We start from the raw sequence: 44,249 nt of genomic DNA, 5'->3' as shown, positions 1-44,249 counted from the left end.
GCGGCGGCGGCTGTACCTGGCGGTCGATCGGTTGTTGCCCAATTCGATGGCGGAGGCAGCGCAGATCGAGCGCCATGTGGGAATCGATTGCCAGCGGCAAACTGTCGTGCCGAATGCGGCCGATCCGAATTTCGCCGAGGCCGACGCGCAATTATTTGAGCGCGAGTACGGCCTGCGCGACTTCATTTTGTACGTGGGTCGCATCGAGCCGCGCAAGAATCAACTCGGTTTCTTGCGCGCCCTGCGCGGCAGCCACCATCCGGTCGTGTTCCTCGGTGAAGTTGTGCCAGGGCAGGAGGACTACCTCGACGCTTGCCGCCACGAGGCGGGGGACAACGTTCACTTCCTGCCGCGCATCGGCAACTTGGATCCTCGGCTGGCTAGCGCATACGCCGCTTGTCGGTGTTTGGCGCTGGTGAGTTGGTTTGAAACTCCAGGGCTGGCGGCGATTGAGGCGGCCATGACTGGCGCCCCGTTGGCGCTCACCGAGCGCGGTTCCACTCGCGAGTACTTTGGCGACTTTGCCAGCTATGCCCGGCCTGGTTCGCGGCGTTCAATTCGCGCCGCTGTGGAACAAGCAATCGATCGCGGACGCGACTCGCGATTGGCCGCGCATGTGATGAAGAGCTTTACTTGGCGCATCGCGGCCGAGCGAACGCTGGAGGCGTATCGCGATGTGTGCTAATCGCCAGAAACGCGGCCGAGTCTGGTCATCGGGGCGCTACCGCTATGTGCGTATGCGCTGGCGAGTGTTGTTTGCGATGATCGATTGGCTGGGCGCCAAGTTGGCGCCTCGTTCGGCTTCTGCTCAATGCGCGCCGCGCCGCATCTTGATTATCCAACTCGATCATCTCGGGGACGCGATCATCTCGCGGCCGATGATCGTGGCGCTGCAAGCAGCCTGGCCGTTGGCTTCCATTGATGTGTACTGCGGCGCCTGGACTCAGGATTTCTTTGCTCGCCTGTCAGAAATCGAACAAATCCATGTCTCGCGCTTCAATCGGTTTGCGCGCGATTGGCGCCGCATGCTCCTGGCGTGGCTTCCCGCCTACTTCTATCAAGCGCTTGCGATGCGCGGCCGCTACGACATGGCCATCGATGTGCGAGGCGAATTTCCCAATGCGCTGTGGATGTGTTTGGCCAAGATTCCGCGCCGGGTGGGCTGGGATGCGGGGGGCGGCGGTTTTCTGCTTACCGATTCTCCCTGCTATGTGCCCGAGCGCGCCGAACATCTATCGCGGCGAGCCTTGTTGTCCGCAATCGGTGTCGAAATTGCACCGCGTTCCGAACTGAATTTTGAACCGGGCGCCGCGGCGCGCAGCGCAATCGCGCAGCGACTCGGTGAAGTGTGGCGGCCGCTTGTGGTTGCCCATATTGGCGCCGGAACCGAGGCTAAACGTTGGTCCGCGCGGCGCTGGATGCAGTGGGCGGAACGCACGGCGCTTGACAGCGATGCTCGCGTGATTCTGGTTGGCGCACGCAGCGAGTGCGCGATTGCCCACGAGATCATGGCGGGTTTGACGCCGGCGGCGCGCGCCAGCGTCGAGGATTGGACCGGCGAATTGACGCTGAGCGAACTGGCGGCGCTCGTTGCGAAGTGCGATGTCTATGTTGGCGCCGATTCTGGACCTGCCCATCTGGCGGCACTGGTGGGCGCGCCGAGCGTGGTGCTCTTCAGCGGGACTAATCTGGCGGCACAGTGGCGGCCTCATTCCAACGGCGCGCCGGTGACGGTGCTGCGTGAGTCCGTGGCTTGTTCGCCCTGCCACCACACGCGCTGCCCACTCGCCGATCATCCCTGCATGCAGCACACCGCATTTGAGGTGTGGCAGGCGGTGGATTGTCTGCTGTGCGACAGCAAGTCGAGAAGCGAGTGTGAGCCCATCGAGATCAAGCAGGACGAACAACTCGGAGCAACGCGATGATCGCGCCGATTCGAGAACAGGATGCGCGTAGCGGCAGCGACCGGCGCCGCTGGATTCGTGCCCGCATGGCGGTGGCTTCGTCGTTGTTTCCAAGTTACAAGCCGCGCGAAGGCGACCGGCCACTGGGTCTCTGGAAGGCGTGGTTGTGGGCAAGTTGGATTGTCGTCGTATCGAGTGTTTTTCTCGGTCGGCTGGTGGCGCGACTGCTGATGTAGCACGCAAATGGACCACTTTGTGACGGAATTTGCGCTCAACTTGATGCTGGTTGCCAAGTCGCTTGCGGCAGTCGGGATCATCGCGCTGGCAGCGTTGGGCATGGGACGCGCGGTGTTAGTCGCGCTGCGCCTGGCCGACGACGATTCGCTGGCGACCGTGGTTTGGAGCCTTGGGCTGGGTTTTGTGGCGGGCGGGTTGGCCTGGACCGCGCTGGGATTGGTGGGGCTGCTGTTTCCGCTGGTGGTCATCGCCTGCACATTTTCGGCAGCCTTCTGGGGATTGGGGGAAGCGGCTCAGACGTGGTTCATCTGGCGGCGCCGAGCCGCGCAGCGTGCAATCGATGTGGATGCGGAAGTGGCGCCGGCGGTTCCGCGCGGGATGCGTCTGGGATTGATAATGGCGGTGGGCCTCGTCTGCCTGGCGACATTCGTCACCGCGCTTGCTCCCACCACGGCGGGCGACGCGCTCTGTTACCACCTAGAGCTACCCAAGGCATTTCTGGCGAATCACTCGTTAGTGTACTTGCCATATCACGACAACTGCACGTTTCCGCTGTTGGCGGAGATGCTCTACCTGTGGGGCCTGGCTTGCGATGGGCCGGTCGCCGCTGGCTTGATTGCCTGGACCTTCGGGCTTTTGCTTGGCGGCGCCGCGGTGTTGTTGACGACGCCCATTCTGGGACGAAGTTGGGCACTGGTTGCCGGGGCGGTCACGCTGCTCGTGCCGGGCATCGCCACGCAAATGACCGCTCCGCTGTGCGATGCCGCCGTGGCGCTTTGGACCACTCTCTCGCTGGTCGCATGGCGCAAGGCGATTCACGAGGCGGCATCTCCACGTTGGTTATTGGTTGCTGGCGTCATGCTGGGGGCTTCCCTGTCGACCAAGCACACCGCATGGCTGTTTGTGGTGGCGCTGGTTGTAGTTGAGTTGGCAATGGCGTGGCGCCCACATCGGGCCCGAGCCCGAGTGGTGGTGGGCCTGGGCGTGGCGCTTTCGCTAGCCGCTGTGATTGCCGCCCCCTGGTACATCCGCGCGTGGCGCCATCGCGGCGATCCGTTCTATCCAGTGTTGTCGGCGGCACGCGGAGTCGACACCGCGCCCGCAACGGTCGATAAAACGCCGCTGTCGCGCACATTGGCCGGACTGATTGCCGCGCCTTGGCAAGCGACGCTCTGGCCGGAGCGATTTGGCGGCCACGCGCACCAGATGGGTCCGGTCTTTCTGATGCTGCTGCCCGGGCTTTTGTTGGTGCGCCGCTTGCGTGGCTTGGGCTCGCTACTGGCCATCGCGGCGGTGTATGGACTGCTGTGGTTCTTGATGCGACAAAACGTGCGCTTCTTGTACCCGGTCGTGCCGCTGCTGGCGGCGGGATCGGTGTGGACGCTGATTGAACTCAAGCGATTGCCCGGCGCGCCACGCGCCTTGGCGATTGGCTGCCTGTCGCTGGTACTCGGCGCCAGCGCCGCAATGGCCATGAATCGCGGGGGAGGCGACCTGTTGGTGGCGCTGGGACTGGAGAGCCGCGAGGCCTACCTGATTCGCCGCGAGCCGAGTTACACCGCCGCGCTGGTCATCAATCGTCTGGCGGGGGCAAATGCGAGAATCTTGTCAGAGGATTACCGCGGCTACTACTTTGAAGGTCAGTTCGACCGCGAGAGCACCTACCGCCGATTGACGAGCTACCACAAAACGGCCCCGGCACGCGGCAACCTGGCGGTCGACCTGAAGCGCCGCGGTTACACCCATCTGGTGCTGCTCGATCGCCAGGGGCCCGATCGGTTGGCTCATGCGCAGGTCCTCTCCAACCTTGTTGAGAAAGAACTCGACCGCCAGGGCGCCGATCCGGGGCCGCTCTTGGAACTGACAAGCTATGAGGCCATCGACGCCGAAGGGGTGGCTCGCAACTATCGGCTCTTCATGCTCCGCTGACCGTCGAAGCATTTGACGCTAGCAGTCGCGTCATTGATCTTTGTCGCTTTGGCGAGGTTTGGTAGTTTGGGCTCCCCGCAAGAACCCAATTTCTGGAGCCATTGCCATGGACGGCTGGCACACACAACTGGTCGCCGATCAGTTGACCAGCACTCGCGCCGCGCACGCGGTGACTGTTCTCTTGCCGGCTTATAACGAAGCTGGCGCCATCGAGCGCGTCTTAGCCGAGGTGGTCGAGGCGCTGGCGGATGACACCGATATGGAGGTTTTAGTCGTCGACGATGGCTCGACCGACCATACCGCCGCGCTGGCTGAGGAGTTTGCCGCGCGCTGTTGGCAATGCCCGGTGCGCGTGGTCCGCTGCCCAGAAAATCGAGGCGCTGGAGCGGCGCGCAAGGTGGGCGTTCGCGCGGCGCGGGGCGAAGTGGTGGTGATGCTCGACGCGGATGGCTCCTACCCGGCCGAGAGCATACGCGAGCTTTTGGCCTGGTTTCCGGATTACGATCAGGTGAACGGTGCCCGCACCAGCGAGCAAGGCACGTGGCCTTGGCTGCGGCGTCCCGCGAAGTGGCTCATTCGCCGGCTGGCCTGTTATCTCACCGCGCAGCGCATTCCCGATCTCAACACGGGGCTCAAGGCATTCAAGCGCGAGGCGATGTTGCCTTGGTTGTGGGTGGTGCCGGACGGGTTCAGTTGCGTCACCACGATGACGTTGGCCTTTCTCACCAATGGCCGCCCAGTGAAATACGTGCCGGTCGAGTATCGCCCGCGCATCGGCAAGAGCAAGTTTCATCCGGTCAAAGACACGCTGGCCTATCTGGCCACGGTGCTGCGCATCGTGCTTTATTTTCGGCCGCTCAAGATATTCTTGCCGATCGCGGGCATTGTTTTGGCTGCGGGAGTCGCCAAGTCGGTCCACAGCGTCGCCGGCACGGGAACGATGCAGGAATCGGACATTGTGGTGCTGGTCGCCGGCTTCATGACGATGATGTTTGGCCTCTTGGCGGAGGTCATCGTGGCGCATCATCGTCGTTAGCTCGCTGGGGCGAATTGTCGAAGGATTACGCGGACATGGCGTCGACACTGGCTTGCGGCAGCGGTGGTTGTGGAACCAAGGATAGCGGGTTTGTCACGCTCGATGCCGTGGCGCGTTCGGCCCAGCGCGAACCCGTGAGAATCGCTCGCGACCCCCAACTGCGCGGACAATATCTCACCACGGCCTTGATGCAGATTCCGCGCATCCTGGGCGCGATCGATCGCAACCCGTATCGCGGCACCTATGGTTCGCTCGACCGCGCGCATTGGCACTACCGAACCAGCGATTTCCCCTGCCAGATGTTTCAAGAGGCCGTCTGGCCGCTGGCGCTCGTCTACCATCATTCGCTGCCCGGCAATGTATGGCAGGGCTCGCCGCGCCTGCGCGAATTGATTGTGGCCGCGCTGCGGTATGCGGCGACTAGCTCGCATCAAGATGGCTCGTGCGACGATTACTATCCCTATGAACGAGCGCTTGGCGCGGCTGTGTTCGCCACCAACGCCGCGGCGCAGAGCTATCAGTTGCTCGGGCTCGATGATGCCGCGCTCGGCGAATGGCTCGTTCGCCGAGGGCAATGGTTGATTCGTCACAATGAGTCGGGCCGTTTGGCGAATCATCAAGCGCTGGCGGCGCTGGCGCTGGCGCGCATTGGCCAGATCACCGGCGAAGGGGAGTTTCGCGAGGCGGCCCGAGATCGCATCGGCACGGTGTTGGCGTGGCAGCACGCCGAGGGCTGGTTCGAGGAATACGGCGGCGCCGACCCAGGCTATCAAACGGTGACGCTGGAAGCGCTTGCCGAGTATCAACGACTCACCGGGGCCGACTGGCTGGATGGCGCCATTGCGCGTGGGTTGAACTTCGCGCGCTGCTTCCTGCACCCGGATGGAAGTTACGGCGGTGAATATGGGAGCCGCGGCACGTATCATAATTACCCCCATGGGATGGAGCTATTGGCGCGGCGCCATGCCGCAGCCGGAGAGTTGGCCGAGGGTTTTCTGCAAGGTGTGTCCCGAGGTCGTCACGCCGCGTTCTCTGATGACCGGATGTACGCGCATTGGGTGGGAAGCTGGATCGAGGCGTGGATCGACTGGTCCGCGACGCGCGTCGCCCCGCCGGCCGAACAGGCGTCAGATTCATCGTCGCAGATGATTCAGTTTCCCGCGGCCGGGTTGTATGTCCATAAGTCACCGAGTTCGATGACCATCGTTTCCAGCGCACGGGGTGGAACCTTCAAGCATTTTGTTGAAGATGAGTGCGTGGCGGCCGACGCGGGACTGATTGCCGAGTTTGAGAATGGTCAAGTTGCCGCGACGCAGAGCCACGAGCGTGATGCCGTCGGCGCCGTGAAAGTCCAAGATCAACCTGCCGTGTTGGAGCTGTCGCGGCCAGCGTTTTGGGTGCGGTACGAAACTTTTACGCCGGCCAAGTTCTTGGTCTTTCGCGCGGGAATGTTGACGCTAGGGCGCTGGGCCCGTGACGTCGTGCGGCGACTATTGCAGCGGCGAGCAATCACTGGTCGAAAGATCGCGCCGCTACGCGTGACACGTCGGTTTGAGTGGGGGGATCGGCTTCGGATCATAGACACGATCGAGTTGATGGATCGCAAGCGCCGCCTGCGGCGGATGCACTTGGGCGTCGATCATCACACGGGGTATACCGCCGCTGCGGGAGCGCATCAGCAGGCGTCGCTCGCCGTATGGCGCGACTTGAGCGACCGGCTCAGCGAACTACATGCGACCGGCAGAGTGACCATTATTCGAGAAGTGGCTACGCCGAGCGCTAGCGCGACCGCGTGCCGCGTGTTGTCGTCGCGCTAGCGCACCTTGGCGCGGAAGCGGACAATGCCGCCGTCTCCTGGTTCGATCGTTTCGCGAATGTCCCATCGCAGCGTGCGCGAGCCAGCCGTGTTGAGTTCACTGGTAAAGTCGGCCTTCACACTGGACTGAGCGCTGCCGTCCACCAGTTCTAACCGCGTGGTCAGGCTATCGACGATGGTCACGTTGCGCAATGGTTCGTTGCCGACATTGTCGAAGCGAATGGTGAAGTCGACCGTGTCGCCCGGATTGGCAAAAGGCGTCGACGCCACTTTGCACACGCGCAGCATCGGGCAACAGGGCTTGTCTTTGATGGTGAACGTGGCCTGCACGCGCTGATCGCCAACCACCTCGTTGGCCGCCTGATGATCGAGCAGCACCTGCACTCCCTGCGTCGGTGACCAGACAATCGCGGCCTGAATGCTCTGCGCGAGATACGGCTTTTCTCCCTGTTCGAACACGCCGTGGCGTATGATCGACAGGTTTTCGTAAGGCGCCAGCGCATCGGACATGACAATCGGCGTCAGCCGCAATGATACGCGATCGACCGCCTCGCGCCCCTCGATGGCCACCAGTTTGCGACGCCCGATGCCGACCTGCGCCGGTATGTTTTGCAGCGTGGTGGTGGGTTCGAGCAGTTCGTCGTACTTCACCAGTTCCAGCGGCTTGTCGAGTGTGCCGGGGGCCTGAATCTGTTCGCTCAGTATCGGGTTGACCACTTTGCGCACCGACGCGAATCGCGGGGCGTAGATGCACACGCAGTTCGACGGCTGCATCCGGGCGCCGCAGCGGCTGTCGTAGTACGCCACGGTGTCTTCGGTTTCGATTCCCTCGGGCAGTCCCGCCTCGTCGAGGGTGGCTCGCGCGCCATGGTCGCCGCCATCGCAGATACATTCGCCGTCCGAGCCGCAACCACAGCAGGCCGAGTAGGGCAGGGGGGAAGGCTCGGGCGGACAGCCCACTGGTGGCGCGGGGCAACCGCCCTCGCCGCAGTCGCCGGTGGCACAACGGCCATCGGGGCAGGGCAGGGGAGGGGCCTTGCTGGCCAAGGAAGTGGCTGTGCTTGCGGTCATGGCCTCATCAAGCTGTCGCCGCGCGGGGACCGAATTGCACGCGCAGCAAAGTAACAGCGGCGCGCCGAACATAACGGCGATGGCGCGCCGTGCGCGGTCGGAGCTACTCGCTTGTCGCGCGGCGCGTCTCATGTGCCGTTGGCCTTCACAACTCGCTTAGTCCGCCGATCGGGACCGCTGGCGCCAGTCGGCGTGGGAAATAGTTCGTGCCGCGGCGTAGCGGGACGATTGAAAACGATAAAGGGCGCGCACGGTTCGTTGGTGTCGAGTTGTCCCAAGGAATCGACCGGCACGCGACCGCCAACTCGCAAGATCGCCATCGGCTTGCCGAGCACATCGGCCGCTAGCAGCGGGTCTTCACCCGTTTGGGCATCCATGCTGATCTGTTGCTCTCCCTCGGCGACCGGCAGCGCCTGACCTGGGTCTTCCAGATAGATCACGCGCGTGACAAAGTTGCCGCGCAGCGCCAGCTCCAGATCTTCCTGTGTTAATTCGATTACAACGGGGAACCGCAACTCCTGTCCGCGCGGCGGACACAGGCGATTGATCACTTCGATGGTGGGAAACAGCTCCTCTCCCTCATGAAAGGGGATGCCGGTGAGCTTCAGCCGATAGGCCGGGCCGATGAGCATGCCCGCAACGACCGGATTGCGGCGCGGCTCGGAGAAGGCGCCGTCGTCGGCCAGCGAGACTTCGACGCCACGCGGCGCCCGAACCTCGACCGGCTGAAAATAACCTGGCAATGGTCCACCGCGCTCGAGCTGCGCTTTGCCAATCGCTCCCGGGGATCTATCACTGGTGTAGCGATAGTGCACCGCCGGCAATTGCGCCGCCGTGGGCTGTGCCCAGACGAAGCTGGCCGCGATGCTTGCACACCAGATTGCGACAACTCGGATCCCGCGGCGAGCGTCGCTCGCCGGGAGATCGCGGAGTCGGTGGACCATTGCCATGAATCAGGGCTGCTGCCATTGAAGAAGAGTTGCGACACACCCAGCGAGTCGGCTAGTGGACCATCTGCCGCTTGTCATCGTGCGGCGGATGCAGCATCACTGGCGAGTTGAACGACCGCTCGTGAATATGCACGTGGCTGGGCGGCTTCGGATAGTTCATGCCGGGCGACTGCTTGACGTCAATCCGCACCTTGTGCGTCGGCTTGGGCAGATGCACATGCGTGTGATTGGCGATCACGTGCTTCTTGAGTCCGGCGGGCACGCCGAGCGGCACGTGTGGCGGGCCGGGAAGCCCGATCGGCGTGCCGCTGATCGGCATGCCGTACTGCGGCCCGGTCAACCCGGAGATCATGGCCGAGGGATCGCTGGGGCCAAGCCCTGGTCCACCGCCAGCACAGCACATGCCCGATTCGCAATCGCCCATGCCACCGGCGCCAAACGAGCCGCCGTACATGCCGATCGCGCCTTGATCTTCGGCGCCGGGCACCTGCAGGTCTTTGTTGCCCAATCGCACGATGCCTAGGATCGAACCGCGGCGGTCGGCCTCAACTATCGGGTCGAGACCGGGATCGAGTCGAGTGCTCACCAAGGTCTCGACCCCCGGCACGGCGAGTTCCTGGAACTCTGGATCGGGCAGGAAGAGCACCTTGGTGACGAAGTTGCCGCTTAAGACCTGATCGAAGTCTTCTTCGGTGTAATCAATCTGCAGGGCGTTATGAGCGAGATACGCCTCGGTGCGCGGCATCGTCGGCGCGATCTCGATCGTGGGATACAGCTCCACGCCCGGTCGCCCCGGGATATTGGTGAGTTTCAGGCGGTAGAGCGCGCCTTGCGGAAAGTTCGATCGTCCCGGAACGGTGATGGGCTCCGAGTCGAACATGCCCGGTGAGCTCACATCCCAGGTGACGACCATGCCATCGGGGTTATGGAAGTACACCTGCGTGGTCGGCGCGCCGATGCCCATGCCCATACCGCCCCCAGGGCCCATGCCTGGATCGGGTGGTATGACTCCGGGGCCAGGACCGTCGACGCCCGGACCAGGATGCATCAGCATCTCTGCTGGTGGCAGGTTGTGCATGCCTGGGGCCTTGCACCCCACCATGGTGGCGACCGCACAGAGCAACACCCATTGGTATCGCATTCGGATTCCCTTCCGCTGGCGCGAGCTTGCCGCGTGTGCGCAAGCAGCGACGCTGATGAGACTTGAGTACGTTGTTGGCTGGTCACGATTGGCGTGGACCGAGCCATGCGGGAAACCTAGAATGCCCGCCCTGACCGAACTGCGGCAATTGCGCAGCTCGGTAACGTGGCATTCCATGCTTCCTGCGTCCTATTTGGTCGGTTCGCTACGACCGATTTCTTTGGAAAATCCGGCAAACTCCGCCCGATGATGGCCAGGTTCTCTATTTCCGCGCTCATTTTGGTCGGCTTGGCTGGCGCGGCGGCGCAGGCACAGCAAAGGCCGCTGTCGGGGCCACAAATTGCGCCGCCGTCGGCGCAGCAGGCTATGCAACCAGGCTATCCGCGCGATCCGCGGCGTCCGCCGGCGCCGCCGACAACCAATTATCCAACCGACGTGCAGCACGCGTCGTATTTAGCGGCAGCCAAGCCAGGGGAGGGCAGGGGGGGGGCGCCCGTAGCGGTGCCTGTTGCGCCACCCGCGCTGGCGAGCCAAAGGGGGAGTGATCTCATCAGCGCGGCCGCGCGATCAGTTGCCAGTCGTGCATCGATCACCGCAAAACTGCGGCAAGAGATCGAACTTTTTGATCAGCATTTGATTGGCGCTGGCAACTATTGGCAGATCAGCGCGCCGGTGCGATTGTGGCGGCTCGAACTGGTGCTCAAGAACGGCGAACGGCAAAGCGTGCTGCAACAGGTATGCAACGGACGTCAGGTGTCGATCTTCGAGCGGATTGGTGAGCAGCAAACGCTCAAGCAACTCGACCTTGCGCAGATTCATCAGGCGCTGGTCGCGGAGCAACAGGCGCATCCCAAGCGTGGCCCGGCGCTTGCCGATTGGGGAACGGGTGGCCTGCCGCAACTGCTCGACGGCGTGACGCGAGCATGGGAATTGACCGCCGGCGAGCAAGTCACCTGGCACAACAAAAAAGTTTGGAAGGTGACTGGGGTTTGGAAAAAAGAAATGCTTGCCGCGCTGATCCCGGACCAGAAGGAAAAGATCCGCAAAGGCGCTGCGCCCGACATGACTCGCCTGCCGCCGCATCTGCCAGACACGCTCGTCGTTTACCTCGGGGTGAGCGATTTGTTTCCGTATCGCATCGAGTATTTGCGCACTCCTCGGCCGAGCTGGTATGCGCGGCTGTGGACCAGTACCGAACCGCGACCGGTCGCCACGTTCGAGCTGTTTGATGTGGTGTTCGGCCACACCATTGATCCGCGCCTCTTCACGTTCTCGCCCGGCAACCTCGCGGCCAACAACGCCACCGAGGACCAGATTGCGCAAATCAAGAACCTGGCCGAAGCGCTGACGCCGTAACTCACCGCGCGTGCTGGCTAATCAGCGGCTGAAAGCTTGTCGCGGGCTAGCAAACTGGCGACGCGCACCGCCTCGATCATGCTTGAAGTCTCCGCGCGCCCTTGCCATGCCAGATCGAACGCTGTGCCGTGCGCCACGCTGGTGCGCACTATCGGCAGGCCGAGCGTCACATTCACCGCGCGGTGCATGCCGAGCAACTTGAGCGCGATATGCCCTTGGTCGTGATACATGGCGACCACCGCATCGAACTCACCCGCGGCGGCGCGCACCATGGCGGTGTCGGCCGGCAAGGGGCCCTCGACCGTGATGCCTGATTCGCGCGCGGCTTGTACCGCCGGCGCGATGAGCGACTGTTCCTCCGTGCCGAAGAGTCCCTCTTCTCCGGCGTGCGGATTGAGCGCCGCAACCGCCACGCGCGGCGGTGAGCCTTTAATAGCGCTAAAGGTGCGCGAGGTCAGGCGAATGGTGCGCAACACCTCGGCCGTGCTGAGGTGGTTGAAAACATCGGCCAGCGCCATGTGCAGCGTGACATGGATCACGCCCAATCCGGCCGGGCCGCGCACCGGGCCGCCGTGCGCCAAATAGAGCATCATCGCGAAATCGTCGACGCCGCAGATTTCGGCCAATAGTTCCGTGTGGCCTGGGTAGTGATGGCCCGCCGCCCAGAGGGCTGCCTTATGGAGTGGCGCGGTCACGATCGCATCGACCTGGTCAGCTAGCGCGGCGCGCGCGGCCGCCCGCAGCGCGTCGTACGCCGCTTGTCCGCCGCGAGCATCGATTTGACGAACCGGGGCGGCACGGCAGGATGGGTCAACCACTGGCAGGCAGGGAAGCACATCGGTAGGGGCGGGCACCGCGTCGAGCGTATCAACTTGTTTGACTTTGATCGGCGACTGCAACAAATCGGCGGCTCGCTGCAGAATAACGGGGTCGCCGAACACGACCGGCGCCGCAAGATCGTGCAATTCGGCGTGATGCCACGCGCCGACGATCACTTCTGGCCCCACGCCGGTGGGGTCGCCCATGGTGATGGCAATGCGAGGTTTCTTCATAACTCTCATTCTAGCGACTCGGGTTTTTTGCGGTCCCGCGCCGATCGCCGCCCTGGTCGCGAACCGCTACAGCCCCCGCCGAAATAACTCAGTGGCTCAAACTAGACTTTATCCAAATTAGTCGGCTAGAATACGCAAGCGCTGGCGGGCTCCTAATGATGGGCGAACTGCCCGCCAAACGCTCATTACCCATTCAATGAGGAAGTGCCATGAGCCGGAAGCTTGGACTGGTAGCGTTGACGACCGCAGTGGTTGTGTCTTGGTCGCAGACGGTTCTGGCTCATCCAGGACATCCTGGCCATTCGTTTAGCGATGGCGCGTTGCATCCGCTGAATGGTCTCGATCACTTGTTGGCGATGGTCGCCGTGGGGTTGCTCGCCGTACGTTTGGGTGGGCGCGCCATCTGGGCGTTGCCGGTCACGTTCATGGGCGCGATGCTCGCAGGAGGCCTGTTGGCCAGTGTTGGCATGCCACTGCCGGGCGTGGAGTACGGCATTGGCGGATCAGTGCTGGTGTTTGGGTTGCTAGTCGCGTCGCGGCGCGTGATGCCGCTCTTTGCGAGTTGTGTGCTGGTTGGATTGTTCGCCATGTTTCACGGCCATGCGCATGCGGCCGAAATGGCTGCGGAAGGTACTTTTGGCATGTACGCCGCTGGGTTTCTGCTCTCGACGGCCACCTTGCACGCCGCTGGCATTGTTGGCGCGCTGGCGTTGGCCAAGGGTTGGCGTTCTGACGCCGTGCGGGTTTGTGGGGCGGCGATTTCCGCGGCCAGCTTGATGATCCTGCTCGGCTAATTGGCCGAAGAGCGCGTTTGCATCCACAAGACGACCGCGAGCTTGCGAGCTGCGGTCGTCTTTTTCGTTTTTTCATACGGGGCGACGAACCGGAACGACATGGCTCGAATTTTTGGCGTGCTGGCCACTTTCGCTGTGATTTTCGTAGCGGCGACGCTCGTGCTTGGCCTGACTTTGGGCGACGTGCGAAACCCAGACGACACGGCCACGCAGCGTTGGGCCACTGTCCATCGGCTCTCTGGCGTTGCCGCGGCGCTGGCCGTGATGTTCGCCAATGGCGTGGTCGTCACCTATTTCGTCGGCACGAGTCGCTGGTGCAGAGAAGTTTGCGACGCCTATGGTCTGGGGACCGGCTTCGTGCGGGAAAGCAACGCCATCAAACGCCGCACGTTTCCGTTGGCCGTGTTCAACATGCTAGTGATTGTGGGCGTGGTCGCTCTGGGGGGCGCGGCCGACCCCGGGGCCTCATTGCAGCTCAAGCCGTTGGGTTCGCTCACTTGGGCCAACATTCATTTGATTGGCGCCTTGCTGGGGCTCACCTTTTTGGTTGGCGCCTCGCTCAAGCAATGGATCAACATTCAGGCGCATCACGAGGTCATTGAGCGGGTAATGTCTGCCGTGAAAGAAAAACGGATCGCGCGCGGCCTGGATGTGGAATAACCGTATCGGGCTAGTGCTCGTGCGGATGCTCGTAACCTTGGCCGTGATCGTGGTCATGTTGCTCGTGCGAGTGACCTGGCGCCTCGTGTGAGTGGCCGTGCCCGGTGCCCTCGGCCAGACCAATCGCCCAGGCCGCGGCGATGCCAAACAATAGCGCTACCGAGAGTTTGCCCCGATCGTGCTGGTGGAATTGCAGTTCGGGCAGCAGATCGCTGGAAGCAATGCACAAGAACGTGCCGGCCGAAAACGCCAGCGCCACGCCAAGCCAGTAGTGCGACCCCGCGCCCGGCGCGGCGAACCCCGCCAGCAGCAACAGTGCGCCTGCCGGCGCGAGCAGCGCGAAATACGCGTTAAACCAATGTCGCGCCCTGGGAGACCAACCGCCGGCGGCGAGCAGCGTGCCAAGGGTTAGCGAGTCGAACGGCTTGTGCAGCAGAATCACCAGAAAGGTGGCCAGGCCGACCAAGCGGAATCCGTCGCCGTGCGCAGCCTCGGCTTGCACGCTGGCGGCCAGTGCGAGTCCATCCGCCAGGCCGTGTAGCGACAGGCCAATCACCGCGCCGCTGGCGCTCATGGGGGCGGCGTGATGATGTTCCAGTTCGCAGCCGGCGTGATGCTCGTGCGCGTCGGCCTCTGAGATATCGTGATGATGAAAGGCAAAGAAGCGCTCGATAAAGAACATCGCCAAGAAACCGATTAACGTCCAACTGGCGACGGCGTCGATGGAGCGCAGTTCAAAAAAGGCGTGTGGCCCCAGGTGCAGGATGCCCACGCCGAGCATGGCGCCCGCCACAAAACTGAGCGCCAGTTGCATGCGCTGATGCGTCAGCCGCACCAGGAGCGGCACCAGGCCGCCAGCAAGCGAAGCCAATACGATCAGCACGCCATAGGCCAAAAGCACGAGCAAGCTAGAAGTGGCCATCGGGGGGGCGTTTCGGCTGGGAGGCGAGCGGCGCAGACAACGGGCACGTTCTAGCCCGTGTCCGTTACCGCTGTCAACGCCCTGACCGGCCTGATTTGCGTGTCTTGCCTAGTTGGCGTACCGTGCTCGCCGGGGGCATTGACCGTCATGAAGTGGAGGACGCACAGTGCGAGCATGCGTGCAACGTGTTGCCGAGGCGCGGGTGCGCGTGGAGGGCCAGATCGTGGGGGAGATTGGTCCGGGGCTGTTGGTGCTATTGGGCGTGGCGGCCGACGATCAATCGGTCGACGTTCACTATCTGGCCGACAAGATCACGACACTGCGGATCTTCGAGGACGAGGACGGCAAGATGAACCGGTCGGTGATCGATACCGGAGGCGGCGTTTTGGTAGTCAGCCAGTTCACATTGCTGGGCGATTGCCGCAAGGGGCGCCGGCCCGGTTTCAGCGCCGCCGCGCCTCCGGAACTCGCCGCGCGGCTGTATGAAGATTTTGTGGCCGAGACGCGCCGCGTGGCCGCGCACGTGGCGACTGGCCAGTTCCGCGAGCAAATGCGAGTTGAGCTGGTCAACGACGGCCCGGTGACCATGCTGCTGGACAGTCGAAAACTGTTTTGAAGGTTGCTCGCGCGGGGCAGGGTAGGGGGGGCCGGCACGGAATCAGCCTGACTTAGCGGGGCGGCGATTCGTCGGCGCGGCCAGCGACTTGCTCGGTGCGATCGTGATTATGCCACTTGCGGAGACGCTGCTGCATCCAATAGGGATCGTTCACCGCCAGATAGGCCAAGGCGGCCAACAGCGAATAGGTGAAGACATTCGGCCCCATGCTTTCACCCCACAATTTGAGCGCGGTGCCGAAGGACGATTTGACGTGAATCCAGCCGCGTTTCATGCCGATGCTCCAGATTTCGTCGAGCACCAAATGCGACATGAAGCCCGCCATGACCGCACCCGCCTTGAAGTAGCGAATCTCCAGAGTGTCTGACTCGCAGAGCAAGAACGCGATCAGTCCCGCGATGAGGCAGGCCGGAATGCTGTGGTACATGCCGCGATGCACCGTCAGTCGCTTGAGCATGCGGGCCATTCCGTAGCGCACGGCAAAGTACAGCCCGATGCCAGCCAGCGCCATGGCGTCGTGCGACATGCCCCATTCTTCAAATCGATGAATCATCAACATCGGCACGATGCTGGCCGTGAAGCCGACGGTCTCGCGCAGCGGGCGGCCCGAGTCGCTATCGAGATCGGGCAGCATGCCCGAGGCGCCGCACAGGCAGCCGGCCAGCGCGGCGGTTTCTGGCGCCACATGGTATTGAAAATGCCCGATGAGGCCGTAGGCGACCCCCAGCGTGCTGCTCACCGTGACATGCGTTGTAAAACCGGCCATGGCGCATTCCTTTACGCAAGTTGAGACCCGTTCGGCGCCGAGCGCCAGGGGCGGTGACTGTATACGGCGGCGTGGGCGGTGGCCAAGCCCAATTGGCGAGTCCCCACTTGGAGCGGCGGTCGCTGTTTTTGCCGCCACTATTTCGGCCTGGGGCTGATCTTCGTGCGTGGTTTGGTCGCGGCTATACTCCCCCCCTCTCAAGCAATTGGGATGCGTGACGAAATATCCGTCAGGTCGCCCCACATCTTGTTCCGCGAGACGACAATATGGAGCCGTACGACATTGCGATGCTGGCCGTGCTGGTGGGCGCCACGCTGTTTGGCTTTTGGAAAGGCATGGCGTGGCAGCTTGCGTCGCTAGCTTCGCTGGGCGCCAGCTATTTCGTCGCGCTGCGGCTGAGCCCCGTGCTGGCGCCGTATTTCGGGTCGCAAGCGCCGTTGAACCGGTTCATTGCGATGGGAGCCATCTACCTGGGCGCGTCGCTCGGCGTGTGGCTCGCCTTTCGAGTGGTGGCTGGCGCCATCGACCGAGTGCGGCTCAAGGAATTCGATCGCCAGGTGGGCGCCCTGTTCGGGGCCGCCAAGGGGGTGCTGCTGTGCGTAGTCATCACGTTCTTCGCCGTTTCCTTCTCTGTCCAGGCTCGCGACATGATCCTTCATACCCGGTCGGGTTATTACATCGCGCTGCTGATTGATCGGGCTGAAACGATTATGCCGGCGGAGATCAAGGGGGTGATCGGTCCATACCTCGATCGGCTCGACTACCAGCTCGATCCGAGCCGGCACTCGGAGCGGACGGCGGCGGGCGGTTTCGAGCTGCCGTTTTGAATCGCCAGCCGGTCTTGATCGCCATCCGCGACGGGGGAGCGGGGAGCCGAAATTGTTGAGATTTGTTTCGGCCGGGTCCGTTGTCCGCGCGATAGAGCCGGCATGAGTCTGCCGTTTGCCACCGTGCATGGGCCGGGAAGCGAGGTCCAAGGCGTTTGGCGGGAATATCGTGTATTTCCCAGTGTTTTTAGCCAAAAACCGAACATAAGAAACATTATCGGACGTTGGTGGCGGCCCCAATCCTGGCCAGGTCGGGCTTCGGACCCGATCTCACCACAGGCCTTCAGACGGTCGGTTGCCTCGCCGATGGACAATCTGATCGACGGTCGTTTCAGGGCGGTGAAGTAAGCCAATCGCGGACGGCCAGCGCCGGAGCGCCGGTCGGAAGCGCCGCCCCGGGGCGCGCATGTTTCCAGCGCGAGATACGAGCGGCGGTTACAATGGCCGCCTCAATTGGTGCGATTCTATTTTTCCCGAGTTTTTCGCCAGGCCGCAAATGTTCGCAGGAAAGAAAGTGGTTGTCGTCATGCCCGCCTACAACGCGGCGCAGACGCTGCGTCAGACGTACGACGAGGTGATGGCGCAAGGCGTCGTCGACGTGGTGGTGGTGGTGGACGATGCCAGCCGGGACGAGACCGTGGACGTCGCCCGGGCGTTGCCGCAAACGCGCGTGGAGGTGCACCCGCGGAACCGGGGGTATGGCGGCAACCAGAAGACCTGCTACCGAACGGCGCTGGAGGAAGGCGCCGACATCGTGATCATGGTCCATCCCGACTATCAGTACACCCCGAAGTTGATTCCGGCGATGTGCTCGATGATCGGTAACGAGCTGTATCACTGTGTGCTGGGTTCGCGGATCTTGGGAGGTTACGCCTTGCGGGGCGGCATGCCAATCTGGAAGTACATTGCGAACCGATTTCTCACTGCGGCCGAGAATGTGCTGCTCGGCGCCAAGCTTTCAGAGTACCACACGGGGTATCGCGCCTTTTCGCGGGAGCTGTTGGAGCGGCTACCGCTCGACGCCAATTCCGACGATTTTGTCTTCGACAACCAGATGCTCGCGCAGATTTTCTGGATGGGCTATGAGATCGCCGAGGTCAGTTGCCCGACCAAATACTTTCCCGAAGCGTCGTCGATCAACTTTCAGCGCAGCGTGAAATACGGCCTGGGCTGTCTGGCGACCGGATTGCAGTACCGGTTGGCGCGCTGGGGGCTGGCGAGCTACGAACGCTTTCCGCCGGAATTGGCTCGCGACAACTACACCGCGTTGGCATCGGCGACAATCAGATCGTCAGCGGCCGACGACGTCGGCTCGGGCGTGTGATCGGCGCTAGCTTCGAGCACCGCGCCAATCTTGCGGAACTTGTCGTATCGCTTGTCTAGCAACTGCTCGAGCGGCTGATTGACAAGCTCGCGGAGCGAGCTGACCAGGTACATCTTGAGGCGGTTGGCCATCTGGTGGTGATCGCGATGGGCGCCGCCCAACGGCTCGGCGATCACGTCGTCGATTACGCCCAGGCGATGCAGGTCGCGTGAGGTGAGCTTGAGGGCCTTGGCGGCCTGTTCGGCGAACGCGCCGCTCTTCCACAGAATGCCGGAACAACCCTCGGGCGAAATGACCGAATAGTAGGCGAACTCGAGGACGGCCACCTTGTCGCCCAGGCCGATGCCAATGGCGCCGCCGGAACCACCTTCGCCAATGACGACGCACACGACGGGCGTGCCAAGCCGCGACATCTCAAACATGGAGTTGGCGATGACGTGTGCCACGCCGCGCTCCTCGGCGCCAATGCCCGGATAGGCGCCACCGGTGTCGATCATGCAGACCAGCGGCAAGCCGTACTTGGCTGCCAGTTGCATCTTGCTGATCGCCTTGCGGTAACCCTCGGGGTGGGCGCAGCCATAGTTGCAGGTGGTCCGCTCCTTGAGGGTCTTGCCTTTTTGGTGCCCAACCAGCATCACCTTGAAATCGCCCAGCTTGGCGAATCCGGTGCGTAGGGCGCGATCGTCGCCAAAACACTTGTCGCCATGCAGTTCGACGAACTCGTCGAAGACCAGATCGATGTAGTCAGTGAGCATGGGGCGGTCGGGATGGCGTGCCACCTGAACGACCTGCCACGGCTCCAGTTCGCTGTAAATCTTTTTGGTCAGGTCGGCCGATTCGCGGCGCAGGCGGCGAATTTCGTCGCGGCCTTCAACCGTTTGTTCCGGCGCCGCTTCGAGCTTGGCCAAACGAGTTTCGAGTTCTTGAATCGGACGCTCGAACGCCAATCGATGCTTAAGTGCGCTCATAATTTGAACCGCGTCGTGCGGATGGGGTGGGTCGATGGGCAGGTTGCCAATGCGGTTGCATGGCCTTTTATGCTATTCCAATAGGGGGGGCTGGCCAAGGCAAGCCGGACTGCATTGGATAACTGGCCTTACCGTTACATCGGGTATCCAGGGGCGATTCAGCCTGTATTTTCTGCTTTCTCCCGCGAGTCAGGAGCTCGCGGCGTGATCCTAAATACCCGTGTGGTCTTGAGTTCCCGCAATACCTTGTCCATCGAATCGGGGCGGTCGGCGGGCTTCTTCGCCAGCATGCGTCGCACTAAATCACAGAACTCTGGGGTGACATTACGGTTGCTAGCATCCACCGACGGGGCATTGGTCCTCAGGTGTTTGCGCAAGAGATCATTTGAGTCACCGCCGGCAAATGGCGGCTTGCCCACCAGTAGCTCGTAAATTGTGCAGCCAAAGCTGTACACGTCTGCGCGCTGGTCGAGGGCGTCGCCGCGGATTTGTTCCGGGGACATATAGCTGCGAGTGCCTTGAATCTTGCTGGACCCGCCAAACAGCTTCATCAGTCCGCTACGCTTCTTTTGCGCCAGCGCAAAGTCGATCAATCGCACGTCGCCATCGGCAGTGACCAAATAGTTTTCTGGTTTCACATCGCGATGTATCCAGCCCTGATCGTTGAAATACGACAGCGATTCGGCCGCCTGTTCGATGATCTTGGGAATATGGTGGACGATAGCGTCCAGCCCACGGCGCACCCACACCTTCATATTGGGGTGCGCAAAGTACTCCATCACCAGGAAGTTGATGCCACGATCCGCGCCGATCTCGTAGATGCGGATCACCTTGGGGTGCTTAAGCGCCGTGCCGACCGCGTACTCGTGCTTGAGATAGCCGAGTTGCTCCCGATCCTTGCGAAAATCGGCCAAGAGCATCTTGAGGGCGAAACGCTCGCGCTTCGCCTCGTGCATCACCTCCCATACCTGGCTCGTCTGACCGGTCATCACCAGGTTCAGTAGCCGATAGGGACCCAGATTGTCCTGATTACCGCGCGACACTCGATGCTCTGTTTGCGTAGTGTGAGTGGGAGCGTTTTCCGATCAGCCGGCGTATCGGATGCCGCGTTGAGTTTGGTGGCCATTGCCTGTTGGGCGTTCGCCAATGATGCGGCCCGCTCAGATTAGTCTAGTTGGCGCCGCCAGGACCGACAACGCGGCGCGGGAGCGCGGTGGGATCATCGCGGGTCGGGCGTTGTTCCACGCCACGGCTGGCATTACAACGTGGCACGGGAGATTTTCAACGCAATGTGAGCCCTGTATGAAAGCCGCGCAGATCGTGGCGCCTCGGCAATTGGAGTTCGTCGAGACGCCGATTCCCACGCTCGATGGACTGCCCGGCGAGCCGATTCTCGTCAAGCTGCATGCCGGGGTGCTGTGCGCCTCCGATTTTCCGCGTTGGACGGGCGGCGAGTTCAATGTCGCGTTCCCACGTCCGCTGGGAGACAGCTTGCACGAATGTGTGGGAGAGATCGTCGCCAGTCGCTCGCCGCGATTTCGCGAGGGAGATCTGGTGCTGGCGATACCGTACGACCAACGTGGCCTGACCGAGTACTTTGTCACCGAGGGCAATATGGCGGCGTCGCTGCCCAGTTTCCCTCAGCGAGAACTGCTGATCCTTGGTCAGCCACTCGGCACCATTCTGTGGGCCGCGCGCAAGTTGCCGAACTTGCTCGATCAAGACGTCGTAGTGATTGGTCAAGGCCCCATTGGCCTGATGTTCGATCATCTGTTGGCCAATATGGGAGCGCGCCGCGTGATTGCGCTCGACAAGATCGACTACCGCCTGGAGACTGCGCGCCGGATGAAGGCCACGCACACGGTGAACGTGGATCGCGACGATCCGCGCGCCGTGATCGCCGATCTCACCTCCGGGCGCGGCGCCGACGTGGTGATTGAGGCGGTGGGGCATCAACCCGAAACAATCAATCTGGCGATCGACCTCTGCCGCAAAGAAGGGACGGCGCTGATGTTTGGGGTGCCGGCCGAGGAGCATTATCCGCTCGCCGTTTGGCAGTTGATGCTCAAAAACATCCGCTTGATTGCGTCAATCCATCCTTGGGTCGAGCGCGATCTGCCGTTGGCGCTCGATATGATCACTCAAGGGCGGATCGATGTGTCGCCCTTGATCACGCATCGGCTGCCATTCGCCGACGCGCAGGCCGCTTTCGAGATGGCCGTCGCGCGGCGCGACAACCCGATCAAGATTCTGATCGATGTGGATACATCAAGCTGGTGAAATGGCGGACAACTCGCCTACCCCCCCTGCCCTGCCCCGCAGCATTGCCTGAACATTGCACATTGAATCAACCGGGCGCGGCGGACGGCTTTTTTGTCTCGCCGGAGAATCGGAGTACAATCGATCCGGAGACCTTGCGATTGTTGCAATTGCTCGAAGGCATCAAGCGGCAGTCGCGCGAACGAAAGAAGGCCGCAGCATGAAAACCATCGTGATCGCACTCGCCTTGACCCTTGGCGCCGCCGCGCCAGCCGGCGCCCAATGGGGGCATCCGCATCATCATCGCCAGCAGCCATTCAGCTACACCTACATGCACCTGCCGGCCTTGGGGGGCGCGACCCTGATCGACGCGCAGGGCGCCCCGCCTATGATGGCCAACCCGTACTTTGGCGGCTTTGCTCCAGCGCCGTACTACGCCCCGCCGCAACAAACGTCGTGGTGGTGGTTCCGCTGGTAGCACTGCGGGGCGCGGTGGCGCTGGCTCGGTCGGCTCAAGTCGGCGCGACCAGAAAATCCGGCGTCGGCCACCGCGCCCACAACCTATCCTGCGCGCGATCGTTTCGCGTTCAGCAGTCGCTCATAGATGGCGCGAGTTTCCTCGGTCATCCGCTCGTGACGAAACAGATCGGCGAAGCGCCGGCGACCCTCGGACCCCAGTCGCTCGCGCAGCTTGGGATCGGCGGCCAGTTCCAGCAGCGCGCGGGCCATGCCAGGCACATCGCGTGGAGACAATAAATAGCCCGTCTCCCCTGGAATCGCCACCTCGCGCGCGCCGTCGATGTCGTAGGTGACAACGGGTTTTCCGGCGATCAGCGCCTGCGGCAGCGCTCGGGCGAGCCCTTCTCTCAGGCTGGCGTGCGCCAACACATCCATGGCGCCGATCAATTCAGGAATCCTCTCGGGCGGAACCAAGCCGGTGAAGCGGAAATACTCGTCGAGTCCGCTCCGGTGGATCGATTGCTTCAATTCCGCGGCCAAGACGCCGTCGCCCACAAAGAGAAACCGCGCCTGCGGCGCCGAGCGCACCAACTGTTCGGCGGCGGCGATCACATCGTCGTGCCCTTTAAGATGAAATAGCCGAGCGATCTTGCCGATCACGACATGCTCTGGCGCGAATCCTAACTCAGCGCGGACGCGATCGCGCTGCGTATCTGCCGCCAAGAATGGCGCCACTTCCATCCCGCTATAAATCGTGGTGAATCGCTCCGCAGGCGCAATCCCCTCTGCCACCATCAGGTCGCGCATGGCGTCGGCCACGCAGATGAAGTGATCACACGAGCGCGCCGCATAGCGTTCGCATGCCTGGAACAGTGTGCGGGCGGCGGCGCTTTGATACGGATGCCAAGGCGCGCCGTGAACCCCATGCACCACCACCGGCACGCCGGCGCGCCGTGCGGCGATTCGTCCCAACACTCCGGCCTTTGCGCTATGCGTGTGGACCACATCGGGGCGATAGTCGCGCAGCAGGCGTTTGAGTTGTCGATAGCTTACCGCGTCGCGCAGGGGGTGAATCGCGCGGCGCAATTGCGGCACGATCGCCAAAGGGATGCCCGCCGCCTTGGCCCGCTCGATCAAACTTCCTTCGGGGCCCAGCGGCGGACCAGTGATGAGCAGCACTTCGTCGCCGTGGCGGTGTATCAGGTCTGCGCAGTTGTAGACCGTGTTTTCCTGAGCGCCTCCCAGAATCAAACGAGTAATGATGTGGGCCACGCGCATGGCTATTCACCCCGCGTCGCCTCGGCTGCGGCATGATCCGAGACCAGCAACAATACATCGGGAGGATAGTCCACCCGCAGCAGAAATAGACCCTGCGCAGGCGCAGTGGCGCCGGCCTGACTTCGATCTTGCGCGGCGAGCACCGCCGTGGGCCAATCGATCGATCGCGTGCTACGCCCCACTTCAACTAACGTGCCGACGATGGCGCGCACCATGTTGTACAAGAACCCGTCGGCCTCGATTTCGAAGTCGATCAACGACGGATGGTCAGTGCGCCGCTCGATGGCGATCTCGCGAACGGTGCGCACGCTCGACTCGCGGTTGGGCCATTGGGTCTCGAAGCTGCGAAAATCGTGTGAGCCCACTAGCGCCCCCGCCGCCTGCCGCATGGCGCCGACATCGAGGCGTTGCCGCACATGCCATGAGTGATGACGGTGAAAGACGTCGCGCGTGGGCCCGTCGTGCAGCACGTAGCGATAGCGCTTGCCGATGCAATCGCGAATGGCGTGGAAACCGGGCCGCGCGTCGACAGCGCGCAGCACCGCGATGTCATGCGGCAATTCAGCATTGAGGGCGCGCTGCAACTGCCCGGCGGTCAATCGACTCTCGGTGTCGAAACTGGCCACTTGCCCCAGTGCATGCACGCCCGAGTCGGTGCGGCCACTGGCGATGACCCGCGTCGGTGTTCCGGTGATTTTAAGAACCGCGGACTCGATCGCGGCTTGAATGGTGGGCTGCTCAGCCTGCACCTGCCAGCCCGCGTAGGCGGCGCCGTCGTACGCGATCGTGAGTTGAATAGTGCGCAATTGGCGATTCGTGTTTCAGCGGGCGACGCGCGGCATGGCCCCCTGCCCTGCCCGCGCGGGCCGTCACTCTATTGTTGGCAACAATCCGCTAGTGGCCAATCGCCGCAAAGTTAGCGCGCGGCGACCTGGGCGCCTCGGGTACGGGCGATCACCTCGGCGATTTGCACTGCGTTCGTCGCCGCCCCTTTGCGTAGATTGTCGCTGACGCACCAGAACGCCAGTCCATTGGGGCTGGACAAGTCCTCGCGAATGCGGCCAATGAACACCTCGTCGCGGTTGTCGCAAGTGAGCGGCATGGGGTATTGCTTGGCCGCCAGGTCGTCGACCACCACAATGCCCGGAAACTCGCTAAACAGGCGTCGCGCTTCTTTGACTGTGATCTTGCGCTCGGTCTCCACGAGAATGCTCTCGCTGTGACAGTTGCTCACCGGCACGCGGACGCAGGTGGGACAGACAGCAATCGTGTCGTCGCCCATGATCTTGTGCGTCTCATGCACCATTTTGATTTCTTCCGAGGTGTAGCCCTCGTGCTTGGACGAGCCGATTTGCGGTATCAGGTTAAAGGCAATCGGGTGGGCAAACGTCTCGTAGCGGAACTCGTTGCCCGTTTGGTGGGCGCGGGTGCCGTCTTCCAGATCGCGGCAACCGGCCAGGCCGGCGCCGCTGGTCGCCTGATAGGTGCTCACCACCACGCGGCGCACCCGCGCGGCGTCGTGCAGCGGTTTGAGCGCCACCACCATCTGCGTGGTGGAGCAATTGGGACTGGCGATGATGCCTTGATGCTGCTCGATGGCGTCCGCATTTACCTCGGGCACCACCAACGGCACCTTGGGGTCCATCCGCCAGTAGCCGCTTTCGTCCACCACGACACAACCACGTGCGACCGCCCAGGGCACAAAGTCGCGGGCAGTCTCGTCCGGCGTGCTGCCAATGGCCAAATCCACGCCTTCGAAGGCCTCCGGAGTCATTTCGACTACGACCTGTTCTTGGCCTCGAAACATGATTTTCGAGCCAGCGGATCGTTTGGAGGCCAGCAACTTGACGCGCTCCGCGGGAAAGTTGCGTTCTTCCAACAGCTTGAGAATGATCCGGCCCACGGCGCCGGTGGCGCCTACGACGGCAATCGACTCGAACACCTTGACTCTCCGTATTGCTGACAGCCGGGCCGCGATCGACCCGGCGAATCGGACAGTATAAACCAGCAGCCTCGAACCAGACAATTCGTGGCAAGCCCGGGTTCGGCCAAGGCGGAGCTGGTATCCGAGGCGCCTCTCCCTGCCCTGCCCTCCCCTACCCCGCGGCACCAGTCAAAAACGAGAAAACTTGGATTGAATTGCCAGTCGGCGCCTGCTCGAATCAGCGGTGCGCCGATGAGCCATGGGAAACACTTGCAGTTGGTCCAATACAGAGGGTCAAACTATGTTAGACGCGCTGGCAAAAAATTGGTGGGTGCTGCTCATCCGCGGCGTTGCCGCGATCGTTTTTGGCGTGCTGGCTTGGATCTGGCCGGGAGTCACGCTCAAAGTGGTGATCCTGCTATTCGGCATCTATGCGATTTCGGACGGCATTGCCGCCGCCTGGTTCGCGTTTGCCGCTCCCGGTCGGACGCTGTGGGGCTTATTGGTCGTCGGCATCATGAGCATCATTGCCGGCGTGGGCGCGATCCTCTGGCCCGGATTGACGGCGGTCATGATGTTGAGTGTAATCGCCGCTTGGGCGATTGTACGCGGGGTGTTCGAGATCATCGCGGCGATTCAACTTCGCGCGCACATCGAAAACGAATGGGCGCAGGCCCTCGAAGGTTTGATCTCGATCGCCTTTGGCGTGATGCTGTTCGCCTGGCCGGGCGCCGGATTATTGAGCCTCATGTGGCTCGTCGGCTGCTTCGCCATTGGCCTGGGAATCGTCGAAATCATGCTGGCGTTCCGACTCAAGGGAGTTGGCGCCAAGATCAGAGAAGCGACCTAGCGGCCTTCCGCTACGCCACGGCGGAGGTTTCTCCGGCGCGGCTCTTCCGCTGGCGCGGGGTCCCTGCCCCGCCGCGCACGTCGAGCGGCAGCAGTTCCGGTTCCGATTGCTGGGGCGCCTGACGCTCGACGATTGTGCGCACCAGCCACGGCGAGACGAACGCTAGGTTGCCCACCAGCATGATGAGGCCGAAGGTCGGCATTCCCAAGAAGAGTCCGATTCCCAAATGCAGCGGCACGGCCAGCGCCAGGACCAGCGGCCGCGTCAGTCGGGGCCAAACCAGCGCCGGATAGCTTAGTTCCCACAAGACGGTGACATGCGTCATCGCCGCGATTGCCAGCGGCCAGCCGGCCAGCCAAGTCATGTCGATCGATTGGTATTCCAGGTTGCCGACCGCGCCCCACAGCGCGCTGCCATCCCACCAAGCCGGACCTTGCAATTTGGAAATACCGGCGAAAAAGTAAATCACGCACATGTGGAGTTGAATGAGGCGAATACCGATCGTGGCGCCGACGCTCGGCGCCACTTCGCTCGCTCTACCCGAACGCCGTTTGGCCAGCCAACGATCGACCGAGTAGCGAGCGCCGCAAGGCCCCACCATCAGATACATGGCCAACAGCGCGTTGAGTTGATCGAGCCCAAACAGCGCGCCGGGCAGTCGATTGACGTATGCCACGACGATGAGATAAGAGAGCACCGACGCCATGCGGCTAAAGAACCCAACCGTCAAGCAGGCGAACACCACCAAGCCGGCAAGATGGACGGCGTACAAGGTGGCGGTTGACTGTGTGTGCCAGAGATAGCTCCACGGGTAGGGCGAATCGTAATACGCGTTTACCGCGGCGTTTGACAGCCACGCGTTGGGACCGAAGAAATCATCGAGTCCAATCGTCCACACCAGATGGGTGTAGAACATCATGGCGCCAGCCAGGATGCGAATCAGCGAATAGGTCGCTGGGTCGCTGGGAGCGAACCAAAACCGATCCCAACCGGCCATGCACGCCTTGTACAATTCGCGGAGGTATTGCACGGCTAGCTTCATTGTTAATCCGCCACGTAAGTGCGTGTGTACAGCTCCTGGTATAGCGTGGGGTCGTTCAGAGGACGCCCGCGCAGTACCTCTTCCGGGTAAGGAATCAGATGGCGCGTCAGGTGCAGCGTGACACGGCGCGCGTCGTGCTTCTTGAGGAGATGGTTGGCGTAGGAATTGCTGTATTGCTCAAACACGCGGCGCTGCGGCGAGGCTGGATCTTCGCTGCTTTGGGCGCGCTCGTGCAGCATGTTGAGGAACTCGGTGAGCATGAAGTGCCGGTGATAGAAGAGTCGCGGGCGATTCGCCGTGCGGCTGGGAATCGTCGCGGTTACGTTGCGACCGTCCGCTAGCTCGAGTTCGTACTTCAACAGATGACTAGGGCCCGGCTGGGGAGCGAAGAAGTGGTAGCCGTGATTCAGATACGCGGCTTGCACATATGGCTGCAGCAGCAGCCAAAGTCGCCCCGCGATGGGGGACCCTTCGATCGACAAGGGACACACGATCACCGCGGTGACGTGAACGATCAACAGCGCGGAGATCACGAGCTTCCAGCCGCGTGACAATCTGGGACCAATTGGCGCCTGAGCGGCATCGGTGGTCGAAATGGCCATTGTCGGGCGGCGCGGCGCAGACCCGCGCCCAATGGGAGCAAAGTTGGACGAACTGGTCTTGTTATCGGCCGTCTAAGGCCAACACGCAAGCCAAACCTCGCCAGACGGCCGCAGGCGGAAAAAAAGAAACCCTCGCAAGGCGCTGCGGCCTTGCGAGGGTTTTCGGAAGTCGCACTAGGAGTCGCTCGGCGACTAGCGCTGGGCGACCGCGGTGTTGTCGAAATCAACCGACAGCTCACGGGTTTCGCCACCGATGAGCGACAGATTGGTTTCCTTGGTCAGAGTCTGGCCATCGCGGTTCAACTCAACGCGAACGGCATAATCGGACCAGGTTTGACCGTCGGTCAGCTTCGCCGTCGAGAACTCGCGGAGCTCGCCGGTGCTCTTGGTCTCCATGCCCGACAGATACACCTTGGCATCGGCCGGAACACGCAGCAGCAGGGTCGTCTTCACTGGCTGACGAGCGACGCGATCAGTCTCCCGTCCATCCAGCGAAAACTTGACGTTGGCCCGCTGGCCGCCGACCACCACTACCTGCTTGGTCTCGGTGACGGTCTCGCCGTCACGCATGACCTCGGCGCGGATCTCGTAGGCATAGCTGGCGTTGTTCTTCAGCCCGCGCGAAACGTAGTGCCGCGCGGCGCCGGTGCTGTTGGTCGCAGCGCCGTTGACGAACACCTTGGCATCGCCCGGAACCTGAACATTGAGCAGCACCGCATCGGCATCGACCGGCATATAGGCCGAGCTGCCTTCAGCCGGGGCCGTGCCTTCAGCGGCCGGCGCCGGAGCGGCCGGAGCGTCGCTCGGCGAACCCGGTTCGGTCGGCGGGGCAGGTTGTTCGATCACGTCTTGAACTTCGTAACCGGAGGTGTAGCCCGACGAGCCACCGCTGGAGCCGTAGCTACCGCCCGACGAACCACCACTCGATCCCCAGCTTCCGCCCGACGAGCCGCCGCTGGAACCCCAGCTACCGCCCGACGAACCACCGGCATAGGCATAGCCGCCGCTGGAACCCCAGCTTCCACCCGACGAACCACCCCAATGGTGATGCTTGCGGAACCAACGATGATGATGGCGTCCCCAGCCGCCCGACGAGCCGCCGCTGGAACCCCAGCTTCCGCCCGACGAACCACCCGAGCTACCCCAACTGCCACCACTCGATCCGCCCCACGAACCGCCCGAGCTACCCCAAGAGCCCCAGAAGGCGTGGGCGTCGGCGGCCATAAATAGCCAAGCGGCGAGGCCGAGCCCCGCGATCAACGGTAACTTCTTGAAATTCCCAGACATCAGTGTGGTGCTCCCCGAAAAGGTTGCCTAAACGACGTGTTCTAACTTCAGAACATACCAACAGTAGCACGCAATTCAAGAAACTGCGGTGACTTTTCGGGGTGCGAAGGATGCAAAAAATATACATTCGGGGCGGAATAAGGTGAATATTTCATACCATTAGGCGCGAATCTAACGGTGGTAGGGCACGGCCGGTAGTGGTTTGGCGACGCCGCACTTCGACGCTCGGGGGCGGGCGCAAGCCGTGCGAGAGTGGCAGGACGAATTTACCGCCTTATGACATGAAGAAGCGCACAAGAAGTGCAATCTGGCGATTCGCGGCGCAATGCCGGAACTGGCGTCAGCGATTGCGGTCTTTGATCGTGCTAGCGCTTATGGCTTCTTTGGGGGGGCAGCCGACGTGTGCTGCAAGACCGTGAGCTGGAGATCGTCGATCGACAACTCCCCTGCCCCACCGAATAGCCCGATGCGCACAATGCCCTCGCGCGCTTCGCTGGGAATGACAAATCGCCGCGAGATTTTTTTCCAAGGCATGTCGCTATACCAAGGTCCAAGCGCGATCTCGCCAATCAAGTCGCGCCGGTGATCATAGAGCATGATGGCCGCGTCGGCCGATTGCGACGCAACGGGGCCCGCTTGAATCGCCGCAGTCTTCACCTGCGCGCTGAACTCCACTTCGCGAATGTAGCGGCCATCGAGATGCATGCCTTGCAACGCGGCGCAGCCATGCCCTAGTCGCGGGCTGGCGAGCAGCATGTAGTTGCGCCCTTCCGGCGCTTCTTCATCGACCACCAAGCGACACTGCCGCTGGTAGTGCCAAGCGCTCGCCTTGGGCGGATTTTCTGAAAACTCTTCAAAGCCGGCGTTCAGAATCTCGGGCTTGGTCAGATCGGGCAGAACCTGACGTCGCTCTTCGGCGGCGCCGGTCATCGGGACGAACAACACCGGCAATAGCGCCTCCTGCACCAGCTTTCCATCTTGCTTGCGATAGCGGAAGAGTCGCTGCTGATAGCGCTCGCCAAGCGGAATCACCAATTGGCCCCCTTCTCGAAGCTGGTCGATCAAGGGCTGGGGGATGTTCTCGGGCGAGCAGGTGACGATGATCTTGTCGAACGGCGCGGCTTCCGGCCAACCCTTGTAGCCATCGCCAATGCGTGTGTGAATGTTTTCATAATTCAGGTGTTTAATCGTCTTGGCGGCGCGTTCGCCAAGCGGCCGAACAATTTCGATCGTGTAAACATCGCGCACAACAGGGCTAAGCACCGCCGCCTGGTAGCCGCTGCCGGTGCCAATTTCCAGCACTTTGTCGGTCGGTTGCGGATCGAGCGATTCGGTCATGTAGGCCACAATGAATGGCGGCGAAATGGTTTGCCCTTCACCGATCGGCAGCGCCATGTCGTAATAGGCCAGCGCGCGTTGGTCGGGGGGGATGAACTCGTGCCGGGGCGTGTCGCGCATCGCCTGGATGACGCGCTCGTTTTTCACACCAGCCGCCACTACGTCTTCGTCCACCATGCGGTTGCGTGACGTGGCAAAGGGATGCCTGGGCGCCGCGCTAGCTGCTACTGGCGATCCCAAAACGAGAATGAGAATGAGGGGAAGCAGGCGACTAAGCAATGGCGCGGTCTTCATGTCTCCTCCGGCTTCAAGCGGCGCGCGACGTGCAAGCGCGAACCATAATGCAATTTTAATCCACGCTCCACCCAGATTTGCCAAACAACAAGCGCGAGTCTGGAGTTCGCTCGGCTTCTCTCGCCCAAATGGCCACATTTTGCGATAATGCCCGGGTCGTAGTCGAAACGGGAATCGCCCAGGGCCTTTGTGCGCGCATGTTGAACGAAAAGCTCAAAGATTTTGTCGCCTCGCGAATCCTCTGCCATGTGCAGACGCCAGCCCAATACTTGGGCGGCGAATTAAACATGGTCGTCAAGGATCATGGTCGACTCCGCGGCAAGCTATGTCTGGCGTTTCCAGACGCCTACATCATTGGCATGAGCCATCATGGCTTGCAGGTGCTCTATACCCAGATGAACAGCCGCGCCGATTGGGCCTGCGAACGGTCGTTTACGCCGCTCCCCGACATGGAAGCTCAACTGCGGCAGCACGCCGTGCCGCTGTACTCGCTGGAAACCTTCACGCCGCTGGCCGAGTTCGATGTGATCGGCTTTAGCCTCCAGTACGAGATGGGCTACACAAACATCCTGACCATGCTCGATCTGGCCGGTCTGCCGCTGCGCGCCGCCGAGAGGACGCTCGAACATCCGCTGGTGATTGCCGGCGGCCCGTGTGCCCAGAATCCCGAGCCCCTGACGCCATTTATCGATCTGTTCGTCACGGGCGACGGCGAGCCGAGTTTGCCAATCATCTGCGACGAGTGGTTGGCGCGCGTCGAGTCGCTGCGCGCCGCAGGGGCGATCGCCAGCGGTGAAGCTGGCCGACGGCAGCGTGAGGAATTGCTGGCCGAACTGGCCGTGCGGATTCCGTTCGCCTATGTGCCGCGCTTCTATGAGCCGGAGTATTTTGACGATGGTCGGCTGGCCGCGCTCAATCGCACTCGCTCGGACGTGCCCGACAGCATCGAACCGGCGGTGATTGGCGACCTGGAGGCGATGCCGCTCCCCACGCGGCCGATCGTGCCGTATATCGAGTGCGTCCACGACCGCATCGCCATCGAGATCATGCGCGGTTGCCCTTGGCAATGCCGCTTCTGCCAGAGCACGGTCATCAAGCGACCACTGCGCTTTCGCACGGTGGAGACGATCGTGCAGGCCGCGCTCGAAAGCTATCACGCGACGGGCTACAACGAGATTTCGCTGTTGTCGCTTTCAACTAGCGATTATCCGCACTTCGAAGAGCTTATGCGCCGCATGAGCGAGGTCTTCACGCCGCTGGGAGTGAACGTCTCGGTCCCCAGTTTGCGAGTGAACGAGCAGCTTAAGAACGTGGCGACGATGCTCTCCACCGATCGACGCGGCGGCCTGACCTTAGCTCCGGAGGTGGCGCGCGACGACATGCGCGAGCAGATCCGCAAAAAGATCAGCAACCAGGATCTGTACGACGGTTGCCGTGAGGCCTTCAAGCATGGCTTCCATCGCGTGAAGCTCTATTTCCTGTGTGGGCTGCCGGGTGAGCGACCGGTCGATCTCGATGGCATCATCGACATGGCGGAGACCATCTCGCAAATCGGCCGCGAGGTGATGGGCCGGCCGGCGCAAGTAACCGCCAGCGTTTCGAACTTTGTCCCCAAGGCGCACACGCCTTACCAGTGGAACGAGATGCAGCGTCGCGAATATTTTCAGTGGGCGCACCGGTATCTCAGGAGCCGGGTCAGAATGCGCTCGGTGAGCGTCAAATGTCACGGCGTCGAGACCAGCCTGCTCGAAGGGGTCGTCAGCCGTGGCGACCGCCGCGTGGGAGAAGCGATCGAACTAGCCTGGCGGCGTGGCGCGCGTCTCGATGGTTGGACGGAACATGCCAAGCCCGATCTGTGGTGGGAAGCGCTGCGCGACGACGGCGTCGACGTCGAAGCGGCGCTGCATCGCCCCTACGCCGTGGATGGCCGATTGCCGTGGGACCATCTGAATGTGAAAAAAGGTCGGCAATACCTGGAGAAGGAGCACGGCCGGGCCACAGTACAACTGGCGGCGATGGCCAGCGCCACTTGAGCCGCGTCATCAGGGCGTTGCCGCGCGCTTGTAACCTTGGCGTACGGCGCTTTCGAAGTACACCTTCGCCGCCGCCTGATTGCCGGTAGCTTTAGCCCGGTCGCCGCGCGCCGTCAGCTCGTCCGCGAGGTGGAGTTGCCGCGCTCGCGGCACGCTCATGGCCGGGCGGCCAGCCGAACTCTCCTTGGCTCGTGCGAACTCCGCGACCAGATCGACAGTGGCGCCGCGCCGCGCTGCCGACGGCCAATCGCGCGGTGGCTCGTGAATCGTCACATGGACGCTGGCGCTACCGGCGCTTAGCACTGTGCTCATCGGCCCTGCGCCCCCCTGCCCTTCCCTACCGCGCTGCATGCCACCGAGTTTCGCGCCGGCGGGTTTTAGTCCCGTGTGATATCGGTTGCGGGCTTGACGGGCGGCTTCAGTGAAGCCGGCGCCGCTATCGGGCACAGAGACGCTGGTGTCGACCGAGAAAGACGAGAAGGTGGGTAGCTGCACCGTAGTGGGTTGCTGCCCAAGAGCAACGGCGCCCTCGATCGCGACGGTGAATGCGGCGATGAGTATCCATCGCATGGCATGTTCCTTAGCGCGGCGCCCCCTGCCCTTGCAATTTATGGCCCAGCGATCAGCGGAGCAATGATTCACGTAGCAAATCGCGGTGCGTGGCAGAAACCCGTAGCAAGCACGATACAATTCCTGCATGCGAAGGGCGCGTTTCAAAGTGCCGTTAAGGTGTGCTTTAGCAGTGCTGCTGGCCCCGATTTTCATGATTGGCTGTCCAATTATCGGCATGAGCATTGGAGCCGCGCTGGGAGTCGCTGCGGCCAAGTTGGGCTTCGCAGTGCTCGTTTATCCTCTTTTCGCAATCGGCATCGTCGCGGGACTGGCCGCCGGACCGATCTGCTGCGGCAAGCTCTATCACTATTTGGACGCTAGGGTGTGGCGCGGATCGGAATAGCTGGGTATCGCGCACGATTCCGGCGCCATTTGTTGCTTGCTGCCGGTCGTCGATTTACGATGCCCATCGCGTTTTTATGAAATCAATCGCCGCTGCGAAAGGACGACCATGCGCGTCGCTGTTTTATTCTCGCTGATCCTGCTGCTGTCATTTGCGCCGCTGCGCGCGGCCGACGAAGCCCCCGTGGTTCCGCCGCGCGAGGGAAAGTCGGAAACTATAGAACTGTTCAATGGCAAGGATTTGACTGGCTGGACCGGGCATCCTCATCTTTGGTCGGTGCAGGACGGAGTGATCGTCGCCAAGAACACCGACCCGATCAAAGTGAGCACTTACCTGTTGACCGATCGCAAGTTCAGCGATTTTCGGCTGTCAGCCACCGTCAAGCTGGTTGAATCCGAGATGCACTCCGGCATTGCCATGTGGGGCCGCAACGCCCCTGAGCACGGTGATAAATACACTTACGCCGGCCATCTGGTGATGTTCCCCTCGGGCTGGGGCATGTACGACCTGTTTGGCCGCAACGGCCTGCCGGTCGATGGCAAGCCGGCCATGGCGGTTGGCAAGCAGCACGATTGGAACGACCTGGAAATCCTCGCTCAAGGCAACCGCGTGCGCGTGGTGGTGAATGGCACGCAGGTGGTCGACTGGCGCGACCCGGAACCAGATCGCGTCAAGGAAGGTCCGATCGGTCTGCAACTGCACTCAAACACCGTGCCGCAGGAAATCCACTTCAAAAACCTGATTCTTACAACCTTTCCCGAGGACAAGCTGACCACGCTTAAATGAGGGCGAAATCAGCAGCGCTGCTAGCAAAAGAGGTCGTGCTCAAGTTACCGGCGCGGCCTCTTTTTTTTGCGCTGGCGCCGCAATGACAGGGCGACGCTGCCGTTCTGGCGCCAAAAGGTAGCCGCCCGTTGCGCGGCGGTCCTGGACTCGCATTACTCCGTCATTGTCCAAAGCCGAATCGCGATCGCCAGTTGCGCTTGCGGTTGGCGTGATGGCCGCGAGGCGACAATGGTTTGGCGCCTGAAATGCGTTCGTGGTTGGTAGCGGCGAGACGATCAAATGACGCTGAAGAATCAGTAAGAATCGAGCGCGACGCGCGAACCATTTGTGTCCCTCGCACGTATAGAACCGAAACGGAAAGGAGAGTTGCATCATGGTACGTGGATTGGTTCCCTGGACCGAGTTCTCTCGTCCACTGGTCGACTTGCGCCACGAAGTGGACACCTTGTTCGATCAGTTCTTCAAGGGCGGCTCCGATGCGCCTGCGCCGCAGGTATTTGCGCCCCGCACCAACTTTTGCGAGGCGGAAGACCACTACGAAGTCACGGTGGAGCTGCCGGGCATGAAGGCCGAGGACTTTCATATCGAGCTCAAGGAGGGCGAGTTGTGGGTCACCGGAGAAAAGAAGTTTGAGGAAGAGCAACAAGGCAAGACCTGGCACCGCATGGAGCGGTACTACGGGCAGTTCCGTCGCGTGATTCCGTTGGCCACCGCGGTCGACGAGGAGAAAGTTGCGGCGGAATATAAGCATGGCGTGTTGACGCTCAAGCTGCCGAAGGCGCAAAGCGCGCGTCCCAAGCAGATTCACGTCAAGACGAACGAATCGTAAGCGTCTGACAGGGCGCGGAAACTTGCCGCTGGCCCGTTGAACTCGGGTGATGGAAAAGCCGGCGTCGCGCGCGAGCGCGCCGCCGGCTTTGTTTTTTTGCTTGCCAACTTTTGATGCCTCATGGGGGCAAGGGCCAATTGACGCCCAAGGCAAGCTCAATTTCCACGGCCCCTGATCCAGCGTCCTTGGGCCGGCAGCGCTGGGGACTTCTGGCAAGCGCGGCCGGCGAGGTGGTTCTTTCCGGGCGGTAACCTCTCGCTCCTTGACCCCAGGCGGCGCGGCGTCGTAGACTCGCCGGACTTAAGCATCCGGGATCTTTGCCAATCACACTCGGGCCGCGTATGGGCGCCTCGCCGCTTGCATTGACGACCTTCAGTTTTCCCACGCTCATCCGCTATGGCGCCGGCGCGCGTCGCGCGCTCGAGGAGTTCGCGCAGTCGCACCAATCCAAGCGCCCGCTTTTGGTGACCGACAACGGCCTGACCAAGACCGAAGCGTATCGGCTGATTGCGGCCGAGATGGATCGTGTCTGGCCTGGTTCGTGGTGCGCCTTTAGCGAGGTGCATCCCAATCCGGTCGAGGCCGATGTCAATGGCGCCTGGGCGGTCTACAGCGAAGCCGAGTGCGACGCCATTGTGGCCGTGGGGGGTGGCAGTGCCCTGGATGGCGGCAAGGCGGTGCGGATCAAGGCCGCCTTTCCCGATCGCGAACTGGCCGACGCTCCGATGGCCGATCTGCCCGCGTGGTTGACGCCGATGTGCGCCATTCCCACCACCGCCGGCACTGGCAGCGAAGTGGGGCGCAGCACCGTCATCACCATTGAGCGCTGGAACCGCAAAGCTGTGTTCGGCGGCCCACCGCTGATGCCGAATCTGGCGATTCTCGATCCCGAGCTCACGGTGGGCTTGCCACCGCATCTGACCGCCGCCACCGGCATGGACGCGATGACCCACGCCATCGAGTCGTTCGTCTGCCCCGTGTTTCACCCGATGTGCGATGCCATCGCGCTGGAAGCGGTGCGACTGGTGCGCCTCTTTCTGCCGCGCGCCACCCGCGACGGCAAAGACCTGGAGGCGCGCGGCAACATGCTCATCGCGGCGGCGATGGGCGCCGTGTCGTTCCAAAAAGACCTTGGCGCCGCGCATTCGCTGGCGCATCCCTTGTCCACGGAGTTCGGCGTCCATCACGGGTTGGCCAATGCCATCGTGCTGCCGCATGTGGTGCGATTCAACGGCGAAGTTGATAGCAAGCAATATGGCCGCGTTGCCGAAGCGCTAGGGCTGGCCTCTGGCAAGGACCCCGCGGAACAGGTGGCGCAATTCCTTGCCGAATTGAATGCCGAACTAAAGATTCCGCCACGGCTTCGCGAGGTGAAGGTGACGGAGGAACGGCTTCCCTATTTGGCGAAGAAAGCGATGGAAGACGGCTGCCATTTGACTAACCCACGGTCTTGCACCGTGACCGACATGCTGCGCCTCTATCAAGCCGCCTGGTGAACGAACCATGACCGAGACTAATTCATTGCAGTTCCCCAGCGCTCTGGTCATTGATGGCGCGCTGCGCGAGTCGGCCACCGGCGGCACGATCAAGTTGACCGAGCCTGCTACCGAGAAGCCGCTGTGCGAAGTGCCCGCCGCTGGCAAGACCGAGGTGGAGGCGGCGCTGGTGGCCGCTGAACGCGCCTTTCGAGAAGAACTGTGGCAGAAGCAGACGGTGCCCAGGCGCAGCGAGACTCTGCTGCGCATCGCGGCGCTGATTCGAGAAAACGCCGAGCGCCTAGCGACCATCGAGGCGCGCAATGTCGGCAAACCGATCGAGGACGCCCGTTGGGAAATCAACGCCGGCGCACGTTGTTTTGAATACTACGCCGGCGTGATCAACGCCTTCACGGGCGAAACGATACCGACTCGTAACGAAGGTTTTGATTTCACGCTGCGCATTCCGGTGGGCGTCGTTGCCGCGATCGTTCCTTGGAACTTTCCGTTCTTGATGGCCTGCTGGAAGGTGGCGCCCGCCTTGGCGACCGGCAATTCGGTGGTGCTCAAGCCGGCCAGCCTGACTCCGCTCTCAGCCCTGGAATTGGGCAAACTCGCGCTCGACAGCGGTCTGCCACGCGGCGTGCTACAGGTGCTTGCCGGCCCGGGGGGCAAGATCGGCGATTTTCTGGTCAGCCATCCCCTCACGCGCAAGATCGCCTTTACTGGCGAGACGACGACCGGCACGCGGATCATGAAGCTCGCCGCCGACGACATTAAGCGGGTCTCGCTCGAATTGGGAGGCAAGAGCCCCAACCTCATCTTTGCCGACGCCGACATCGAAGCCGCGGCCGAGGCGGCCCCGCTTTCGGTTTTTGCTAACACGGGCCAGGACTGTTGCGCCCGCAGCCGCATGCTGGTTGAGCAAACAGTCTACGACCGCTTTGTAGAAGCCTTTGTTGCCGCCACTCAAAAGATTATTGTTGGCGATCCACTGCAAAACTCGACGCAAGTCGGGCCGATGGTTTCCGCAGGCCAGCGGCGACATGTGGAGAGTTATATCGACCTGGCGAAGAGCGAAGGCGGGCGCGTGCTGACTGGCGGCAAGCAGCCTCATTCGACCGGTTGGTATCTCGACCTCACGATTATCGATCGGCTCCCCAATCAATCGCGTGTATGCCAGGAGGAGATTTTCGGCCCGGTCGCGTGCGTCATCCCGTTCAAGGGCGAAGCCGAGGCGGTACGACTGGCCAACGACTCCTTGTATGGTCTCTCCGGATCGATTTGGACTCGCGACGTCGAACGCGCGCTGCGCGTCGCCCGCAACGTCGAAACCGGCGTACTGAGCGTCAACACCAACAGCAGCGTCTATCAAGAAGCGCCGTTTGGCGGATTCAAGCGCAGTGGCTTCGGGCGCGACCTTGGCATGGAAGCGATGCGGCTCTATACCGAAACTCGCAATGTCTTTGTGCGCGTGCCCGGCTTTTGACGACAAAAGATTTCTTCGCCAACAGGAACCTCGCGATGAGCAATACCGAAGAAGCCCTGGCATGGCTCCCCGCCTGGTTCAGTCCTGAAGAGATCGACACGGTCGTCGTCGCCTTCCCCGATGTCTTCGGGCGACTCATGGGCAAGCGGATGACCCGCAGCCACTTTCTGCAGAGCGTCGTCAAACACGGCACACATGCGTGCAACTATCTGTTGACGGTGGACATGGAGATGAACCCGCTCGATGGCTTTCGCCTGGCGAGCTGGGATCAAGGCTACGGCGATTTTCATCTCAAGCCGGTCTTGGGCACGCTGCACGCGCTTCCCTGGAGCCGCGGCACGGCGCTGGTGCTGTGCGACCTGGAGCACGAAGCAGGAGGTCCAATTGTCGAGGCGCCGCGTTCGATCCTCAAGGCGCAGATCGAGCGTCTGGCCGCCAAGGATATGTCGGTCTTTATGGCCTCCGAGTTGGAGTTTTATCTCTTTCACGACAGCTATGAGTCGGCCGGCCAAAAGCGCTATCAGCAGCTCGCGCCTTCGTCGGACTACCTGATCGACTATCACGTGCTGCAATGCGGTCGCGATGAAAACGTCTTGCGCCGCATCCGCAACGAAATGCACGAGGCGGGCATCACGGTCGAAGGCAGCAAGGGAGAATGGGGACGCGGCCAGCACGAGCTGAACTTGCTCTATGCCGAGGCGATGCAAATGGCCGACCGCCATGTCATCTTCAAGCATGGCGCCAAGGAGATCGCCGCGCAGGAGGGGCGCGCCATCACCTTCATGGCCAAGTTGGCCAGCGATCAGGCAGGCAGCAGCTTTCACCTGCATACCAGCCTTTGGAACGCCGAGGGCAATCGCTCGCGATTCGTCGACAAAAGCGACCAGCCAACGGGTGAATTCCGCGCGTTTCTCGGCGGACTGCTCAAGTACGCCCGTGAGATGTCATATTTCTTCGCGCCGACGATCAACAGCTACAAGCGATTTCAGGTGGCCAGTTGGGCGCCGACTTCGCTGGTGTGGGCGCATGATAACCGGACCACGGCATTGCGCGTGGTGGGACATGGCGCATCGCTCCGCATCGAAAATCGCGCGCCGGGCGCCGACGCGAATCCGTACCTTGCCTACGCGGCCACCATCGTGGCCGGCCTACAAGGCATCGAAGAAAAACTCGATTGCGGCGAACCGTACGCCGGCAACGCCTACATCAACGATTCATTGCCGCGACTTCCCAAGTCGCTCGACGAAGCCGCCGATCTGCTCGACGGCAGCCAGATGGCGCGGCGGGCGCTGGGCGACGCAGCGATCGATTTTTATGTCCACACGGCGCGGCTGGAATGTCAGGCCTACCGCGCCGCGGTCACCGATTGGGACTTGATGCGGTACTTCGAACGAATTTGACCCCCCTGCCCTGCGGAGAGATTGTCGATGTTCACACTCGGCCGCGCGCTTTGGGGCGTGCTCTTTCCGCTGTCGGCGCCGCTGGGAGAGCGATCGACGCCGAGTGACCACACGGAGCGCGTCTGGTGGGCGCTAACGTGCCTCCTTGCGGTCATCCCGCTCACCGCGCAGTTGCATCACGGCATCTTTTATCGGCCGCGCTGCATGCTCAATGATTTTGGGCCCGATTATACGCTGGATGTCGTCGCCCGCTGGATCGCTCGCGATCCTTCTCTGGCGTGGGCGCTGGTTTATGCCGGCCTCTTGTACTGGCTAGGCGAGCGCCTTTGGCTGGTGCGTTTGGCCGTGGCGCCGTTTTTCATCGCGTGGGTTCCCTTTTCGCTCTGGATCTGGGACATCCCGTTCACCGGCCGGATCATCTGCGAGTGGGGGCACGACAAACGCCCTCTGGTGGGCGGCTTTGTTATGCGCACGGCCTACCTCTACATATTCTGCGCGCTGTTGCAGGCGCTGCTGGTGGTCGTTCTTGCCATCCGCAGCGCTCACGGCAGGCAACGGCTCAAACCGTCGTAGCTTCGGTGTCGGTGATCGCCGCTTCGACGTCGGCAGGCGTGTCGACCTTTTCCGGCGGCGAAATCACGCCCCCCAGTCGACCGTAGCGTCGTAGCTCGGGATAACCCAGCGCCGTCAAACCCACCACGATCAACGTGCCGACGCCGCCGGTGACCACCGACAACACGGGGCCGAAATAGTGCGCCACCATTCCCGACTCGAAGCCGCCCAACTCGTTGGAGGCGCCGATGAACAGGCTGTTCACCGCGGATACGCGGCCGCGCATCGCGTCGGGTGTGAGCGTTTGCACCAGAGTATGGCGAATCACCACGCTGATGTTGTCGAGCGCGCCAATCATGAATAACGCCGCCAAAGAAAGCGCGAAGTGGGTCGATACGCCAAAGACGATAGTGGCCAATCCAAAGCCCACCACCGACCACAATAGCGCGCGCCCCGCCTTTTGAATGGGAGGCAACGCCGCCAGCGCGAACGCCATTAGCAGCGCTCCGATCGCGGGCATGGCGCGCAGCCAACCATAGCCGACCGCATCGACCTTGAGAATGTCGTCGGCAAAAATCGGTATCAGCGCTGTGGCCCCGCCCAGCAGCACGGCCACCATGTCGAGCGCGAGCGCAGCGAACATCACTTTGGTTTGATACACGTAGCGCAGGCCAGCGGCCAGCGCGACCCAACCTGGCTCGGATTCGGCGCGCTGTTGTGGCGGAACACGCATGCGCCAAAGCAAGACCATGAAACTGGCGGCGCAAGTCGCATCGAGTAGATAGACAGTCCAAGCATGCCCGGCCCAGGCGATCACACCGCCCGCCAGCGCCGGACCGCCAATCGACGCTAAGTGAAAGCCACCGGTGCTCCAGGTCACCGCGTTGGCGAACTTTTCACGCGGCACGATGAGCGGCACAATCGCCGCCTTGGCCGGCTGTTGAAAGGCGCGAATCATCCCGACCAGTCCCAGGCACGCATACATGCCCCAGATCGGCCCGCGCGTGTACGAGATCCAGGTCATGGTGGCCGACACCGTAGTCATCGCCGCCATGCAGACCAGCAAGATCGACTTGCGATTCACACGATCGGCTGTGTGTCCCGCCGGGAGCGCCAAGAATAGGACTGGCAGGAATTGCACGAGGCCCACCAGGCCAAGATTGAGCGCTTCGCCGGTGCGATCGTAGATGTCCCAGCCCACTGCCACCGACTGCATTTGCAGTCCAATGACCGACACCAGATTGCCCCCCATGAAGCGGCGAAAGTCGGCCAAGCGCAGTGCCGAAAACGGGTCGTGCGCTTCGTCCGAACTGGGTTGCTCGTCGCGGTGGGGCATCTATGTCCGTGGTGAGTGGTCGAGATCGACCGCTACATTGTCGCTGTGTCCGTTCGTGGCGCGAAGGGCGCCTGGCAGCGGCTATGGCCGTGGTTTCGGTGGCGCCTTGCTCTCGGTTTGAGTCAAGAACGCCAGCACATCCGCTATATCTTGCGGCGCCAGCTTCTGCTCAAACCCTTCGGGCATCAACGATTTGCCGGTCGATTGAAAGCGTTCAATCCGCTCTCGGGCGATGGTGGCTTGCGCGCCATCGACGCCACGGAGAGTGATCGCATTGGCCGCTTCCGCGACCAGGAGTCCGCCGAGGAGTTGCCCGTCGGCTGTTTCGATCAAGTAGTTCATATAGTCGGGCGGAACCTCGCGGCTTGGGTCGAGGACATCGACCAGCAGCGCCGCCGCAGCGCGCGACTTCACGCTAGCCAGGTCGGGACCGATGTGCCCCCCCTGCCCTGCCATCGCGTGGCAGGTGTTGCAATGCTGCTGAAACAGTTGGGCGCCGCGCGGACCGTTTCCTGGCAATTGCAACGCGGCTTGAAAATCGTTCACCACTGCGGAGCGGTCCGACTTGCCAGGTTCGCCAATGAGCTTGCCCACCCGAGCGCGTAACGCGCCGTCGTCGATACGCCAGAGGGCCTCGCGCTGCGCCGCATCGAGTTCGCCATCGGCGACGGTTCCTGCCTCCAGCCCATCGAGCAAGACGGCCACCATCGGCTGCGTACGCAATAGTGATGAGGCGAATTGACGCCGCGTCTTGGTCGAAAGCCGACCCCATAACTCCATCGCGGAGCGAGCTAGCTCGAAATCTGCCCAACGGCCCATGGCCCGTGCCGCGGCCAACTGCACTTCGTCGGGTTGATTCGCGTCTAGTAGCGACAGCACGTCTAGCGTCTTGCGGGGGGCTGCGCTCGACAGCAGTTCAATCGCCAACGCGCGATGCTCCGCGGTCTGATTGGCGTTGCTGGCGATTGTCACCGCTTGCTCAAGCAGCGCCGCAAGTCGCCGAGCCGCCTGCGAATCGCCGGCGAGCGCCATATCGAGACGCTTGCCGGTTGTTTCCAATCCCGTGCCAATGCCGGTCGTCAGGGCCAGTTGGCCCGGCGATAGTTTACCTTTGTCGTCCAGCGCCAGCGCGCTGGTCAGTTCAGCTTGATCTCCACGTCTGCCCAACAATTCACCAACATCGCGCAGCGCCGATTGCTGCGCGGCGTTAGGCGCCGCCAGCCACTGGGGCGCTTGAGCCACGACTTGTCTGACGAACTCAAGCTCGCGCTCGGCCAGTCCGCTCAAGAGCGCCAGTCGCAGCCACTTGTCGTCGGGGTGCGCTGAGGCGAGGGTTGCCATGGCGTTGAGCGCCGCCGGCAGCTTGAGTTCGCCGAGCGCCAGCGCGGCTTGCAATCGAACGCGTGGACTCTCATCGGTGGCCAACTTCAATACGCTGGTGACAAACTGAGGTTCAGGACGTCGCTGCTCGGGAATCAGCGTGAGCGCCAACTCCCGAATCTCCGCTTCCGGATAATTCAGGGACTTCAGCAGCAGTTCTGAAGGTAGCTCGTCCAAGGCATTTAGCGTTGCCAACGCCAACCGGCGTCCTTGGACGCTGCGGGTCGCATCCAATCCACGCCGAACCAGATCGACGGTTGGCGAGTCGCCCCGCGTGAGCAGTAATCGCTGGGCCGCGTCGCGCTGCCAGCCACAAGCATGATCGAGTCGATCGACCAAAGCAGCGGTATCGCACTGGTCTGGCCAGGGCGCGGCCGCCGCGGCAGGCCGATCCTTTTGGCGAATCCGCCAGATTCGTCCGCGATCGTCGCCGGTGCGATAATCGACGCCGCCGCGCGACGCCTCCGGCACAAACTGCGGATGCTCGACCCATTTGCGATAGAAGTCGACCACGTACAGCGCGCCGTCGGGGCCGGTCGTTAAGTTGACAGGCCGAAACCAAGGATCGCTTGCCGCCAGTAATTCGCGCTCTACCTCTTGCGGTCCGCGCTCGCCGCGATAGGTGGCGCCGTCGGGCACGAGCACTCGGCGATGAACCAGGCCCAATAACGCCTCGCACACCAAGGCGTTGCCAACGTATTCGGTTGGCAACGCGTCGCCTCGATAGATGGCCAGCCCACAACTTGCGTTGAAATGCTGAATCGATTCGCGATTGAAAGTCCGCGGCAGCGCCAGCGGATAGACGCGCCCCGTCTTGCTGGCATCGATCAAGATGTTCAATGCCGAGGCGCCGGCCAACCCTGGGTGTCGCGCCAGCCAGGCATCGGCGATCACCATGTGCCGCATCGGCACCGTGTTCCAACTGAGAAAGTGATCGCCGGCGTCGTTGACCGCCACGCCGTACTGACTTGTGCCGGCCATCGGCTCAAACGCCAAAGTTTCAGGATGAAAGCGAAAGTCGTGCCGGCGCAGCGAGACGGCGCTCTCCGACGGTTGCTCGGGCCGGCGCACTTCGCCATCGCTCCGTCCATTGGAGCCATAGATCCAGCCATCGCGCCCCCAGGTCAGGCCGTTGACCCGCAGTTGCTGGTTGCCTTCGCCAAAGCCAGTGAAGACCACGCGTCGCTCGTCGGCCTGCCCGTCGCCGTCGGTGTCTTTGAAATACCACAAATTGGGCGCCGCAGTGACGAATACGCCGCCGCGGTACGGCAGCACGCTAGTGGGATAGTTCAGTTCGCTGGCGAACACGCTG

41 protein-coding genes (1 of these 41 only partly in view) are annotated in these 44,249 nt (G+C 62.3%); 23 read left to right on the top strand and 18 right to left on the bottom strand.

The window, feature by feature from the left end:
* The 6 genes from K1X71_01340 to K1X71_01315 all read left to right on the top strand — a co-directional run.
* Nucleotides 1-685, top strand: a 685-nt coding sequence (locus K1X71_01340; GenBank protein MBX7071764.1) for a glycosyltransferase, incomplete at its 5' end; no start/stop codon positions are given.
* On the top strand, nucleotides 675-1,925 hold the full coding sequence (locus K1X71_01335) for a glycosyltransferase family 9 protein (protein ID MBX7071763.1): 1,251 nt from the start codon (nucleotides 675-677) through the stop codon (nucleotides 1,923-1,925). The genes K1X71_01340 and K1X71_01335, both read left to right, overlap by 11 nt.
* Nucleotides 1,922-2,140: a hypothetical protein gene (locus K1X71_01330; protein ID MBX7071762.1), complete on the top strand. Its 219-nt coding sequence runs from the start codon at nucleotides 1,922-1,924 to the stop codon at nucleotides 2,138-2,140. The genes K1X71_01335 and K1X71_01330 overlap by 4 nt, the downstream gene beginning before the upstream one ends.
* Before the next feature lie 19 nt (nucleotides 2,141-2,159).
* Nucleotides 2,160-4,070: a glycosyltransferase family 39 protein gene (locus K1X71_01325; GenBank protein ID MBX7071761.1), complete on the top strand. Its 1,911-nt coding sequence runs from the start codon at nucleotides 2,160-2,162 to the stop codon at nucleotides 4,068-4,070.
* Between the two features lie 106 nt (nucleotides 4,071-4,176).
* Nucleotides 4,177-5,106: a glycosyltransferase family 2 protein gene (locus K1X71_01320; GenBank protein MBX7071760.1), complete on the top strand. Its 930-nt coding sequence runs from the start codon at nucleotides 4,177-4,179 to the stop codon at nucleotides 5,104-5,106.
* A 35-nt stretch (nucleotides 5,107-5,141) separates the two neighbouring features.
* On the top strand, nucleotides 5,142-6,923 hold the full coding sequence (locus tag K1X71_01315; GenBank protein ID MBX7071759.1) for a hypothetical protein: 1,782 nt from the start codon (nucleotides 5,142-5,144) through the stop codon (nucleotides 6,921-6,923).
* On the opposite strand, the gene K1X71_01310 is transcribed toward K1X71_01315, so the two are convergent.
* The 3 genes from K1X71_01310 to K1X71_01300 all read right to left on the bottom strand — a co-directional run bounded on the left by K1X71_01310 (nucleotide 6,920) and on the right by K1X71_01300 (nucleotide 10,045).
* Nucleotides 6,920-7,993 carry a DUF11 domain-containing protein gene (locus K1X71_01310; protein MBX7071758.1) on the bottom strand — a complete coding sequence of 358 codons (1,074 nt, stop codon included), beginning with the start codon at nucleotides 7,991-7,993 and terminating at the stop codon, nucleotides 6,920-6,922. The two genes, K1X71_01315 and K1X71_01310, sit on opposite strands and share 4 nt — an antisense overlap.
* Nucleotides 7,994-8,121: 128 nt before the next feature.
* The gene (locus K1X71_01305) at nucleotides 8,122-8,937 is read right to left on the bottom strand and encodes a hypothetical protein (GenBank protein MBX7071757.1); all 816 of its coding nucleotides are present in this window, start codon (nucleotides 8,935-8,937) and stop codon (nucleotides 8,122-8,124) included.
* 58 nt (nucleotides 8,938-8,995) lie between these two features.
* Nucleotides 8,996-10,045, bottom strand: coding sequence for a hypothetical protein (locus K1X71_01300; protein MBX7071756.1), 1,050 nt, complete (start codon nucleotides 10,043-10,045; stop codon nucleotides 8,996-8,998).
* A 405-nt stretch (nucleotides 10,046-10,450) separates the two neighbouring features.
* On the opposite strand from K1X71_01300, the gene K1X71_01295 reads away from it, so the two are divergent.
* On the top strand, nucleotides 10,451-11,440 hold the full coding sequence (locus K1X71_01295) for a hypothetical protein (GenBank protein MBX7071755.1): 990 nt from the start codon (nucleotides 10,451-10,453) through the stop codon (nucleotides 11,438-11,440).
* A gap of 17 nt (nucleotides 11,441-11,457) precedes the next feature.
* Here the strand turns inward: K1X71_01295 and pdxA are convergent, their stop codons facing one another.
* On the bottom strand, nucleotides 11,458-12,492 hold the full coding sequence (pdxA, locus tag K1X71_01290; protein ID MBX7071754.1) for a 4-hydroxythreonine-4-phosphate dehydrogenase PdxA: 1,035 nt from the start codon (nucleotides 12,490-12,492) through the stop codon (nucleotides 11,458-11,460).
* Nucleotides 12,493-12,701: 209 nt separating this feature from the next.
* Between pdxA and K1X71_01285 the strand changes: the two genes are divergently transcribed.
* A complete protein-coding gene (locus K1X71_01285) occupies nucleotides 12,702-13,286 on the top strand; it encodes a HupE/UreJ family protein (GenBank protein MBX7071753.1) in 585 nt (194 codons plus the stop codon).
* Between the two features lie 99 nt (nucleotides 13,287-13,385).
* Entirely contained in the window at nucleotides 13,386-13,946 is a 561-nt protein-coding gene (locus K1X71_01280; protein ID MBX7071752.1) for a hypothetical protein, read from the top strand.
* A 10-nt stretch (nucleotides 13,947-13,956) separates the two neighbouring features.
* On the opposite strand, the gene K1X71_01275 is transcribed toward K1X71_01280, so the two are convergent.
* Complete coding sequence (locus K1X71_01275) at nucleotides 13,957-14,868, bottom strand: ZIP family metal transporter (GenBank protein ID MBX7071751.1); 912 nt, start codon at nucleotides 14,866-14,868, stop codon at nucleotides 13,957-13,959.
* Between the two features lie 166 nt (nucleotides 14,869-15,034).
* Here K1X71_01275 and dtd point away from each other — a divergent pair, with 166 nt between their 5' ends.
* Entirely contained in the window at nucleotides 15,035-15,484 is a 450-nt protein-coding gene (dtd, locus tag K1X71_01270; GenBank protein MBX7071750.1) for a D-tyrosyl-tRNA(Tyr) deacylase, read from the top strand.
* 52 nt (nucleotides 15,485-15,536) lie between these two features.
* On the opposite strand, the gene K1X71_01265 is transcribed toward dtd, so the two are convergent.
* The gene (locus tag K1X71_01265; GenBank protein MBX7071749.1) at nucleotides 15,537-16,250 is read right to left on the bottom strand and encodes a metal-dependent hydrolase; all 714 of its coding nucleotides are present in this window, start codon (nucleotides 16,248-16,250) and stop codon (nucleotides 15,537-15,539) included.
* Nucleotides 16,251-16,516: 266 nt separating this feature from the next.
* On the opposite strand from K1X71_01265, the gene K1X71_01260 reads away from it, so the two are divergent.
* Together K1X71_01260 and K1X71_01255 are read left to right on the top strand one after the other, a co-directional pair.
* A complete protein-coding gene (locus K1X71_01260; protein MBX7071748.1) occupies nucleotides 16,517-17,077 on the top strand; it encodes a CvpA family protein in 561 nt (186 codons plus the stop codon).
* A gap of 496 nt (nucleotides 17,078-17,573) precedes the next feature.
* Nucleotides 17,574-18,401, top strand: a complete 828-nt coding sequence (locus K1X71_01255; protein ID MBX7071747.1) for a glycosyltransferase family 2 protein — start codon at nucleotides 17,574-17,576, stop codon at nucleotides 18,399-18,401.
* Here the strand turns inward: K1X71_01255 and K1X71_01250 are convergent.
* Both K1X71_01250 and K1X71_01245 read right to left on the bottom strand, forming a co-directional pair.
* Nucleotides 18,335-19,369, bottom strand: coding sequence for an acetyl-CoA carboxylase carboxyltransferase subunit alpha (locus K1X71_01250; protein ID MBX7071746.1), 1,035 nt, complete (start codon nucleotides 19,367-19,369; stop codon nucleotides 18,335-18,337). The two genes, K1X71_01255 and K1X71_01250, sit on opposite strands and share 67 nt — an antisense overlap.
* Nucleotides 19,370-19,527: 158 nt before the next feature.
* Nucleotides 19,528-20,412, bottom strand: coding sequence for a serine/threonine protein kinase (locus tag K1X71_01245; GenBank protein MBX7071745.1), 885 nt, complete (start codon nucleotides 20,410-20,412; stop codon nucleotides 19,528-19,530).
* 259 nt (nucleotides 20,413-20,671) lie between these two features.
* On the opposite strand from K1X71_01245, the gene K1X71_01240 reads away from it, so the two are divergent.
* Together K1X71_01240 and K1X71_01235 are read left to right on the top strand one after the other, a co-directional pair.
* Nucleotides 20,672-21,649, top strand: coding sequence for a zinc-binding dehydrogenase (locus tag K1X71_01240; GenBank protein ID MBX7071744.1), 978 nt, complete (start codon nucleotides 20,672-20,674; stop codon nucleotides 21,647-21,649).
* A 199-nt stretch (nucleotides 21,650-21,848) separates the two neighbouring features.
* The gene (locus K1X71_01235) at nucleotides 21,849-22,106 is read left to right on the top strand and encodes a hypothetical protein (protein ID MBX7071743.1); all 258 of its coding nucleotides are present in this window, start codon (nucleotides 21,849-21,851) and stop codon (nucleotides 22,104-22,106) included.
* 83 nt (nucleotides 22,107-22,189) lie between these two features.
* On the opposite strand, the gene K1X71_01230 is transcribed toward K1X71_01235, so the two are convergent.
* The 3 genes from K1X71_01230 to K1X71_01220 all read right to left on the bottom strand — a co-directional run bounded on the left by K1X71_01230 (nucleotide 22,190) and on the right by K1X71_01220 (nucleotide 25,307).
* The gene (locus tag K1X71_01230) at nucleotides 22,190-23,365 is read right to left on the bottom strand and encodes a glycosyltransferase family 4 protein (protein ID MBX7071742.1); all 1,176 of its coding nucleotides are present in this window, start codon (nucleotides 23,363-23,365) and stop codon (nucleotides 22,190-22,192) included.
* A 2-nt stretch (nucleotides 23,366-23,367) separates the two neighbouring features.
* Complete coding sequence (truA, locus tag K1X71_01225; protein ID MBX7071741.1) at nucleotides 23,368-24,171, bottom strand: tRNA pseudouridine(38-40) synthase TruA; 804 nt, start codon at nucleotides 24,169-24,171, stop codon at nucleotides 23,368-23,370.
* A gap of 110 nt (nucleotides 24,172-24,281) precedes the next feature.
* Nucleotides 24,282-25,307, bottom strand: a complete 1,026-nt coding sequence (locus K1X71_01220) for an aspartate-semialdehyde dehydrogenase (protein ID MBX7071740.1) — start codon at nucleotides 25,305-25,307, stop codon at nucleotides 24,282-24,284.
* 283 nt (nucleotides 25,308-25,590) lie between these two features.
* On the opposite strand from K1X71_01220, the gene K1X71_01215 reads away from it, so the two are divergent.
* Nucleotides 25,591-26,139: an HdeD family acid-resistance protein gene (locus K1X71_01215; GenBank protein MBX7071739.1), complete on the top strand. Its 549-nt coding sequence runs from the start codon at nucleotides 25,591-25,593 to the stop codon at nucleotides 26,137-26,139.
* A 10-nt stretch (nucleotides 26,140-26,149) separates the two neighbouring features.
* On the opposite strand, the gene K1X71_01210 is transcribed toward K1X71_01215, so the two are convergent.
* From K1X71_01210 to K1X71_01195, 4 genes are all read right to left on the bottom strand, one after another.
* Nucleotides 26,150-27,181 (bottom strand): HTTM domain-containing protein, encoded by a 1,032-nt coding sequence (locus K1X71_01210; protein MBX7071738.1) that lies wholly within the window; start codon nucleotides 27,179-27,181, stop codon nucleotides 26,150-26,152.
* Nucleotides 27,182-27,183: 2 nt separating this feature from the next.
* Nucleotides 27,184-27,783, bottom strand: coding sequence for a hypothetical protein (locus tag K1X71_01205; protein MBX7071737.1), 600 nt, complete (start codon nucleotides 27,781-27,783; stop codon nucleotides 27,184-27,186).
* A 192-nt stretch (nucleotides 27,784-27,975) separates the two neighbouring features.
* Nucleotides 27,976-29,070: a TIGR03000 domain-containing protein gene (locus K1X71_01200; protein ID MBX7071736.1), complete on the bottom strand. Its 1,095-nt coding sequence runs from the start codon at nucleotides 29,068-29,070 to the stop codon at nucleotides 27,976-27,978.
* A 372-nt stretch (nucleotides 29,071-29,442) separates the two neighbouring features.
* Nucleotides 29,443-30,840 carry a protein-L-isoaspartate(D-aspartate) O-methyltransferase gene (locus tag K1X71_01195; protein MBX7071735.1) on the bottom strand — a complete coding sequence of 466 codons (1,398 nt, stop codon included), beginning with the start codon at nucleotides 30,838-30,840 and terminating at the stop codon, nucleotides 29,443-29,445.
* A gap of 59 nt (nucleotides 30,841-30,899) precedes the next feature.
* Between K1X71_01195 and K1X71_01190 the strand changes: the two genes are divergently transcribed.
* Nucleotides 30,900-32,735: a TIGR03960 family B12-binding radical SAM protein gene (locus K1X71_01190; protein MBX7071734.1), complete on the top strand. Its 1,836-nt coding sequence runs from the start codon at nucleotides 30,900-30,902 to the stop codon at nucleotides 32,733-32,735.
* Between the two features lie 9 nt (nucleotides 32,736-32,744).
* On the opposite strand, the gene K1X71_01185 is transcribed toward K1X71_01190, so the two are convergent.
* Nucleotides 32,745-33,305 carry a hypothetical protein gene (locus K1X71_01185; GenBank protein ID MBX7071733.1) on the bottom strand — a complete coding sequence of 187 codons (561 nt, stop codon included), beginning with the start codon at nucleotides 33,303-33,305 and terminating at the stop codon, nucleotides 32,745-32,747.
* A 217-nt stretch (nucleotides 33,306-33,522) separates the two neighbouring features.
* Here K1X71_01185 and K1X71_01180 point away from each other — a divergent pair, with 217 nt between their 5' ends.
* From K1X71_01180 to K1X71_01150, 7 genes are all read left to right on the top strand, one after another.
* Nucleotides 33,523-33,690 carry a hypothetical protein gene (locus K1X71_01180; GenBank protein MBX7071732.1) on the top strand — a complete coding sequence of 56 codons (168 nt, stop codon included), beginning with the start codon at nucleotides 33,523-33,525 and terminating at the stop codon, nucleotides 33,688-33,690.
* Between the two features lie 108 nt (nucleotides 33,691-33,798).
* Nucleotides 33,799-34,476: a DUF1080 domain-containing protein gene (locus K1X71_01175; GenBank protein MBX7071731.1), complete on the top strand. Its 678-nt coding sequence runs from the start codon at nucleotides 33,799-33,801 to the stop codon at nucleotides 34,474-34,476.
* Between the two features lie 373 nt (nucleotides 34,477-34,849).
* Nucleotides 34,850-35,305 (top strand): Hsp20/alpha crystallin family protein, encoded by a 456-nt coding sequence (locus K1X71_01170; protein ID MBX7071730.1) that lies wholly within the window; start codon nucleotides 34,850-34,852, stop codon nucleotides 35,303-35,305.
* Nucleotides 35,306-35,667: 362 nt separating this feature from the next.
* Entirely contained in the window at nucleotides 35,668-36,801 is a 1,134-nt protein-coding gene (locus tag K1X71_01165; GenBank protein MBX7071729.1) for an iron-containing alcohol dehydrogenase, read from the top strand.
* Between the two features lie 7 nt (nucleotides 36,802-36,808).
* Nucleotides 36,809-38,269: an aldehyde dehydrogenase family protein gene (locus K1X71_01160; protein MBX7071728.1), complete on the top strand. Its 1,461-nt coding sequence runs from the start codon at nucleotides 36,809-36,811 to the stop codon at nucleotides 38,267-38,269.
* 35 nt (nucleotides 38,270-38,304) lie between these two features.
* Nucleotides 38,305-39,669 (top strand): glutamine synthetase family protein, encoded by a 1,365-nt coding sequence (locus tag K1X71_01155; protein ID MBX7071727.1) that lies wholly within the window; start codon nucleotides 38,305-38,307, stop codon nucleotides 39,667-39,669.
* A gap of 27 nt (nucleotides 39,670-39,696) precedes the next feature.
* Nucleotides 39,697-40,242 carry a hypothetical protein gene (locus K1X71_01150; GenBank protein ID MBX7071726.1) on the top strand — a complete coding sequence of 182 codons (546 nt, stop codon included), beginning with the start codon at nucleotides 39,697-39,699 and terminating at the stop codon, nucleotides 40,240-40,242.
* Here the strand turns inward: K1X71_01150 and K1X71_01145 are convergent.
* Entirely contained in the window at nucleotides 40,229-41,557 is a 1,329-nt protein-coding gene (locus K1X71_01145) for an MFS transporter (GenBank protein ID MBX7071725.1), read from the bottom strand. The genes K1X71_01150 and K1X71_01145 overlap by 14 nt on opposite strands.
* 81 nt (nucleotides 41,558-41,638) lie before the next feature.
* On the bottom strand, nucleotides 41,639-44,249 hold the 3' portion of the coding sequence (locus tag K1X71_01140) for a c-type cytochrome (protein ID MBX7071724.1). It continues 299 nt past the right edge of the window; 2,611 of the gene's 2,910 nt are visible here — the last part of the coding sequence; its start codon lies off the right edge, out of view; it ends in the stop codon at nucleotides 41,639-41,641.

The sequence above is a fragment of the Pirellulales bacterium genome, from assembly GCA_019694455.1.
GTDB lineage: Bacteria > Planctomycetota > Planctomycetia > Pirellulales > JAEUIK01 > JAIBBY01.
Note: the sequence above shows the minus strand (reverse complement) of the source record. Positions and strands in the feature narration are given on the sequence as shown.

Coding starts and splice junctions, on each gene's coding strand:
- K1X71_01330 (MBX7071762.1), top strand. CDS start 1,922: ATGATCGCGCCGATTCGAGAACAGGATGCGCGTAGCGGCAGCGACCGG.
- K1X71_01250 (MBX7071746.1), bottom strand. CDS start 19,369: ATGAGCGCACTTAAGCATCGATTGGCGTTCGAGCGTCCGATTCAAGAA.
- K1X71_01200 (MBX7071736.1), bottom strand. CDS start 29,070: ATGTCTGGGAATTTCAAGAAGTTACCGTTGATCGCGGGGCTCGGCCTC.
- K1X71_01305 (MBX7071757.1), bottom strand. CDS start 8,937: ATGGTCCACCGACTCCGCGATCTCCCGGCGAGCGACGCTCGCCGCGGG.
- K1X71_01180 (MBX7071732.1), top strand. CDS start 33,523: ATGAGCATTGGAGCCGCGCTGGGAGTCGCTGCGGCCAAGTTGGGCTTC.
- K1X71_01285 (MBX7071753.1), top strand. CDS start 12,702: ATGAGCCGGAAGCTTGGACTGGTAGCGTTGACGACCGCAGTGGTTGTG.
- K1X71_01295 (MBX7071755.1), top strand. CDS start 10,451: ATGCAACCAGGCTATCCGCGCGATCCGCGGCGTCCGCCGGCGCCGCCG.
- K1X71_01145 (MBX7071725.1), bottom strand. CDS start 41,557: ATGCCCCACCGCGACGAGCAACCCAGTTCGGACGAAGCGCACGACCCG.
- K1X71_01230 (MBX7071742.1), bottom strand. CDS start 23,365: ATGCGCGTGGCCCACATCATTACTCGTTTGATTCTGGGAGGCGCTCAG.
- K1X71_01175 (MBX7071731.1), top strand. CDS start 33,799: ATGCGCGTCGCTGTTTTATTCTCGCTGATCCTGCTGCTGTCATTTGCG.
- K1X71_01160 (MBX7071728.1), top strand. CDS start 36,809: ATGACCGAGACTAATTCATTGCAGTTCCCCAGCGCTCTGGTCATTGAT.
- K1X71_01320 (MBX7071760.1), top strand. CDS start 4,177: ATGGACGGCTGGCACACACAACTGGTCGCCGATCAGTTGACCAGCACT.
- K1X71_01265 (MBX7071749.1), bottom strand. CDS start 16,250: ATGGCCGGTTTTACAACGCATGTCACGGTGAGCAGCACGCTGGGGGTC.
- K1X71_01315 (MBX7071759.1), top strand. CDS start 5,142: ATGGCGTCGACACTGGCTTGCGGCAGCGGTGGTTGTGGAACCAAGGAT.
- K1X71_01150 (MBX7071726.1), top strand. CDS start 39,697: ATGTTCACACTCGGCCGCGCGCTTTGGGGCGTGCTCTTTCCGCTGTCG.
- K1X71_01190 (MBX7071734.1), top strand. CDS start 30,900: ATGTTGAACGAAAAGCTCAAAGATTTTGTCGCCTCGCGAATCCTCTGC.
- K1X71_01255 (MBX7071747.1), top strand. CDS start 17,574: ATGTTCGCAGGAAAGAAAGTGGTTGTCGTCATGCCCGCCTACAACGCG.
- K1X71_01235 (MBX7071743.1), top strand. CDS start 21,849: ATGAAAACCATCGTGATCGCACTCGCCTTGACCCTTGGCGCCGCCGCG.
- K1X71_01205 (MBX7071737.1), bottom strand. CDS start 27,783: ATGGCCATTTCGACCACCGATGCCGCTCAGGCGCCAATTGGTCCCAGA.
- K1X71_01310 (MBX7071758.1), bottom strand. CDS start 7,993: ATGACCGCAAGCACAGCCACTTCCTTGGCCAGCAAGGCCCCTCCCCTG.
- K1X71_01185 (MBX7071733.1), bottom strand. CDS start 33,305: ATGCGATGGATACTCATCGCCGCATTCACCGTCGCGATCGAGGGCGCC.
- K1X71_01155 (MBX7071727.1), top strand. CDS start 38,305: ATGAGCAATACCGAAGAAGCCCTGGCATGGCTCCCCGCCTGGTTCAGT.
- K1X71_01300 (MBX7071756.1), bottom strand. CDS start 10,045: ATGGTGGGGTGCAAGGCCCCAGGCATGCACAACCTGCCACCAGCAGAG.
- K1X71_01335 (MBX7071763.1), top strand. CDS start 675: ATGTGTGCTAATCGCCAGAAACGCGGCCGAGTCTGGTCATCGGGGCGC.
- K1X71_01240 (MBX7071744.1), top strand. CDS start 20,672: ATGAAAGCCGCGCAGATCGTGGCGCCTCGGCAATTGGAGTTCGTCGAG.
- K1X71_01260 (MBX7071748.1), top strand. CDS start 16,517: ATGGAGCCGTACGACATTGCGATGCTGGCCGTGCTGGTGGGCGCCACG.
- K1X71_01280 (MBX7071752.1), top strand. CDS start 13,386: ATGGCTCGAATTTTTGGCGTGCTGGCCACTTTCGCTGTGATTTTCGTA.
- K1X71_01195 (MBX7071735.1), bottom strand. CDS start 30,840: ATGTGGCCATTTGGGCGAGAGAAGCCGAGCGAACTCCAGACTCGCGCT.
- K1X71_01170 (MBX7071730.1), top strand. CDS start 34,850: ATGGTACGTGGATTGGTTCCCTGGACCGAGTTCTCTCGTCCACTGGTC.
- K1X71_01215 (MBX7071739.1), top strand. CDS start 25,591: ATGTTAGACGCGCTGGCAAAAAATTGGTGGGTGCTGCTCATCCGCGGC.
- K1X71_01275 (MBX7071751.1), bottom strand. CDS start 14,868: ATGGCCACTTCTAGCTTGCTCGTGCTTTTGGCCTATGGCGTGCTGATC.
- K1X71_01210 (MBX7071738.1), bottom strand. CDS start 27,181: ATGAAGCTAGCCGTGCAATACCTCCGCGAATTGTACAAGGCGTGCATG.
- pdxA (MBX7071754.1), bottom strand. CDS start 12,492: ATGAAGAAACCTCGCATTGCCATCACCATGGGCGACCCCACCGGCGTG.